The 57,671-nt window shown below is 54.7% G+C and carries 52 protein-coding genes (2 of these 52 cut by a window edge); 26 read left to right on the plus strand and 26 right to left on the minus strand.

The genetic code is table 11. The annotated features are described in order from the left end of the window. On the minus strand, positions 1-713 hold the start of the coding sequence (gene mrcB / locus QLG09_RS05110) for a bifunctional glycosyl transferase/transpeptidase (protein WP_025205202.1). 1,813 nt of this gene lie to the left of the window's left edge; the window shows 713 of its 2,526 coding nt (coding positions 1-713); its start codon is at positions 711-713; its stop codon lies beyond the left edge, outside the window. A gap of 176 nt (positions 714-889) precedes the next feature. Beyond that, positions 890-3,319 (minus strand): ATP-dependent helicase HrpB, encoded by a 2,430-nt coding sequence (hrpB, locus tag QLG09_RS05115; protein WP_049023082.1) that lies wholly within the window; start codon positions 3,317-3,319, stop codon positions 890-892. A gap of 73 nt (positions 3,320-3,392) precedes the next feature. Here hrpB and thpR point away from each other — a divergent pair, with 73 nt between their 5' ends. From thpR to panD, 9 genes are all read left to right on the plus strand, one after another. Beyond that, positions 3,393-3,947, plus strand: a complete 555-nt coding sequence (gene thpR / locus QLG09_RS05120) for an RNA 2',3'-cyclic phosphodiesterase (protein WP_014168680.1) — start codon at positions 3,393-3,395, stop codon at positions 3,945-3,947. Further along, on the plus strand, positions 3,937-4,641 hold the full coding sequence (gene sfsA / locus QLG09_RS05125; protein ID WP_014168679.1) for a DNA/RNA nuclease SfsA: 705 nt from the start codon (positions 3,937-3,939) through the stop codon (positions 4,639-4,641). The genes thpR and sfsA overlap by 11 nt, the downstream gene beginning before the upstream one ends. Before the next feature lie 176 nt (positions 4,642-4,817). After that, complete coding sequence (gene dksA / locus QLG09_RS05130) at positions 4,818-5,273, plus strand: RNA polymerase-binding protein DksA (protein WP_001155232.1); 456 nt, start codon at positions 4,818-4,820, stop codon at positions 5,271-5,273. Positions 5,274-5,332: 59 nt separating this feature from the next. Further along, positions 5,333-6,223 carry a tRNA glutamyl-Q(34) synthetase GluQRS gene (gene gluQRS / locus QLG09_RS05135; RefSeq protein WP_049023080.1) on the plus strand — a complete coding sequence of 297 codons (891 nt, stop codon included), beginning with the start codon at positions 5,333-5,335 and terminating at the stop codon, positions 6,221-6,223. Positions 6,224-6,265: 42 nt separating this feature from the next. Next, a complete protein-coding gene (pcnB, locus tag QLG09_RS05140) occupies positions 6,266-7,663 on the plus strand; it encodes a polynucleotide adenylyltransferase PcnB (RefSeq protein WP_074164831.1) in 1,398 nt (465 codons plus the stop codon). Beyond that, positions 7,660-8,139 (plus strand): 2-amino-4-hydroxy-6-hydroxymethyldihydropteridine diphosphokinase, encoded by a 480-nt coding sequence (gene folK / locus QLG09_RS05145; protein WP_032679634.1) that lies wholly within the window; start codon positions 7,660-7,662, stop codon positions 8,137-8,139. The genes pcnB and folK overlap by 4 nt, the downstream gene beginning before the upstream one ends. 122 nt (positions 8,140-8,261) lie before the next feature. Beyond that, a complete protein-coding gene (gene panB, locus QLG09_RS05150; RefSeq protein ID WP_014168674.1) occupies positions 8,262-9,053 on the plus strand; it encodes a 3-methyl-2-oxobutanoate hydroxymethyltransferase in 792 nt (263 codons plus the stop codon). An 11-nt stretch (positions 9,054-9,064) separates the two neighbouring features. Then, positions 9,065-9,916: a pantoate--beta-alanine ligase gene (gene panC, locus QLG09_RS05155; RefSeq protein WP_282488761.1), complete on the plus strand. Its 852-nt coding sequence runs from the start codon at positions 9,065-9,067 to the stop codon at positions 9,914-9,916. Positions 9,917-9,973: 57 nt separating this feature from the next. Next, positions 9,974-10,354 carry an aspartate 1-decarboxylase gene (gene panD, locus QLG09_RS05160; RefSeq protein WP_014168672.1) on the plus strand — a complete coding sequence of 127 codons (381 nt, stop codon included), beginning with the start codon at positions 9,974-9,976 and terminating at the stop codon, positions 10,352-10,354. A 40-nt stretch (positions 10,355-10,394) separates the two neighbouring features. Here the strand turns inward: panD and QLG09_RS05165 are convergent, their stop codons facing one another. From QLG09_RS05165 to QLG09_RS05180, 4 genes are all read right to left on the minus strand, one after another. Further along, positions 10,395-11,642: a polysaccharide deacetylase family protein gene (locus QLG09_RS05165; RefSeq protein ID WP_014168671.1), complete on the minus strand. Its 1,248-nt coding sequence runs from the start codon at positions 11,640-11,642 to the stop codon at positions 10,395-10,397. Between the two features lie 63 nt (positions 11,643-11,705). Continuing rightward, the gene (locus QLG09_RS05170; protein WP_020882597.1) at positions 11,706-12,146 is read right to left on the minus strand and encodes a PTS sugar transporter subunit IIA; all 441 of its coding nucleotides are present in this window, start codon (positions 12,144-12,146) and stop codon (positions 11,706-11,708) included. Positions 12,147-12,251: 105 nt separating this feature from the next. Continuing rightward, on the minus strand, positions 12,252-13,022 hold the full coding sequence (locus tag QLG09_RS05175) for an ABC transporter permease (protein WP_014168669.1): 771 nt from the start codon (positions 13,020-13,022) through the stop codon (positions 12,252-12,254). Further along, the gene (locus QLG09_RS05180; RefSeq protein ID WP_014168668.1) at positions 13,019-13,945 is read right to left on the minus strand and encodes an ABC transporter ATP-binding protein; all 927 of its coding nucleotides are present in this window, start codon (positions 13,943-13,945) and stop codon (positions 13,019-13,021) included. The genes QLG09_RS05175 and QLG09_RS05180 overlap by 4 nt, the downstream gene beginning before the upstream one ends. Before the next feature lie 107 nt (positions 13,946-14,052). On the opposite strand from QLG09_RS05180, the gene can reads away from it, so the two are divergent. Next, positions 14,053-14,715, plus strand: a complete 663-nt coding sequence (gene can, locus QLG09_RS05185) for a carbonate dehydratase (protein WP_020882596.1) — start codon at positions 14,053-14,055, stop codon at positions 14,713-14,715. Positions 14,716-14,816: 101 nt separating this feature from the next. Here the strand turns inward: can and hpt are convergent, their stop codons facing one another. Next, positions 14,817-15,353, minus strand: coding sequence for a hypoxanthine phosphoribosyltransferase (gene hpt / locus QLG09_RS05190; protein WP_025205381.1), 537 nt, complete (start codon positions 15,351-15,353; stop codon positions 14,817-14,819). Positions 15,354-15,560: 207 nt separating this feature from the next. Here hpt and QLG09_RS05195 point away from each other — a divergent pair, with 207 nt between their 5' ends. Continuing rightward, positions 15,561-17,951, plus strand: a complete 2,391-nt coding sequence (locus QLG09_RS05195) for a glucose/quinate/shikimate family membrane-bound PQQ-dependent dehydrogenase (RefSeq protein ID WP_020882595.1) — start codon at positions 15,561-15,563, stop codon at positions 17,949-17,951. Positions 17,952-18,047: 96 nt separating this feature from the next. Here QLG09_RS05195 and cueO read toward each other — a convergent pair whose 3' ends face one another. Next, positions 18,048-19,607 carry a multicopper oxidase CueO gene (gene cueO / locus QLG09_RS05200; RefSeq protein WP_148576526.1) on the minus strand — a complete coding sequence of 520 codons (1,560 nt, stop codon included), beginning with the start codon at positions 19,605-19,607 and terminating at the stop codon, positions 18,048-18,050. Between the two features lie 145 nt (positions 19,608-19,752). On the opposite strand from cueO, the gene QLG09_RS05205 reads away from it, so the two are divergent. The 3 genes from QLG09_RS05205 to speD all read left to right on the plus strand — a co-directional run bounded on the left by QLG09_RS05205 (position 19,753) and on the right by speD (position 21,881). Then, positions 19,753-20,100: a YacC family pilotin-like protein gene (locus QLG09_RS05205; protein ID WP_282488774.1), complete on the plus strand. Its 348-nt coding sequence runs from the start codon at positions 19,753-19,755 to the stop codon at positions 20,098-20,100. Between the two features lie 116 nt (positions 20,101-20,216). Then, on the plus strand, positions 20,217-21,086 hold the full coding sequence (gene speE / locus QLG09_RS05210; protein ID WP_014168661.1) for a polyamine aminopropyltransferase: 870 nt from the start codon (positions 20,217-20,219) through the stop codon (positions 21,084-21,086). Next, the gene (gene speD / locus QLG09_RS05215) at positions 21,087-21,881 is read left to right on the plus strand and encodes an adenosylmethionine decarboxylase (RefSeq protein WP_014168660.1); all 795 of its coding nucleotides are present in this window, start codon (positions 21,087-21,089) and stop codon (positions 21,879-21,881) included. Between the two features lie 31 nt (positions 21,882-21,912). Here speD and yacL read toward each other — a convergent pair whose 3' ends face one another. Continuing rightward, entirely contained in the window at positions 21,913-22,275 is a 363-nt protein-coding gene (yacL, locus tag QLG09_RS05220) for a protein YacL (protein WP_014168659.1), read from the minus strand. 188 nt (positions 22,276-22,463) lie between these two features. Then, entirely contained in the window at positions 22,464-25,061 is a 2,598-nt protein-coding gene (acnB, locus tag QLG09_RS05225; RefSeq protein ID WP_020882592.1) for a bifunctional aconitate hydratase 2/2-methylisocitrate dehydratase, read from the minus strand. Between the two features lie 413 nt (positions 25,062-25,474). Here acnB and QLG09_RS05230 point away from each other — a divergent pair, with 413 nt between their 5' ends. Both QLG09_RS05230 and QLG09_RS05235 read left to right on the plus strand, forming a co-directional pair. Then, positions 25,475-27,004, plus strand: a complete 1,530-nt coding sequence (locus QLG09_RS05230) for a DUF3300 domain-containing protein (RefSeq protein WP_282488762.1) — start codon at positions 25,475-25,477, stop codon at positions 27,002-27,004. A gap of 10 nt (positions 27,005-27,014) precedes the next feature. Further along, positions 27,015-27,806, plus strand: coding sequence for a DUF2950 family protein (locus QLG09_RS05235; protein ID WP_282488763.1), 792 nt, complete (start codon positions 27,015-27,017; stop codon positions 27,804-27,806). A 52-nt stretch (positions 27,807-27,858) separates the two neighbouring features. On the opposite strand, the gene lpdA is transcribed toward QLG09_RS05235, so the two are convergent. The 4 genes from lpdA to pdhR form a co-directional block, all read right to left on the minus strand. Beyond that, positions 27,859-29,283: a dihydrolipoyl dehydrogenase gene (lpdA, locus tag QLG09_RS05240; protein WP_020882589.1), complete on the minus strand. Its 1,425-nt coding sequence runs from the start codon at positions 29,281-29,283 to the stop codon at positions 27,859-27,861. Positions 29,284-29,481: 198 nt separating this feature from the next. Beyond that, on the minus strand, positions 29,482-31,380 hold the full coding sequence (aceF, locus tag QLG09_RS05245; protein WP_282488764.1) for a pyruvate dehydrogenase complex dihydrolipoyllysine-residue acetyltransferase: 1,899 nt from the start codon (positions 31,378-31,380) through the stop codon (positions 29,482-29,484). 14 nt (positions 31,381-31,394) lie between these two features. After that, positions 31,395-34,058, minus strand: coding sequence for a pyruvate dehydrogenase (acetyl-transferring), homodimeric type (gene aceE, locus QLG09_RS05250; RefSeq protein ID WP_014168653.1), 2,664 nt, complete (start codon positions 34,056-34,058; stop codon positions 31,395-31,397). Between the two features lie 123 nt (positions 34,059-34,181). Beyond that, complete coding sequence (pdhR, locus tag QLG09_RS05255) at positions 34,182-34,946, minus strand: pyruvate dehydrogenase complex transcriptional repressor PdhR (protein ID WP_013095596.1); 765 nt, start codon at positions 34,944-34,946, stop codon at positions 34,182-34,184. Positions 34,947-35,483: 537 nt separating this feature from the next. Here pdhR and aroP point away from each other — a divergent pair. From aroP to QLG09_RS05270, 3 genes are all read left to right on the plus strand, one after another. Continuing rightward, positions 35,484-36,854 carry an aromatic amino acid transporter AroP gene (aroP, locus tag QLG09_RS05260; protein ID WP_250369328.1) on the plus strand — a complete coding sequence of 457 codons (1,371 nt, stop codon included), beginning with the start codon at positions 35,484-35,486 and terminating at the stop codon, positions 36,852-36,854. Positions 36,855-37,018: 164 nt separating this feature from the next. Further along, on the plus strand, positions 37,019-38,416 hold the full coding sequence (locus QLG09_RS05265) for an MFS transporter (RefSeq protein ID WP_014168649.1): 1,398 nt from the start codon (positions 37,019-37,021) through the stop codon (positions 38,414-38,416). A 10-nt stretch (positions 38,417-38,426) separates the two neighbouring features. Beyond that, a complete protein-coding gene (locus QLG09_RS05270; protein WP_049023072.1) occupies positions 38,427-39,377 on the plus strand; it encodes a family 43 glycosylhydrolase in 951 nt (316 codons plus the stop codon). 18 nt (positions 39,378-39,395) lie between these two features. Here QLG09_RS05270 and ampE read toward each other — a convergent pair whose 3' ends face one another. Beyond that, positions 39,396-40,250, minus strand: a complete 855-nt coding sequence (ampE, locus tag QLG09_RS05275) for a beta-lactamase regulator AmpE (RefSeq protein WP_025205391.1) — start codon at positions 40,248-40,250, stop codon at positions 39,396-39,398. 9 nt (positions 40,251-40,259) lie between these two features. Beyond that, on the minus strand, positions 40,260-40,811 hold the full coding sequence (ampD, locus tag QLG09_RS05280) for a 1,6-anhydro-N-acetylmuramyl-L-alanine amidase AmpD (protein WP_079231407.1): 552 nt from the start codon (positions 40,809-40,811) through the stop codon (positions 40,260-40,262). Between the two features lie 87 nt (positions 40,812-40,898). Between ampD and nadC the strand changes: the two genes are divergently transcribed. The 4 genes from nadC (at position 40,899) to hofC (ending at position 44,970) form a co-directional block, all read left to right on the plus strand. Then, positions 40,899-41,792, plus strand: coding sequence for a carboxylating nicotinate-nucleotide diphosphorylase (gene nadC, locus QLG09_RS05285; protein ID WP_047743424.1), 894 nt, complete (start codon positions 40,899-40,901; stop codon positions 41,790-41,792). 173 nt (positions 41,793-41,965) lie between these two features. Then, entirely contained in the window at positions 41,966-42,403 is a 438-nt protein-coding gene (gene ppdD / locus QLG09_RS05290; protein WP_025205396.1) for a prepilin peptidase-dependent pilin, read from the plus strand. Positions 42,404-42,413: 10 nt separating this feature from the next. Then, positions 42,414-43,796, plus strand: coding sequence for a type II secretion system protein GspE (gene gspE, locus QLG09_RS05295; protein ID WP_041162424.1), 1,383 nt, complete (start codon positions 42,414-42,416; stop codon positions 43,794-43,796). Next, complete coding sequence (gene hofC / locus QLG09_RS05300; protein WP_049023071.1) at positions 43,786-44,970, plus strand: protein transport protein HofC; 1,185 nt, start codon at positions 43,786-43,788, stop codon at positions 44,968-44,970. Before gspE ends, hofC begins: the two co-directional genes overlap by 11 nt. Positions 44,971-45,003: 33 nt before the next feature. Here hofC and QLG09_RS05305 read toward each other — a convergent pair whose 3' ends face one another. Beyond that, positions 45,004-46,047, minus strand: coding sequence for a GMP reductase (locus QLG09_RS05305; protein ID WP_014168641.1), 1,044 nt, complete (start codon positions 46,045-46,047; stop codon positions 45,004-45,006). A 228-nt stretch (positions 46,048-46,275) separates the two neighbouring features. On the opposite strand from QLG09_RS05305, the gene coaE reads away from it, so the two are divergent. Genes coaE through yacG form a run of 3 tightly spaced genes read left to right on the plus strand, consistent with a single transcriptional unit; the run spans position 46,276 to position 47,843 of the window. Beyond that, entirely contained in the window at positions 46,276-46,896 is a 621-nt protein-coding gene (coaE, locus tag QLG09_RS05310; RefSeq protein WP_014168640.1) for a dephospho-CoA kinase, read from the plus strand. Next, complete coding sequence (gene zapD / locus QLG09_RS05315) at positions 46,896-47,639, plus strand: cell division protein ZapD (protein ID WP_014168639.1); 744 nt, start codon at positions 46,896-46,898, stop codon at positions 47,637-47,639. Before coaE ends, zapD begins: the two co-directional genes overlap by 1 nt. A gap of 9 nt (positions 47,640-47,648) precedes the next feature. Then, complete coding sequence (gene yacG, locus QLG09_RS05320; protein ID WP_020882580.1) at positions 47,649-47,843, plus strand: DNA gyrase inhibitor YacG; 195 nt, start codon at positions 47,649-47,651, stop codon at positions 47,841-47,843. A gap of 1 nt (position 47,844) precedes the next feature. Here the strand turns inward: yacG and mutT are convergent, their stop codons facing one another. The 9 genes from mutT to murC all read right to left on the minus strand — a co-directional run. Continuing rightward, on the minus strand, positions 47,845-48,237 hold the full coding sequence (gene mutT / locus QLG09_RS05325; protein ID WP_014168637.1) for an 8-oxo-dGTP diphosphatase MutT: 393 nt from the start codon (positions 48,235-48,237) through the stop codon (positions 47,845-47,847). Between the two features lie 57 nt (positions 48,238-48,294). Next, positions 48,295-51,000, minus strand: a complete 2,706-nt coding sequence (gene secA, locus QLG09_RS05330) for a preprotein translocase subunit SecA (RefSeq protein WP_014168636.1) — start codon at positions 50,998-51,000, stop codon at positions 48,295-48,297. A 60-nt stretch (positions 51,001-51,060) separates the two neighbouring features. Beyond that, complete coding sequence (gene secM / locus QLG09_RS05335) at positions 51,061-51,564, minus strand: secA translation cis-regulator SecM (RefSeq protein WP_074164833.1); 504 nt, start codon at positions 51,562-51,564, stop codon at positions 51,061-51,063. A 283-nt stretch (positions 51,565-51,847) separates the two neighbouring features. Next, entirely contained in the window at positions 51,848-52,765 is a 918-nt protein-coding gene (gene lpxC / locus QLG09_RS05340) for a UDP-3-O-acyl-N-acetylglucosamine deacetylase (RefSeq protein WP_014168633.1), read from the minus strand. A gap of 101 nt (positions 52,766-52,866) precedes the next feature. Then, complete coding sequence (ftsZ, locus tag QLG09_RS05345) at positions 52,867-54,018, minus strand: cell division protein FtsZ (RefSeq protein WP_008501978.1); 1,152 nt, start codon at positions 54,016-54,018, stop codon at positions 52,867-52,869. Between the two features lie 63 nt (positions 54,019-54,081). Next, the gene (gene ftsA / locus QLG09_RS05350) at positions 54,082-55,338 is read right to left on the minus strand and encodes a cell division protein FtsA (RefSeq protein WP_006173845.1); all 1,257 of its coding nucleotides are present in this window, start codon (positions 55,336-55,338) and stop codon (positions 54,082-54,084) included. Continuing rightward, positions 55,335-56,177 carry a cell division protein FtsQ gene (ftsQ, locus tag QLG09_RS05355; RefSeq protein ID WP_014168632.1) on the minus strand — a complete coding sequence of 281 codons (843 nt, stop codon included), beginning with the start codon at positions 56,175-56,177 and terminating at the stop codon, positions 55,335-55,337. Before ftsQ ends, ftsA begins: the two co-directional genes overlap by 4 nt. Position 56,178: 1 nt before the next feature. Then, positions 56,179-57,099: a D-alanine--D-alanine ligase gene (locus QLG09_RS05360; protein WP_049023070.1), complete on the minus strand. Its 921-nt coding sequence runs from the start codon at positions 57,097-57,099 to the stop codon at positions 56,179-56,181. Further along, a protein-coding gene (gene murC, locus QLG09_RS05365) for a UDP-N-acetylmuramate--L-alanine ligase (RefSeq protein ID WP_014168630.1) crosses the window boundary here: on the minus strand, positions 57,092-57,671 show its final stretch. The gene runs 896 nt beyond the window's last position; the window shows 580 of its 1,476 coding nt (coding positions 897-1,476); its start codon lies beyond the right edge, outside the window; the stop codon is at positions 57,092-57,094. Before murC ends, QLG09_RS05360 begins: the two co-directional genes overlap by 8 nt.

The following is a 57,671-nucleotide window of genomic DNA, read 5'->3' on the forward strand; positions in this document are numbered from 1 at the left end:
TCATAGAAGTGACGGTCTTCGGTTGCCAGCAGGGTATCAACCAGCAGGTCCGGGAAGCCGTTACGGGCAACGAACAGACGTTGTTCTCCGTTTGCCGACGAGAGCATGGTGATCAGACGCGGATCGAGACGGAAGAAACCGAACTGACGGTTGTTATCCATGTTCTCGATGGTGTCCAGACGATCGCCGTCAAAGGTCAAACGCGCACGCACCTGGCCCTCTTTGCTGTCCGGGAAATCAAACGGACGGCGGATCATCTCAATGCTTTTCGCCTGCACGGTAAATTCGCCAGGACGCGTCATTTTCGACACCTGACGATACTGGGTGGCTTCCAGCAGTTTCACCATCTCGTTCTTGCTGATGGACATATCTGGCTCAAGGTTCACCATACGGCCATACACCGCCGCAGGCAGTTGCCAGACTTTTCCGTCGATACGGCTACGGATCTTCTGATCCAGATAGACGCCGTAAATCGCCATCAGCACAACAAATACAATGAACAGCTTCAGCAGCAGCCAGAACCAGCCGCGCTTGCCCCGAGGCTTACGCCCTTTGCCTTTCCCTTTACGCGGCATCGGTTCTTCATCCTCATAATCGTCTTCATAGTCATCGTCATAGTCCTCATCTCTGAGGCGACGACGGCTTACCTTTTCTTTCGCCGGACGCGTTGGTTTTCCCTTACGTCCTATTGGCTCGCGGTCATTCCCCGCCATGCTTTTTCTCCGCAACTTTCAGGCGCAAGGGCCCGATTCTCTTTTCTTCCACTGGCCTGTGAAAGAAGAAATCTCTCAAAGTAAACAGCAAGACCTTCCAGACAGGAACGTCTTTAGTATTTTCTCCCGCACCCTGCGGGTGAGGGCATCAAGCCGCACGTTCCCAGCCACACCCGTCACGAATACTTCTTCGTCCGTCGTGTCGGTGCCGTATTTGCCGGATCGTCCGGCCAGACATGTTTGGGATACCGCCCCTTCATCTCTTTTTGCACGTCACGGTAGCTCCCCGCCCAGAATGCCCCCAGGTCGCGGGTAATCTGTAACGGGCGATGGGCTGGCGACAACAGCTCCAGCACCAGAGAGACGCGCCCTTGCGCCACAGAAGGCGTGGTGGCCTCTCCAAACATTTCCTGCATACGTACCGCCAGCGCCGGAGGATTATCCTCGTGATAACGAATGGCAATCCGGCTTCCGGTCGGCACAGTGTAATGCCCTGGCAGTTCACTATCCAGACGTTGACGTAATGACCAGTCCAGTAAATTCTGTAACGCGACCTTAACATCAAGCGCTTTTAGCGCACGCAGCGAGTGTACACCGTGCATTTGCGGCAGCAGCCAGCGTTCAAGCGAGCCCAGCAATGTCTCATCATCGACCGCGGGCCAGTCATACTCCGGTAGCCAGCGCGCGGCACAGTGAAGACGAATACGGTACTGTTCCGCCTCTGGCGTCCAGTTCAGCACCCCTAACCCTTTGTCCCGGATGCCGTTCAGCATGGCCAGATGCAGCACCTCTTCCGACGGTTTTGCCAGCGGCGTGGTGCCGAGGATCAGTTTACCTGTCTGGCTGCGACGAAACGCCTTCAGCGTGCCCTGAGCCTCATCCCATTCCACGGTATCGGATTGCTGGACCAACTGCGGACAGGCACGCGTCAGGGCATCTATATCCACCGCGATAGCCTGTAAAATACGCGCGTCCGGGGAGTGGCTACCCTGTAACAGTAACGGCGCAATCAGCCATTCGTGACGCGTCATGGCGTCATCGCTGTCCAGCATCGCACCCATGCCATTGGCCAGTTGATATCGCCCGTCCAGACCGCGACGACGCGCGATCCTGTCGGGAAACGCCTGCGCTAACAGAGGCGCGATAGCCGCGCTGTCTGGCGACCCGGCTTTGCCGTTAAGTCGCCGGCAAAGCTGCTGCGCCCGCTGCTGCCAGTTCCCCTGATTGCGGGAAAAGGCCTGCGCCAGATCGCTGCTGCCACCGCGCGGTGGCTCCTCAAGAATAGCCGCCAGTTTCGCCGCCGTAGCAATTTCATCCTCCCCCTGCGCGGCCACCAGCATCGCCGCCAGGCGAGGGTCATTGCCCAACGCGGCCATTTTTTGCCCGCGGGATGACAATCGCTCACCATCAAGCGCCCCCAGGCGGTTCAGTAAGATCCGGGCAGCAGCAAGGTTCGCGGCGGGTGGAGGATTAAGCCAGGTCAGCTGTGCCGGATCCGGGCATCCCCACTGCAGAAGATCCATCACCAGCCCCGCCAGATCGCTGTGTAAAATTTCCGGCGTGCTTTGCTGTGCAGCGCGCTCAGCCTGCTCCGCGCTGGTCAAATGCAGGCAGATACCGGGCTCAAGACGTCCCGCACGGCCTGCTCGCTGAACCATTGACGCCTGGCTTATGCGCTGCGTCAGCAGTTTAGTCAGCCCGGTGCGCGCGTCAAAGCTCGCCACCCTCTCCTGCGCACTGTCCACCACCAGGCGAATGCCTTCTATGGTTAAACTGGTTTCGGCAATATTGGTTGCCAGCACCACTTTACGCTGCCCCGCGGGTGCGGGCAGGATTGCTTTACGTTGATCCGCCAGCGACAGCGCGCCGTAGAGCGGGCAAAGCAGCACGTCACTTCCCACCCGTAAAGCCAGTTGCTCCTGCACGCGCTGGATCTCGCCTACGCCTGGCAAAAACAGCAATAGCGATCCCGATTCCTGGCGGAGCAATTCGGCGGTTGCGATGGCTACCGCGTCGTCAAAACGCTGATGGGCAGGCAACGGTTGATAGCGACGCTCAACGGGAAATGCTCTGCCTTCGGAGGCGATAACCGGCGCGTCGGGCAACGTCTGCTGCAGTCGCTCGTTATCCAGCGTAGCGGACATGATAAGCAACCGGAGGTCGTCGCGTAGCCCTTGCTGAACATCAAGTAACAGCGCCAGTGCCAGATCTGCCTGCAGGCTACGCTCGTGGAATTCATCCAGAATCACCAATCCGACGCCGTTTAACTCCGGATCGTTTTGCAGCATGCGGGTCAGGATCCCTTCTGTCACCACCTCAAGGCGCGTGGACGGGCCAACGCAGGTTTCGGCGCGCATACGGTAACCCACCGTCTCGCCCGGCTTTTCACCAAGCAGTTCCGCCAGGCGCTGCGCCACGTTCCGTGCGGCCAGCCTGCGCGGCTCCAGCAGGATAATTTTCCCGCGGACAGTGCCCTCTTTGAGGATCTGCAGCGGCAGCCAGGTAGATTTACCTGCGCCCGTCGGGGCGTTAAGTAAAACCTGCGGGGCATGGTGTAAGGCAGCAAGAAGCTCAGGAAGGACGACGGCGACCGGCAATGAGGACACTAACAACTCCAGAGGGTTAACATTAGTCGGCGTACATTGTAGCATCGGCGCATACCATTACCGAGTCCCCTGTATGTCTGAGTCGAAACGGCTGTTTTTTGCCATAGAATTGCCCTCCACGCTGCAGCGAAAAATCGTTCGCTGGCGAGCCAGCCATTTTCCCCAGGACGCAGGCCGTCCGATCGCGGCGGCAAACCTGCACCTGACGCTGGCCTTTCTGGGCGATGTCAGCGCCGAAAAACAGCGCGCGCTGGCAGCAATGGCTGGCCGCATTTCTCAGCCAGCGTTTACGCTGCACCTCGACGACGCGGGCCAGTGGTTGCGCTCACGCGTGGTCTGGCTGGGCACGCGCCAGCCGCCCCGCGGACTTTTACAGCTTGCCAGTATGTTGCGCGCCCAGGCGGCTCGCAGCGGGTGTTACCAGAGTCCGCAGCCGTTTCATCCGCATATCACCCTGCTGCGCGATGCCGGTCAGGCCGTTGCCATTCCGCCACCCGGCTTTCACTGGGACGTTGAGGTCAATACCTTCGCGCTTTACGAATCGGTCTTTACCCAAGGACGCACCCGTTACACGCCGCTACAGCGCTGGTCGCTGGGCGATACCCTAAGGAATTCTGATGAAGTTTAGTCCTGCCCTGCAGCACGCCACGCTGGTTCAACGCTACAAACGCTTTCTCGCTGACGTGATCACCCCCGAAGGTGAACAGCTCACGCTGCACTGCCCGAACACCGGTGCCATGACCGGCTGTGCGACGCCGGGTGACACGGTCTGGTATTCCACTTCAGAAAATACTAAACGCAAATATGCCCATACCTGGGAAATGACCGAGACGCAAAACGGGGCATTTATTTGCGTGAATACCCTGCGCGCCAATCAATTAGTTAAGGAAGCATTGACCCTTGGCACCCTGCCCGAACTGGTGGGATATGGCACGCATAAAAGTGAAGTTAAATATGGCGATGAAAGCAGCAGAATTGACTTCATGTTACAGGCGGAAGACCGGCCCGAGTGCTATATTGAAGTAAAATCAGTGACGTTAGCGGAACAGGAAAACGGCTACTTCCCGGATGCGGTCACGCTACGGGGGCAGAAGCATCTGCGGGAGCTGATGAGTGTTGCGGCGGCGGGCAAACGCGCCGTATTGCTGTTTGCGGTTTTACATTCAGCCATTGAACGATTTTCTCCAGCCCGCCATATTGATCTCAAATACGCGCAATTGTTGAATGAGGCACAAAAGCAGGGGGTGGAGGTTTTGGCTTATAAAGCGGAACTTTCTGCCGATAATATGACTCTGAGATCCTCTCTTCCCATTGTCTTATAAGGGATTAGACGATTGACTATTAAGTGTTCTGGCCGCGTGCGCAAATACGCTTTTCCTCACAGGCTTGTCAAGTGTTACGTTTAGATAATTGCCATACGGAAAAGCATCTGCTATTTATAGCGACCTGATTTTTCCCCCAACACGGGGATCGATAGTGCGTGTTAAGGAGAAGCAACATGCAAGAAGGGCAAAACCGTAAAACATCGTCCCTGAGTATTCTCGCCATCGCTGGGGTGGAGCCGTATCAAGAGAAGCCGGGCGAAGAGTATATGAACGAAGCCCAGCTGTCGCACTTCAAGCGTATTCTTGAAGCATGGCGTAATCAACTCAGGGATGAAGTCGATCGCACCGTTACTCATATGCAGGATGAAGCTGCTAACTTCCCGGACCCGGTAGACCGTGCCGCTCAGGAAGAAGAGTTCAGCCTCGAACTGCGTAACCGTGACCGCGAACGCAAACTGATCAAAAAGATCGAAAAAACGCTGAAAAAAGTCGAAGACGAAGATTTTGGCTACTGCGAATCCTGCGGTGTTGAAATCGGAATTCGTCGCCTGGAAGCGCGTCCAACCGCCGATCTGTGCATCGACTGTAAAACGCTGGCAGAAATCCGCGAAAAACAGATGGCCGGTTAATACCAGCGCTGTTTACACACTCTAAAGGCGGGAGTTTCTCCCGCCTTGTTACTGTTGATATGTCTGAATCACACTATATTGGGCGCTTCGCGCCATCCCCTTCTGGTGAATTACACTTCGGCTCATTAATTGCCGCCCTCGGCAGCTACCTGCAGGCTCGCGCCCGTCACGGTAAATGGCTGGTCCGCATTGAAGATATTGATCCTCCGCGTGAAGTTCCCGGTGCAGCAGATACCATTCTGCGTCAGCTGGAACATTACGGTCTTCACTGGGACGGTGACATCCTCTGGCAGTCAAGGCGACATGATGCCTACCGGGAACGCCTGGCGTGGCTCCACGCACAAGGGCTCTCCTACTACTGCACCTGCACCCGCGCGCGTATTCAGAGCGTGGGTGGCGTCTATGACGGCCACTGCCGCACGCGCAATAACGGCCCAGAACTGGCCGCCGTGCGTATAAAGCAGCATGCCCCGGTGACGCACTTTACTGATTTACTCTCCGGCGAAATCCATGCGGATGAACGTCTTGCACGCGAAGATTTTATTATCCACCGCCGTGACGGCTTGTTCGCCTATAACCTGGCGGTTGTGGTTGATGACCATTTCCAGGGCGTGACGGAAATTGTGCGCGGGGCTGACCTGGTGGAACCTACCGTGCGACAAATATCGCTCTATCACCAGTTTGGCTGGAACGCGCCGGATTACATTCATCTGCCGCTGGCGGTCAATGAACAGGGCTTTAAACTGTCAAAACAAAATCATGCGCCCGCCCTGCCAGACGGCGATCCGCGCCCTGTTTTGATCGACGCGCTGCGATTTCTCAACCAGAATGTAACCAACGAATGGCAGGATTTGCGAATTGACGAACTGCTGAAAATGGCGATCGCCAACTGGACGCTGACGACCGTGCCAAAAATCCAGCATTCTCAAATGCGTTGCGCTGAGCTATGATTAGCCGCTTTTTTCATAACAAAACACACTACGAGGTGTACTATTTTTACCCGAGTCGCTAATTTTTGCCGTAAAGTGCTAAGCCGCGAAGAGAGCATGGCGAACGACGCTATTGTGCAAAACCGCATGTCGGTTATTCCACGTGAGCAGCACAATATTTCCCGCAAAGATATCAGTGAAAATGCCCTCAAGGTGCTCTATCGTCTGAATAAAGCAGGCTACGAGGCCTATCTCGTTGGCGGTGGGGTGCGTGATTTACTGCTGGGCAAAAAACCAAAAGATTTCGACGTGACGACCAGCGCCACGCCAGAGCAGGTGCGCAAATTATTCCGTAACTGCCGCCTTGTTGGCCGTCGTTTTCGTCTTGCTCACGTCATGTTTGGGCCGGAAATTATTGAAGTGGCGACCTTCCGCGGTCACCACGAAGCGGGCGAATCCGATCGCACCACCTCCCAGCGCGGCCAGAACGGCATGCTGCTGCGGGACAATATCTTCGGCTCTATCGAAGAAGATGCCCAGCGTCGCGATTTCACGATCAACAGCCTTTACTACAGCGTGGCAGATTTCACCGTCCGTGATTACGTCGGCGGCATGCAGGACCTGAAAGACGGTCTGATTCGCCTGATCGGCACGCCGGAAACGCGTTATCGTGAAGACCCGGTGCGTATGCTGCGCGCCGTACGTTTCGCCGCCAAACTGTCAATGCGCATCAGCCCGGAAACCGCAGAGCCGATACCGCGTCTGGCGACGCTGATTAACGACGTGCCGCCAGCCCGTCTGTTTGAAGAGGCGCTGAAGCTGCTGCAGGCCGGTTACGGCTACGAAACCTACAAGCTGCTACGCGAATACAGCCTTTTCCAGCCCCTGTTCCCGACCATTACGCGCTGCTTTACCGAAAACGGTGACAGCCCAATGGAACGCATGATTGCGCAGGTGCTGAAGAATACCGATACCCGCATTCACAACGATATGCGTGTGAACCCGGCGTTCCTGTTTGCCGCGATGTTCTGGTATCCGCTGCTGGAAGCAGCGCAGAGAATTGCGCAGGAAAGCGGTCTGGCCTACTACGATGCGTTTGCGCTGGCCGCAAATGACGTGCTGGATGAAGCCTGCCGCACGCTCGCCATTCCAAAACGTATTACGACGCTGGTGCGTGATATCTGGCAGCTTCAGCTGCGCATGTCTCGTCGTCAGGGTAAACGCGCCTGGAAGCTGATGGAGCATCCTAAATTCCGCGCTGCGTTCGATTTACTGTCGCTGCGTGCTGAAATTGAACGGAACCAGGAACTGCAGCGTCTGGCGCAGTGGTGGGGCGAATTCCAGGTTTCAGCACCGCCAGAGCAGAAAGATATGCTCGTCGACCTCGATGACGAACCGACGCCGCGTCGTCGCCACCGTCGTCCGCGCAAACGTGCGCCGCGCCGTGAAGGTACGGCATGACCCTGGCGTACATTGCCATCGGCAGCAATCTGGCCTCTCCGCTGGAGCAGGTTAATGCTGCCGTTCAGGCGCTGGGTGAAATCCCACAAAGCCGTATTGTGGCGGTCTCTTCTTTCTACCGGACACCGCCGCTGGGGCCACAGGATCAGCCTGATTACCTGAATGCCGCGGTGGTGCTGGACACTGCGCTGGATGCCGACACGCTGCTGGATAATACTCAGCGAATCGAACTGCAGCAGGGCCGCGTACGCAAAGCCGAACGCTGGGGGCCGCGCACCCTCGATCTGGACATTATGCTGTTTGGCCATGAGGTGATTAACACCCCCCGTCTCACCGTTCCGCACTACGACATGAAAAATCGCGGCTTTATGCTCTGGCCGCTGTTCGACGTTGCCCCTGACCTCACCTTCCCTGACGGCCTCTCGCTGAAGGCAGTGCTGGATAGCCTCGACGCAGAAAAACCAGCCCGCTGGTGATCCGCATTTTTACCGGTTAACCCTCACGGAATTGTGGTTAATCGGTTGCCTAAAATCATTGTTCCCTCAAATGTTACTGTTAGAATGCGCAAAGATTCGCTTTTGGGCTATCAGGAAACAGTATGAAACCAACCACCATCTCCTTACTGCAGAAATGCAAACAGGAAAAGAGACGCTTCGCCACCATTACTGCGTATGACTACAGCTTCGCTAAGCTTTTTGCCGAAGAGGGTATCACTGTCATGCTGGTCGGAGATTCGTTAGGGATGACGGTACAAGGCCATGATTCCACCCTGCCGGTGACGGTCGAAGATATTGCCTACCATACCCGTGCCGTGCGCCGCGGAGCACCTGCCTGTCTGCTGCTTTCCGATCTGCCTTTTATGGCCTACGCGACGCCAGAGCAAGCGTTCGAGAATGCGGCAACCGTCATGCGTGCCGGGGCCAATATGGTCAAAATCGAAGGCGGAGCCTGGCTTGCAGAGACCGTGAAAATGCTCACCGAACGTGCCGTGCCGGTCTGCGGCCACCTGGGTCTGACGCCGCAATCCGTCAATATTTTTGGCGGCTATAAGGTGCAGGGCCGCGGTGATGCAGCACAGACACTGTTTGAGGATGCCCTGGCGCTGGAAGCCGCTGGCGCACAGCTGCTGGTGCTGGAGTGTGTGCCGGTTGAACTGGCAAAACGCATCACCGAGGCGCTGTCGATTCCGGTGATTGGTATTGGCGCAGGCAACGTTACCGACGGTCAGATTTTAGTGATGCACGACGCTTTTGGTATTACCGGCGGTCATATCCCTAAATTCGCCAAAAATTTCCTGGCAGAAGCAGGCGACATGCGTGCTGCTGTGCGGCAGTATATTGCCGACGTTGAATCCGGTGTTTACCCGGGTGAAGAACACAGTTTCCATTAAGGAGTCTTGTTGTGCTAATCATTGAAACCCTGCCGCTGCTTCGCCAGCATATCCGTCGTGCACGTCAGGAAGGTAAACGTATCGCACTGGTTCCCACGATGGGTAACCTGCATGACGGCCATATGAAGCTTGTCGATGAAGCCAGAGCGCGTGCAGATATCGTGGTGGTCAGTATCTTCGTGAACCCCATGCAGTTTGACCGTGCCGACGACCTGGCGCGCTATCCGCGCACCCTGCAGGAAGATTGCGAAAAACTCAAAAAACGCCACGCCGACATTGTCTTCTCTCCGGCACCTGCAGACGTCTACCCGCAGGGGACCGAGGACGCGACCTACGTGGACGTGCCGGGCATTTCAACCATGCTGGAAGGCGCCAGCCGTCCGGGCCATTTCCGCGGCGTTTCAACCATCGTCAGCAAGCTGTTTAACCTGGTGCAGCCCGACGTTGCCTGCTTCGGTGAGAAGGACTTCCAGCAGCTGGCGTTGATCCGTAAGATGGTCGCCGACATGGGTTATGATATTGAGATCGTGGGCGTGCCGATTGTGCGTGCCAAAGACGGTCTGGCACTCAGTTCCCGTAACGGGTACCTTACCGCGGATGAGCGTAAAATCGCGCCGGGATTGAGCAAGGTCATGAATACCATGGCGGAACAGCTTATGGCTAAAGAGCTGAGCGCAGAAGAGATCGTTGCCCTCGCCGAACAGGCGCTGAACGACAAAGGCTTCCGCGCTGACGATATCCAAATCCGTGATGCCGATACGCTGCTTGAGCTGACCGATACCAGCAAGCGCGCGGTGCTTCTGATGGCTGCATGGCTCGGTCAGGCACGCCTTATCGACAATAAAGTGGTTGAGCTGGCATAACTCTCTACCTCCCCTCGTTCGCGGGGGGTTAACGCATGATGATTAAAGGTAAACGTAATGATTCGCAAAATGCTGCAAGGTAAGCTTCACCGTGTGAAAGTCACTCAGGCCGACCTGCACTATGAAGGCTCCTGCGCCATTGATCAGGATTTTCTTGATGCAGCGGGCATCCTTGAAAACGAAGCCATTGATATCTGGAACGTGAATAACGGTAAGCGCTTCTCTACCTATGCGATCGCGGCGGAACGCGGCTCCAGAATTATCTCCGTGAATGGCGCTGCCGCACACTGTGCTGACGTCGGTGATATCGTTATCATCGCCAGCTTCGTGATGATGTCTGACGAAGAAGCCCGTCGCTGGCAGCCAAAAGTGGCGTACTTCGAAGGCGACAACGAAATGAAACGCACTGCGAAAGCCATTCCGGTCCAGGTTGCCTGATATCCTGAAGGCTGTGAACCGTTCACAGCCTTCTCTCACCTCACCCCTGCGGCTGATTACTGATAAGCCGCGACATCGTCTCCAGCGAATCCGTCCTTAAAATATACAGTCGCTTAAGCAGGAACGGATTGTCCCCGGGCTTCACTTTGCCTTTTACCGTTGTCACCGCCAGGTGGAACCCTGCGTCATTCGCTGCTTTTACCGCTTTGTCGTCATAGGCGCCAAACGGATAAGAGAGATAGAGCACGTGCGGGTTAAATTGCGCCAGCGCCCGGCGTGAACGCGCGAAATCGAACAAAATCACGTGATGGCTACGGCTCAGTAAGATCGGGTGTTTATTGCCGTCCACCCGATGCAAGAAGTGGGTATGAGACTGGATATCAAACACATCCTGGATCTGCTCAAGCTCAGAGACACTCATAAACTGCAGGTATTTCGGCGCCCACTTCTGCGGATGACGTTTTATACGCGACGAGATGATAAACGCCGTCGCCTTGAATCCATACGCTTTGAGGACGGGATACGCATAGCGGCTCACCGACTTCAGCCCGTCATCAAAGGTGATCACCACAGACTTCGCCGGCAGGTTCATTTTGTTACGCACATACCCTTCAAGCTGAGCCATCGTCAGCGTGGTATAGCCCTGATCGCGAAGCCAGGTCATCTGGTTGCTGAACGCACGCACGCTGGTGGTCGTGGAGGTATGCCGGAAACGGGTGTTCTCCTCATCACGAAGGATATGGTGATAGGTCAGAACCGGGATGCCGTTATCTTCCTGCGCATCCAGGCTGCTGATCCACGCCAGACGATTGCCGATACGGATCTGATACCAGGTCTGGTTCAGACGGTCTTTAAGTTTATTCAGAATGGGGTAGCGAAGGTTAGCGCTCATCGTGCCGAAAGGGGCGCTTCCGCTGCTGGGGGCGTTAAAGACAGGCGTGTCTTTCCAGGTTATCAGGTTCTGGTTACTCAGCGGTTTATTCAAATCACCAAGACTGTCTTCCACGCGCTGTTTGCCCTGCACGTCTTCCAGGTGCTCTTTATCAATAAAGCCCGTGCCGAAGCCAAAACGAAACTCGTAGTAATCAGCGGATGTGGGGACAACGGCCAGGATTTGCCCGGCACGGATATTGCCGACATTGACCACATTGTTACCTACTTGCGCCCAGATAGCCGCATCTTCGGTGGTTTGCATATATCGGGCGGGAAGCCCTTGCTGAGCGATCAGGCTGGCAGATGCGCCGCCGGAAACCAGCAGCAACAGAAGGAACACAACGCGCATGAACATGGAATATTAATCGACACGGAAAATCAGCCACCATTGTAACAAAAGCAGCATCAATACCAATGTTTAATTCTTATACAAATCATGGAGCAAGACAAAGGGAGGATTTTTTTGCTGCTGATGCCACAGGCTGCTGACGCCGGCCACTTTTTTGTCGACGATTGCATGACGGAATTCAGCGCTGCTTAAGGTTTCCCGGAAGGGATACATGGATTCCAGCAGCAAAGAGTTAATGCCTGATATCACTTCACAGTTGTCGTGCTTGTGGCTCAACAATGCCGCAGAGCGATAAGGTGCCGCGCCGGATTTATCGGTCAGGAAGATGACGCCGTCACCGGTGTCGGTTTCATGCAGGGCATCGCACATCATTCGGCTGAGCATGTTGGTGCTCAATCCACGCCAGTAGTTAACCGCACGGCATTGCGCCAGCGGACCAAATCTGGCCTCCAGTTTATCCAGCATATCCTGCGCCTGTTCATCATGGCAGGCGATCACCCATCCCAGCATCACTCTCTCCTTAGCAGGCAAGTAGTTTAGCGGAGTGAAGGTTAGCGTACGGTGATAACAATCAAAGAAAAGCGCCCGGCAAACAGAATGTCGCCGGGCGGAAGATTAGCTGCGCAGACCGCGTCCACGCTGAATCAGAGACCAGCACAGCAGGTAGAAAGCGATAATAAACACCACCAGCACCGCAACCGTGGTAATCAGTGGCACATCCGTAATGCCGAGGAAACCAAAGCGGAAGCCGCTGATCATATAAACAATCGGGTTCAGGTGTGACAGCGCCTGCCAGAACGGCGGCAGCAGCGTCAGGGAGTAGAACACCCCGCCAAGATAGGTCAGTGGCGTCAGCACAAAGGTCGGGATCAGGCTGATATCATCGAACGTTTTAGCAAACACCGCGTTCAGCAGACCGGCCAGCGAGAACAAGATGGCCGTCAACAGTAACGTGAGCGCCACGAACAGCCATGAATGCACCTGGAACGGCACAAAGAACAGGGAGATCGCCGTCACCAGAATCCCCACGCAGAGACCGCGCGCCACGCCGCCGCCCACATAACCCGCAATGATCACATGCGTTGGTACCGGCGCGACCAGCAGCTCTTCAATGTTACGCTGGAACTTGGCGCTAAAGAATGATGATGCCACGTTAGCATAGGCGTTGGTGATCACCGCCATCATGATCAGGCCCGGCACAATAAACTGCATATAGGTAAAGCCGTGCATTTCACCAATGCGGGAACCGATGAGGTTACCGAAGATGATGAAGTAGAGCGTCATGGTGATCACCGGCGGTACCAGAGTTTGCACCCAGATACGCATAAAGCGGTTAATCTCTTTCGCCCAGATGCTTTTCAGCGCGACCCAGTAAAGATGCGTCATGCCTTGTCTCCTTGTTTATCCTGCACCAGAGAGACAAACAGCTCTTCCAGTCGGTTCGCTTTGTTACGCATACTTAATACCTGAACACCCTGCGCGCTCAGCTGTGAGAACACGCTGTTGATGCCCTGCTCGCGCAGCACTTCCACTTCCAGCGTTGAGGTATCCACCAGACGATAGTTATAACCTTCCAGCGTCGGCAGCGGGCTTTTCGCCGCCAGGTCGAGAATGAAGGTTTCGGATTTCAGCTTGGCGAGCAGGCTCTTCATCGAGGTGTTTTCCACCAGCTCACCGTTCTGAATGATGCCGATATTGCGACACAGCATCTCCGCCTCTTCGAGGTAGTGCGTGGTCAAAATAATGGTCGTGCCTTTGTCGTTGAGGTCCTTCAGGAAGCCCCACATTGAACGACGCAGTTCGATATCCACGCCCGCGGTGGGCTCATCAAGGATCAGCAGCTTTGGCTCATGCATCAGCGCACGGGCAATCATCAGACGGCGCTTCATCCCACCAGACAACATGCGCGCACGTTCATTGCGTTTTTCCCACAGATCGAGCTGTTTGAGGTACTTTTCGCTGCGCTCCACCGCTTCTTTGCGCTCAACACCGTAGTAACCCGCCTGATTAACCACGATTTGCTGCACTGTCTCAAACGGGTTGAAGTTGAACTCCTGCGGTACCAGTCCGAGCTGGCGCTTGGCATTCACCACATCTTTTTGCAGGTCGTAACCAAACACGCTCACCCGGCCGGACGTTTTGTTGACCAGCGAACTGATAATGCCAATGGTGGTGGATTTCCCTGCCCCATTCGGCCCCAGAAGCGCGTAGAAATCCCCCGCTTCCACTTTGAGATCTATCCCACGCAGCGCCTGAACGCCGCCTGGATAGGTTTTTTTGAGCTGCTCAAGCTCCAGTGCAATCGCCATGAATTAAACTTACCTTAGGTTCTGACACACGTTGTGTGGTTTCATTAAAAGTCGAGTTACCCTATATTAGCGCAACGCAATCACTCGGTTACAGGTCGCTAACCTCCATGAACGACATAGATACACTCATCAGCAACAATGCACTATGGTCAAAAATGCTGGTGGAGGAAGACCCCGGATTTTTTGGAAAGCTCGCGCAGGCGCAAAACCCACGCTTTCTCTGGATTGGATGTTCCGACAGCCGCGTTCCGGCAGAGCGCCTGACAGGTCTCGAGCCTGGCGAACTGTTTGTGCACCGTAATGTTGCCAACCTGGTGATCCATACCGACCTCAACTGCCTTTCGGTTGTTCAGTACGCCGTTGACGTTCTGGAGGTCGAGCACATCATTATTTGTGGCCACTATGGCTGCGGCGGTGTGCAGGCCGCGATTGAAAATACCGAACTCGGGTTAATCGATAACTGGCTGCTGCATATCCGCGATATCTGGTTCAAACATAGCTCACTGTTGGGTGAAATGCCGCAGGAGCGTCGTCTCGATACCCTTTGCGAGCTGAACGTGATGGAGCAGGTTTATAACCTTGGCCATTCCACCATCATGCAATCGGCGTGGAAACGCGGGCAAAAAGTCTCGATCCACGGCTGGGCCTACGGTATTCACGATGGTCTGCTTCGTAACCTGGAAGTGACCGCCACCAACCGTGAAACGCTGGAGCAGCGCTATCGTTCCGGGATAGCTAACCTGAAGCTTAAGCACGTCAACCATAAATAGCTGCCTGTAAGCAGTTCAGATAAAAACAAAACGGCAACCCGGGTTGCCGTTTTTACTGTGTGTTCCCTCGTCAGAGGGCAACAGGCCGCACGTCACAAACCTTACTCGTCGAGCAGGATCACTTTACCCACATACGGCAGATGGCGGTAACGCTGCGCGTAGTCAATGCCATAGCCCACGACGAACTCGTCAGGGATAGAGAAGCCGACAAACTCTACCGGCACCTGCACTTCACGGCGGCTGGGTTTATCCAGCAGGGTGCAGATCGCCAGGGATTTTGGCTCACGCAGGCTCAGGATCTCGCGCACTTTAGAGAGCGTGTTGCCGGAGTCGATGATGTCCTCAACGATCAACACATCTTTGCCACGAATATCTTCATCCAGATCTTTCAGGATTTTCACATCACGGGTTGTGGACATGCCGCTGCCGTAGCTGGAGGCGGTCATAAAATCGACCTCATGGGACACCTGCACTTCACGGCACAGGTCTGCCATGAACATGAAAGAGCCACGTAAAAGACCGACCAGCACCATTTCGCTGCCGCTGTCCTTGTAATGTTCGGTGATTTGACGACCCAGTTCGGCGATACGCGCTTTGATCTCGGCTTCCGGGATCATCACTTCAACAGTATGTTTCATATTACTAACCATATGATTTTAATGAAAATCTCTCAATGCGGATGAATGTTACTCCGGCATCGATACGCAAGCCAGCCATTATATCAGTAAATGGATACACCTGGCGCATGAGTTATAAAAAGCAAATATTGTGATTCCGATCACACTTGTTAATACCTATAATTAGTTGCTAGCAAATAATTAACAAAACTGACGAGTACACTTTCTATGGCTGAAATAAAAACTCAACAGCCACGTCTACTGGTGACATTAACAGCGCTATTCGCCGCCTTCTGCGGCCTGTATCTGTTAATCGGTGGCGTCTGGCTGGCCGCAATTGGCGGCTCCTGGTACTACCCTATTGCGGGTCTGGTTATGCTTGGCGTAACCGTCCTGTTGTGGCGTAGAAAACAATCCGCGCTATGGCTTTATGCTGCTTTACTCCTCGCAACCATGATCTGGGGCGTCTGGGAAGTCGGTTTCGACTTCTGGGCACTGACGCCGCGCAGTGACATCCTGGTCTTCTTTGGTATCTGGCTGATCCTGCCGTTCGTGTGGCGTCGCCTGATTGTTCCTTCAAGCGGTGCCGTTGCGGCGCTGGTGGTTGCCCTGCTGATCAGCGGCGGCATTCTCACCTGGGCCGGTTTTAACGACCCGCAGGAGATTAACGGTACGCTGAATGCCGAATCCACCCCAGCTGCGGCTATCTCGCAGGTCGCGGATGGCGACTGGCCAGCTTATGGCCGTAATCAGGAAGGTCAGCGCTACTCCCCGCTCAAGCAGATCAACGCGGACAACGTTAAGAACCTGAAGGAAGCCTGGGTATTCCGTACCGGCGACCTGAAGATGCCAAACGATCCAGGTGAACTGACCAACGAAGTGACGCCGATTAAAGTCGGTAACATGCTTTATCTGTGCACCGCGCACCAGCGTCTGTTCGCGCTTGATGCGGCCACCGGTAAAGAGAAATGGCACTTCGATCCACAGCTGAACTCCAACCCGTCGTTCCAGCACATCACCTGCCGTGGCGTCTCTTACCACGAAGCGCGTGCTGATAATGCGAGCCCTGAAGTCATTGCCGACTGTCCTCGCCGCATCATGCTGCCGGTAAACGATGGCCGCCTGTTCGCGATCAATGCCGAAACCGGTAAGCTGTGTGAGACCTTTGCCAACAAAGGTATCCTGAATCTGCAGACCAACATGCCGGACACCACGCCGGGTCTGTATGAGCCAACCTCACCGCCGATCATCACCGATAAAACTATCGTGATTGCCGGCTCGGTAACCGATAACTTCTCCACCCGCGAAACCTCTGGCGTTATCCGTGGTTTTGACGTGAACACCGGTAAACTGCTGTGGGCCTTCGACCCGGGCGCGAAAGATCCAAACGCGATCCCATCGGACGAACACACCTTTACCTTTAACTCACCTAACTCCTGGGCACCGGCGGCGTATGACGCGAAGCTGGACCTGGTCTACCTGCCGATGGGCGTCACCACGCCAGATATCTGGGGGGGTAACCGTACGCCTGAGCAAGAGCGTTATGCCAGCTCTATCGTGGCGCTGAACGCGACCACCGGTAAACTGGCCTGGAGCTACCAGACTGTTCACCACGACCTGTGGGATATGGACATGCCGTCCCAGCCGACGCTGGCTGACATTACCGTTAACGGCAAAACCGTTCCGGTGATTTATGCACCCGCGAAAACGGGCAACATCTTTGTGCTGGATCGCAGCAACGGTAAGCTGGTTGTCCCGGCACCAGAAAAACCCGTTCCGCAGGGCGCTGCTAAAGGCGACTATGTCACCAAAACACAGCCGTTCTCTGACCTGAGCTTCCGTCCGAAGAAAGATCTCAGCGGTGCAGACATGTGGGGTGCCACAATGTTTGACCAGCTGGTGTGCCGCGTGATGTTCCATCAGCTGCGCTATGAAGGTATCTTCACGCCACCTTCTGAGCAGGGCACGCTGGTCTTCCCGGGTAACCTGGGCATGTTCGAATGGGGTGGGATCTCCGTTGACCCTAACCGTCAGGTGGCGATTGCCAACCCGATGGCCCTGCCGTTTGTTTCTAAGCTCATTCCACGCGGTCCAGGCAACCCAATGGAGCAGCCTAAAGATGCTAAAGGCAGCGGTACTGAAGCGGGTATTCAGCCGCAGTATGGCGTGCCATACGGTGTCACGCTGAACCCGTTCCTGTCGCCGTTTGGTCTGCCGTGTAAACAGCCTGCCTGGGGTTATATCTCCGGCCTGGATCTGAAAACTAACCAGATCGTCTGGAAAAAACGTATTGGTACGCCTCAGGACAGCATGCCGTTCCCGATGCCGGTTCCTGTCCCGTTCAATATGGGTATGCCAATGCTGGGTGGTCCAATTTCTACCGCCGGTAACGTGCTGTTCATCGCGGCAACCGCCGATAACTACCTGCGCGCGTACAACATGACCAACGGTGAAAAACTGTGGCAAGGCCGTCTGCCAGCAGGTGGACAGGCAACACCGATGACCTATGAAGTGAATGGCAAGCAGTACGTTGTCATCTCTGCGGGTGGTCATGGTTCGTTTGGTACGAAGATGGGCGACTACATTGTGGCTTATGCTTTACCCGACGACGCTAAATAATTAACACCGCCAACGGTAAAAAAAACGGCAACTTCGGTTGCCGTTTTTATTGCTTATCTCCTGTGGACCGGGGTCTGGGCATCAGGGCACACGATATTAAACCGTGAACCCCAGCATCATGCCCGTATCTTCATGCTCCAGCAGATGGCAGTGCGCCATATAGGCAAACGCCTTCGGTGCCTCGTGGTCAAATTTCACCAGCACCTCACTGACGCCACCTTCAACCCTGACGGTGTCTTTCCATCCCGCGCGGTGCGCCTGTGGCGCGTTACCGTTTTCAGAAAGGATGCGGAACTGGGTGCCGTGAATATGGAACGGATGCAGCATCATGTCGCCTTCGCCTGAAATCACCCAGCGTTCAAACTGCCCTTTTGTGGCAGCAAACATTGGCGTGTTCATGTCGAACGCTTTACCGTTGATCATGTTGGCATTGTGGAAATCGAAATCATGGCCACCGTGCCCCATGCCGCCCATTTTACCGTGGTCCATATTCATATGGCCCATCATCTCTCCGTGGTGCATACCCGCCATCGCCTGATTGCCATATTTCGCCATCAGTGCCTGCATGCCCATCATATCGAGCATCGGGTTCATGGACAGTTGCAGCTTGCGTTGGGTCAGGCCCTCGAGAGAAGGTAGCGCCGGGAGCGTGGTCAGGGTATCCGGCAGCATGCCCGAGGCCGTGACCTGCAGCGGCTGGATCTGCAGCACCGGGTGCGGCTTATCAAAGGGTGCAACCGCCATTCCCATCTGACTGACCGGTAGCGTGACCAGGTCAAACGGTTTGCCGTCGCTGATATCCACCAGCACCTCAAAACGCTCCCCCATCAGCATCGGTAGCATATCCACCTTCACCGGTTCAGGCAGCAGCCCCCCGTCGCTTGCGACCACGTACAGAGGGCGTTTATCGCTGGTGGCGAAATTCAGTGAGCGGGCGTTACAGCCGTTGAGCAGGCGTAAGCGCAGCCAGCCTTTCGGTGCCGCATGCTGCGGGTAAATGGCACCGTTGGTCAGCAGGGTGTCGCCAAACCAGCCTACCGCCGCGCTCATGACGTCCAGTTGGTAATCAATTTGTCCGTCAGCGGTGAATTTTTTGTCCTGCACAATGACCGGCACATCGTCGATGCCCCACTGTTTGGGCAGGCGCAGCAAACGGCTTTCGTCATCTTCAATCAGCACCAGCCCCGCCAGCCCCATCGCCACCTGATGGCCCGTTTTGCCATGCTGATGGGGGTGGAACCAGCAGGTCGCGGCGCGCTGGTCCGGGGTAAAGGTCACGCTTCGCTTACCGCCCGGTTTTATGATGCCCTGCGGCCCCCCGTCCACCTCGCCCGGCACTTCCAGTCCGTGCCAGTGCAACGTGGTCTCCTCTGCCAGCGTGTTATGGATATCCACCGTTACCGCTTTCCCTTTACGTAACTGAAGTGCCGGGCCGAGAAGATTGCCGTTATAACCCCACGTTGTCGCACTGTGTGCGCCAAAGGTCGTTTTACCGGACTGGACAACAAGCTGGATGCGGCTTCGGGCATCCGCGGTGAGTAAATCAGGGATCGGTAAGGCGGGTCTGTCGGCCGCAAAAGCCGCGCGGCTCCACAGCGGTAAAGCGCTGGCTACGCCAAGCGCAACGGAATATTTTAAAAAATCACGGCGTTGCATGTTCATTTCCTTATTTCCAGCAGGCGATCTTTTGAGCATAAACCCTCCCCTTACCGGAAGGTCAAGTGAAGCGGCAATAATAAAGATCGTCGGCCTGGCATCAAGTATGCTAACGTTAATTTTCCGTGATGCAGTGGTAGAAGCAATGAAGACGTTTTTCAGAACAATTTTGTTCGGTAGCCTGATGGCGATGTGTGCGAACAGTTACGCGCTGAGTGAAAATGAAGCGGAAGATATGGCCGATCTGACGGCAGTTTTTGTCTTTCTGAAAAACGATTGTGGTTACCAGAATTTGCCCAACGGGCAGATTCGTCGCGCACTGGTCTTTTTTGCCCAGCAAAACCAATGGGATCTCAGCAACTACGATAGCTTCGACATGAAGGCGCTCGGCGAAGACAGCTACCGCGATTTAAGCGGTATTGGTATCCCTAACGCCAAAAAATGCAAAGCGCTGGCTCGCGATTCACTCAGCCTGCTCGCCTACGTGAAATAACCTTCCCGACGCCCCCTTGTTGAGCCTATAGCCGTGCAACCACGGTTATAGTTAGCTATCATGTTTCGCTCATTTTTTGTGAGCGTAACGGATGTTAACAAAGGAGGAGTCCGCGTATGGCCGACCACACGTTGTGGCATGAAACACTGCATGACCAGTTTGGTCAGTACTTTGCCGTTGATAACGTGCTCTATCATGAGAAAACCGATCATCAGGATCTGATCATCTTCGAGAATGCCGCCTTTGGCCGCGTGATGGCGCTGGATGGTGTCGTGCAAACGACCGAGCGCGACGAGTTTATCTATCATGAGATGATGACCCACGTTCCGCTGCTGGCACACGGGCATGCGAAGCATGTTCTGATTATCGGTGGTGGTGATGGCGCAATGCTGCGTGAAGTCTCCCGCCATCAATCCATCGAAACCATTACGATGGTGGAAATTGATGCCGGCGTGGTCTCTTTCTGTCGTCAGTACCTGCCGAACCATAACGCCGGTAGCTATGACGATCCGCGCTTCAGTCTGGTCATTGATGATGGGGTTAACTTCGTTAATCAGACGACCCAGACCTTCGACGTTATTATCTCCGACTGTACCGACCCGATCGGTCCCGGCGCGTCGCTGTTTACCTCCGATTTCTACGAAGGCTGCAAGCGCTGCCTGAAGCCGGGCGGGATTTTTGTGGCACAAAACGGCGTCTGCTTCCTGCAGCAGGATGAAGCCCTCGACAGCCACCGCAAACTGAGCACCTATTTTGGCGATGTCAGCTTCTATCAGGCCGCTATTCCGACGTACTACGGCGGGATCATGACCTTTGCCTGGGCAACGGATAACGACGTACTGCGCCATCTTTCCACCGAAATTATTCAGGCCCGCTTCCACCAGGCCGGTCTTACGTGCCGTTACTACAATCCGGCAGTTCATACCGCAGCGTTTGCCTTACCGCAGTACCTGCAAGACGCATTATCCACTAAGGGGGTGAGCTAATTGAAAAAGCTTAAACTGCATGGCTTTAACAACCTGACCAAAAGCCTGAGTTTCTGTATTTACGATATCTGCTATGCCAAAACAGCGGAAGAACGCGATGGTTACATCGCCTATATCGATGAACTCTACAATGCCAACCGCCTGACCGAGATCCTGTCAGAAACCTGTTCGATTATCGGCGCGAATATCCTGAATATCGCCCGTCAGGATTATGAACCTCAGGGTGCCAGCGTCACGATTCTGGTCAGCGAAGAGCCGGTCGACCCTCAACTTATCGATAAAACAGAACATCCGGGCCCGCTGCCGGAAGTGGTCGTCGCCCATCTCGATAAAAGCCACATCTGCGTGCACACCTACCCGGAAAGCCATCCTGAAGGCGGGCTGTGTACCTTCCGTGCCGATATCGAAGTGTCGACCTGCGGTGTGATCTCCCCGCTGAACGCGCTGAACTATTTAATCCACCAGCTGGAATCCGATATCGTGACGATTGATTATCGCGTGCGAGGCTTTACCCGTGACATTAACGGCATGAAGCACTTTATCGATCACGAGATCAATTCCATTCAGAACTTTATGTCCGACGACATGAAGTCGCTGTATGACATGATGGATGTGAACGTGTATCAGGAAAATATCTTCCATACCAAGATGTTACTTAAGGAGTTCGACCTTAAGCACTACATGTTCCATACCCGACCAGAAGATTTAAGCGAAGAAGAGCGCAAGGCCATTACTGACCTGCTCTGGAAAGAGATGCGCGAAATCTACTACGGCCGCAATATTCCGACCGTGTAAGCCGCGCTGGGAGCAAGGACGCTCCGGTGTGCTATTTCTGTTTCATGAACGCCCGGTACGCCGTCACGACTTGCAAAAAGTCTTCTACGCCGCACAGCGACAGACTCTCTTCATCGTAGTAGCTCATCCCCTCTTCCATCTCATCACCGGAGAATTCAAGCTGGTTGGCACGCACCATCACCTCTTCGCCATCCATCCACAGCGTGTATTCGTGCCCGGCACGTTGCCAGGAGCGTTCACTGCCTTTCACCGTATTTGCCGCCTGTTCAACTTCGTCCAGAAGGGCGAGATTCTCTTTCACCTCTTCGTTGAACCAGTGTCCAACAGCTTCGTGGCCCATCGACATACGCACTTTCACCACTCCGGTGATGTCGCGCAGAAATTCGTAATCCATAGTATTTTCCTCTGCAAAGCCATTACGCTAATTATCGCAGCAGAGAGGAAGAAAAAAAGCGTGGGAGGCAGGAGGAATGAAAATAAAAAGGTGAGAGCAAGACCTTGCGGTCTGATGCCCTCACCCTGTCCCTCTCCACAGGAGAGGGTGCAAACACAAAACCGCCTCCGTGGAGACGGTTTAGCTGTTTATACCGCCGTCTGGAAGATAACCCCGTCAGCCTTCTCGGTGTACTGAGAGAGCTGGTCGAAGTTCAGATAGCGATAGGTATCTACCGCCGTCTTATCCACCTGAGCCACAAAGGTCTGGTACTCTTCCGGCGTTGGCAGTTTACCAATCAGTGCCGCAACCGCCGCCAGCTCCGCAGAGGCCAGGTAGACATTAGCACCGGTACCTAAACGGTTCGGGAAGTTACGGGTAGAGGTGGAAACCACCGTCGCACCGTCAGCCACACGCGCCTGGTTACCCATACACAGGGAACAGCCAGGAATTTCGATACGCGCACCGCTCTTACCGAACACGCTGTAGTAGCCCTCTTCGGTCAGCTGAGCCGCATCCATACGGGTTGGCGGAGCCACCCACAGACGCGTTGGCAGCTGGCCTTTGTGGGTATCCAGCAGCTTACCGGCAGCACGGAAGTGGCCGATGTTGGTCATACAGGATCCGATGAACACTTCGTCGATCTTGTCGCCCTGAACGTCTGAAAGCAGACGCGCGTCGTCCGGATCGTTTGGTGCACACAGGATTGGCTCTTTGATATCCGCCAGATCGATGTCGATCACTGCCGCGTATTCTGCGTCAGCATCGGCTTCCAACAGCTGTGGATCCGCCAGCCATTTTTCCATGCCCTGGATACGGCGCTCCAGCGTACGACGGTCGCCGTAGCCTTCTGCAATCATCCACTTCAGCAGCACGATGTTAGAGGTCAGATACTCAATAATCGGTTCTTTGTTCAGCTTGATGGTACAGCCAGCAGCAGAACGCTCCGCGGACGCATCGGTCAGTTCGAATGCCTGCTCGACTTTCAGATCCGGCAGACCTTCAATTTCCAGAATACGGCCAGAGAAGATGTTTTTCTTCCCTTTTTTCTCAACGGTCAGCAGACCCTGTTTGATGGCATACAGAGGGATAGCATGCACGAGGTCACGCAGGGTGATACCCGGCTGCATTTTACCCTTGAAGCGCACCAGAACCGATTCTGGCATATCCAGCGGCATCACGCCGGTTGCAGCAGCAAACGCCACCAGCCCCGAGCCCGCCGGGAAGGAGATACCGATTGGGAAACGGGTATGGGAATCACCACCGGTACCGACGGTATCAGGCAGCAGCATACGGTTCAGCCAGGAGTGAATAACACCGTCACCCGGACGCAGCGACACACCGCCACGGTTCATGATGAAGTCAGGCAGCGTGTGGTGCGTGGTCACGTCAACCGGCTTCGGATACGCGGCAGTGTGACAGAAGCTCTGCATCACCAGGTCAGAAGAGAAGCCCAGGCACGCCAGGTCTTTCAGTTCATCACGGGTCATTGGGCCTGTGGTGTCCTGAGACCCCACAGAGGTCATCTTCGGTTCGCAGTACGCGCCAGGACGGACACCGGCGACGCCGCAGGCGCGACCCACCATTTTCTGCGCCAGGGAGTAACCACGATTGCTTTCCGCCACATCTTTCGCATGACGGAACACGTCGCTGTGCGGCAGACCCAGCGCTTCACGCGCTTTGGTCGTCAGGCCACGACCGATGATCAGCGGAATACGGCCACCGGCACGCACTTCGTCAATCAGCACGTCGGTTTTCAGCTCAAAACTCGCCAGCAGTTCGTTGGTTTCGTGGTTGCGCACTTCACCTTTGAACGGGTAAACGTCAATCACGTCGCCCATATTCAGGTTAGAGACATCCACTTCGATCGGCAGTGCGCCCGCATCTTCCATGGTGTTGAAGAAGATTGGCGCAATTTTGCCGCCCAGCACCAGGCCGCCGCCACGTTTGTTAGGCACATGAGGAATGTCATCGCCCATGAACCACAGTACGGAGTTGGTCGCGGACTTACGGGACGAACCGGTACCCACTACGTCACCGACGTATGCCAACGGGAAACCTTTTTCCTGCAGGGCTTCGATCTGTTTGATCGGGCCAACGCTGCCCGGCTGATCCGGCTCAATACCTTCACGGGCGTTTTTCAGCATCGCCAGTGCGTGCAGAGGAATATCAGGACGAGACCACGCATCCGGTGCCGGAGAGAGGTCATCGGTGTTAGTTTCACCGGTCACTTTGAAGACGGTAACGGTGATTTTTTCAGCCAGTGCAGGACGGTTCAGGAACCATTCGGCATCGGCCCAGGATTGCATAACCTGTTTCGCGTAGGCGTTGCCGGCTTTGGCTTTTTCTTCCACATCGTAGAAGTTATCGAACATCAGCAGCGTTGAGGAGAGCGCTTTGGCGGCAATCGGTGCCAGCGTGTCGTTATCCAGTGCGTCAATCAGCGGATGAATGTTGTAGCCACCCTGCATGGTACCGAGCAGTTCAATAGCTTTTTCAGGAGTAACCAGTGGGGAGGTTGCTTCGCCTTTGGCGACGGCGGCAAGGAATCCGGCTTTTACGTAGGCAGCTTCATCTACGCCAGGCGGTACACGGTTGATCAACAGATCTAACAGGAATTCTTCTTCGCCCTTAGGCGGGTTCTTCAGCAGCTCGACGAGCGCGGCCATTTGGGTTGCATCTAAAGGTTTGGGTACAATTCCCTCGGCGGCACGTTCTGCTACGTGCTTACGGTATTCTTCTAGCACGACGGTTCTCCTCGCTCTCATTGTCATATGCGGCGGGCGTTCTCTTCACGCTCCTGTGAGACAGCAGTTTGTAGGGTAAATGCCCGATACCGCGTCGGGCAGCATAGCAGGATTTCTGCACAGTGTTAATCCGTTTACAAAAAAGCAACATTAAAAAATTTGCTGAATCGTTAAGCATGGTGTAGCGGGCAGGTGCAACGAATTCTGACTGCAAAAAACCGTGAGTGCGACCTTCTGAATATTCCGGCGGCATTTCAGCCATCCGATATAATTGTGTAATAAATACTCACACTCTTTATCCGGACGTACCGGATGATTCCCCACAAAAGTCAAAACAGTAAAAGACGGGTGATTGATACTCACGCCAACCGTAACGCCTCACGGCACAGCGTTTGTCTCGTTGGAGTCATTTTATGAAGTTGCCCTTTAAGCCACAACTGCTTGTCCTTCTGTGCAGTGCCGGGCTGTTTGCCGCCTCAGGCGTCATGTTCGTTAAAAGCCGCGCAACGGAGCCTGTGGCTCCTGCCCCCGTCGCACAACAACCGGCTGCGCCGCCTGCCGCTCAGCCAGCACCGGTCGTCGCGCCAGCCTACACGACCGCGCAAATTGATCAGTGGGTCGCCCCCATCGCGCTCTACCCGGATGCCCTGCTATCGCAAATTTTGATGGCTTCGACTTACCCGGCCAACGCCATCCAGGCAGCACAGTGGTCAAAAGACAACCCTAAACTGCAGGGCGATGCCGCCATTCAGGCCGTGGCGAATCAACCCTGGGATCCGAGCGTGAAATCACTGGTGGCGTTTCCTCAGCTGATGTCCCTGATGGGCGAAAATCCACCCTGGGTGCAGAGCCTGGGCGACGCGTTTCTCGCGCAGCCGAAAGATGTGATGGATTCCGTGCAACGTCTGCGTTTGCTGGCGCAGCAAACCGGTGCATTGCAATCAACCCCGCAGCAAACGGTCACCACCGAGACAAAACCGGCCCCGGCGAAAACGGCCACCAGCCAGACAACAAGCACCGCCACGACGTCAGCCCCGACGGTCATTAAAATTGAGTCTGCCGACCCGCAGGTGGTTTACGTTCCCACCTACAACCCGAATACCGTGTATGGCACCTGGCCGAACACCGCTTATCCGCCCGTCTATTTACCGCCCTCCCCGGGAGAGCAGTTTACGGACAGCCTGGTCAAAGGCTTAGGGTTCAGCCTGGGCGTGGCGACCACCTACGCTATTTTCAGCAACATCGACTGGGATGATGACGATGACTGGGATCACCACCATGATGACGACTGGGATCACCACGGCGGCTATAACCGCAACGGTGATAACAACATCAATATCAACGTTGAGAACTTTAATAAAATCAGTGGCCAGCGCCTGACAGACGCCAACCGCACCTGGCAGCATAACCCGGCCTATCGTGAAGGAGTGCCCTATCCCACCAACACGCTCAACAATCGCTTCCACTCAACGAACACGGCAACGGGGCTAAGTGCGACGCAGCAAAAACCGGTCAACCGGGACAGCCAACGGCAGGCTGCGCTGAGCCAGATGGAGAAATCGACGGGAAAAACCTTCCCGCAAACCGCGCGTCCGGGCACCAAAGATGCACAGCGTCAGGCGTCAACCGACCAGCTGAAGCAAATTTCCCAGCGCAACAACTACCGGGGCTACGACACCAAACCGCAAACGGCACAGCGGACAGCCGCTAAGACGCGAGACAGCCGCCCGACCACCACCCAAAGGCAAGAGAAACGGGTTTCGCAGCCTGCGCGGAGTAGCCAGCCGCGCGCCAATGCGCTCAGCGGTAACGACAGTCGTTCCGCCAACTGGCAAGCCCAACAGCAGCGAGGTGCCCAGAGCCGGCAACAGGCTGCCCGCCATCAGCAACCGCGCCAGACGTCTACCGGGCGTGCTGAACACCGTGAATTCCGTCACCGTTAAGGAAGCCGACATGAAAAGCAAATTACTCAGTGGGATCGCGTTATTCATGCTGTCGGCCGCCGCAATGGCGCAGCAATCTTTCAGCACGCCAGACCAGGCAACCGATGCGCTGGCCAGCGCCATCAGTGAGCAAAATGAAAGCGCGATGAACACCCTGCTCGGTGAAAACTGGCGTGATTTCCTGCCGCCGGAAGGGGTGGATCCTGATACCGTGGATCGCTTCCTGCGCGACTGGAAAGTTCGGCACAATACGGTCGTTGACGGGGATAAGGCACATCTTGTGGTCGGTGACAGCGACTGGCAGCTACCGATTCCGGTGATCAAAACCGCCTCTGGCTGGCAATTTGATATCAAAGAAGGGGCTGAAGAGATCCTGACCCGCGAGATTGGCCGCAACGAGCTCGCCGCCATCGAGGCGCTGCACGCGTATGTGGATGCACAGCAAAGCTATTTTGCGCTGAACCAGAAATATGCGCAGAAGATTGTCAGCTCAGCCGGCAAAAAAGACGGCTTATACTGGCCGGCCTCGCCCGGCGAAGCCCCCAGCCCACTCGGTCCGGCCTTCAGCCCGAAAGAACCCGGCACTGGCTATCACGGCTACCGTTTTCGAATCCTGCCGGATAAAAATGGTTTTGCCATGGTGGCCTGGCCAGTCAGCTACGGCCAGACGGGCGTGATGAGCTTTGTAATAAACCAGACCGACAAGGTGTACCAGTCGGACCTCGGCAGCGAGTCAGAGAAGAAAGCGCAGGCGTTACCTGCTTATCACCTGGATCACACCTGGCAACCGGTCGCCCCATAACGCAGGCAAAAAAAACGCCTCCGGAGGAGGCGTTTCGCAATCATGAAGAAACTTATTTCTTCTTCGCTTTCGCGTTAGGCAGGTCGGTGATGCTACCTTCGAACACTTCTGCCGCCAGGCCAACAGACTCGTGCAGAGTCGGGTGAGCGTGGATGGTCAGCGCGATGTCTTCAGCGTCACAACCCATTTCGATAGCCAGACCGATCTCACCCAGCAGCTCGCCGCCGTTGGTACCAACAATCGCACCACCGATCACACGGTGAGTCTCTTTGTCGAAGATCAGTTTGGTCATACCGTCTGCGCAGTCGGAAGCGATAGCACGGCCAGAAGCAGCCCACGGGAAGGTGGCGGTTTCGTAGCTGATGCCTTTCTCTTTCGCTTCTTTCTCAGTCAGACCCACCCATGCCACTTCTGGCTCGGTGTAAGCGATAGATGGGATCACTTTCGGATCGAAGTAGTGTTTCATGCCGGCGATAACTTCAGCGGCAACGTGACCTTCGTGAACACCTTTGTGCGCCAGCATTGGCTGACCGACGATATCGCCGATAGCAAAGATGTGCGGCACGTTGGTGCGCAGCTGTTTGTCAACGCGGATGAAGCCACGGTCGTCCACTTCCACGCCTGCTTTGCCCGCGTCGAGGTTTTTACCGTTCGGCACACGGCCGATAGCCACCAGCACGGCGTCGTAACGCTGTGGTTCGGCAGGGGCTTTTTTGCCTTCCATGGAAACGTAAATACCGTCTTCTTTCGCTTCAACGGCAGTCACTTTGGTTTCCAGCATCAGGTTGAATTTCTTGCTGATACGTTTGGTGAAGACTTTAACGATGTCTTTATCGGCAGCCGGGATAACCTGGTCGAACATTTCAACCACGTCGATCTCTGAACCCAGCGCATGGTACACGGTACCCATTTCCAGACCGATGATACCGCCACCCATAACCAGCATACGCTTAGGTACGGATTTCAGCTCCAGCGCATCGGTGGAATCCCACACGCGTGGATCTTCATGTGGAATGAATGGCAGCTGAATTGGACGGGAACCCGCAGCGATGATCGCGTTGTCGAAGTTAATAACGGTTTTGCCGTTTTCGCCTTCCACTTCCAGGGTGTTCGCGCCGGTGAATTTACCCAGACCGTTTACCACTTTCACTTTACGGCCTTTGGCCATACCTGCCAGACCACCGGTCAGCTGAGTGATAACTTTCTCTTTCCAGGTACGAATCTTGTCGATATCGGTTTTCGGCTCGCCGAAGACGATACCGTGTTCAGCCAGTGCTTTGGCTTCTTCGATAACTTTCGCAACGTGCAGCAGAGCTTTAGAAGGGATACAGCCTACGTTCAGGCAAACACCACCGAGGGTGTTGTAGCGTTCTACGATTACGGTTTCCAGACCTAAATCAGCGCAACGGAAGGCAGCAGAGTAACCCGCCGGGCCTGCCCCAAGTACCACGACCTGAGTTTTGATTTCAGTACTCATCATGACCTCTTATTGATTTCCGGCGGTCCAGGTACTTGTCGCCCTTCATCCACCGGGACGTTCTATCCGCCCGCAGTTTACAAAATTGTTAACAATTTTGAAACAACAAACGGCTCACGAATTGTCGCTTTTCGCCAATAACCTCACAGACCACATGAGATTAACAGAAAAAAGCCGGCCGACTGGCCGGCTTTTCGATTACATCACCAGGCGGCGAATGTCGCTCAGGGTGTTGTTGATGATGGTGATGAAACGCGCACCATCAGCACCGTCGATCACGCGGTGGTCGAAGGACAGAGAGATTGGCATCATCAGACGCGGCACGAACTCTTTGCCATTCCATACCGGTTCCATCGCGGACTTGGACACACCGAGGATAGCCACTTCCGGCGCGTTAACAATCGGTGCGAAGTGGGTAGTACCCAGGCCGCCGATGCTGGAGATAGTGAAGCAGCCGCCCTGCATTTCGCCGGCAGTCAGCTTACCATCACGCGCTTTTTTGGAGATGGTGGTCAGTTCACGGGACAGCTCAGTGATGCTCTTCTTGTTCACGTCTTTAAAGACCGGAACAACCAGACCATTTGGCGTATCAACCGCAACACCGATGTTGATGTATTTCTTCAGCGTCAGCTTCTGGCCATCTTCGGACAGGGAGCTGTTGAAGCGTGGCATCTGCTCAAGCGCCGCAGCAACGGCTTTCATGATGAAGACGACTGGGGTGAATTTCACGTCCAGTTTACGCTTCTCAGCTTCGGCATTCTGCTGTTTACGGAACGCTTCCAGATCGGTGATATCCGTTTTGTCGAAGTGGGTAACGTGCGGGATCATCACCCAGTTACGGCTCAGGTTGGCACCAGAGATTTTCTGGATACGACCCAGTTCCACTTCTTCGATTTCACCGAACTTGCTGAAGTCCACTTTCGGCCATGGCAGCATGCCCGGGATACCGCCGCCAGCGGCAGCCGCAGGGGCAGCTTCAGCGCGTTTCACCGCGTCTTTCACATAGGCCTGAACGTCTTCGCGCAGGATCCGACCTTTACGGCCAGTCCCTTTCACTTTCGCCAGGTTTACACCGAATTCGCGCGCCAGGCGACGAATCAGTGGCGTAGCGTGAACGTAAGCGTCGTTCTCAGCGAACTCAGATTTACCTTCTGCTTTTGCAGCAGGGGCAGCAGCAGGTTTAGCCGCCTGAGCCGGTGCAGCGGCAGGTGCTGGTGCAGCAGCGGCAGGTGCTGGTGCAGCAGCGGCAGCCGGAGCAGCAGCTGGCGCAGCGCCTTCCACTTCGAAGACCATGATCAGAGAGCCAGTAGACACTTTGTCGCCGGTGCTGATTTTGATCTCTTTAACGGTACCCGCGAATGGCGCGGGTACTTCCATAGACGCTTTGTCGCCTTCAACGGTGATCAGTGACTGTTCAGCAGCAACTTTGTCGCCCACTTTTACCATCACTTCGGTGACTTCAACTTCGTCACCACCGATGTCAGGTACGTTGACATCTTTCGCACCGCCAGCAGCAGGTGCAGCGGCCGGCGCTGGCGCAGCAGCAGGTGCAGCACCTGCCACTTCGAAGATCATGATCAGAGAGCCGGTAGAAACTTTGTCACCGGTGTTGATCTTGATCTCTTTAACCGTACCCGCGAATGGCGCCGGCACTTCCATAGAGGCTTTGTCGCCTTCTACGGTGATCAGGGACTGCTCAGCCGTAACGGTATCGCCCACTTTCACCAGGATTTCAGTGACTTCAACTTCGTCACCGCCGATGTCAGGCACGTTGACTTCTTTTGCCGCAGCGGCTGCTGGTGCAGCGGCCGCAGGAGCAGCTTCTTTCTTCTCTTCCTGCGCAGGTGCAGCAGCTGCTGCACCGTCGGCGGAATCGAAAATCATGATCAGTTTGCCAGTCTCGGTTTTATCGCCAACAGAGACTTTAATCTCTTTAACGATGCCAGCCTGAGGAGACGGAACTTCCATAGAGGCTTTATCGCCTTCTACAGTGATCAGCGACTGTTCAGCTTCAACTTTGTCGCCCACTTTGACCAGGATCTCGGTGATTTCAACTTCATCAGCCCCGATGTCCGGTACTTTGATTTCGATAGCCATTCTTCTTTTACCTCTTACGCCAGACGCGGGTTAACTTTATCTGCATCGATGTTGAATTTGGTGATTGCGTCCGCAACCACTTTCTTATCGATTTCGCCACGTTTAGCCAGTTCGCCCAGTGCTGCTACAACCACGTAAGATGCATCCACTTCGAAGTGGTGACGCAGGTTTTCGCGGCTGTCAGAACGACCGAAGCCGTCAGTACCCAGTACGCGGTAATCATCAGCCGGTACGTAAGTACGAACCTGCTCAGCGAACAGTTTCATATAGTCAGTAGACGCAACCGCAGGCGCGTCGTTCATCACCTGAGCGATGTATGGAACGCGTGGCGTTTCCATTGGGTGCAGCATGTTCCAGCGCTCACAATCCTGGCCATCACGCGCCAGTTCAGTGAAGGACGTTACGCTGTACACGTCAGAGCCAACGCCGTAGTCGTTCGCCAGGATCTGTGCCGCTTCACGTACGTGACGCAGGATAGAACCGGAGCCCAGCAGCTGAACTTTACCTTTGCTACCTGCAACGGTTTCGAGTTTGTAGATACCTTTACGGATACCTTCCTCGGCACCTGCTGGCATGGCCGGCATGTGGTAGTTTTCGTTCAGCGTGGTGATGTAGTAGTAAATGTTCTCTTGCGCTTCACCGTACATGCGCTGCAGACCGTCATGCATGATGACTGCCACTTCGTACGCGTAAGACGGGTCGTAAGAGATACAGTTAGGGATAGTCAGAGACTGAATATGGCTGTGACCATCTTCGTGCTGCAGACCTTCACCGTTCAGGGTCGTACGACCAGAAGTACCACCGATCAGGAAGCCGCGAGCCTGCTGGTCGCCTGCCTGCCAGCACAGGTCACCGATACGCTGGAACCCGAACATGGAGTAGTAAATGTAGAACGGGATCATCGGCAGGTTGTTGGTGCTGTAAGAGGTCGCAGCAGCCAGCCAGGATGCGCCTGCGCCCAGCTCGTTGATACCTTCCTGCAGGATCTGACCTTTCTCGTCTTCTTTGTAGTAAGCAACCTGCTCACGGTCCTGCGGGGTGTACTGCTGGCCGTTCGGGCTGTAAATACCGATCTGACGGAACAAACCTTCCATACCGAAAGTACGCGCTTCGTCGGCAATGATTGGAACCAGACGATCTTTGATCGACTTGTTCTTCAGCATCACGTTCAGGGCACGAACGAAAGCGATAGTGGTAGAGATCTCTTTGTTCTGCTCTTCCAGCAGCTGAGAGAAATCTTCCAGCGCTGGCAGTTCCAGCTTCTCGGTGAAGTTAGGCTGACGAGCTGGCAGGTAGCCTTTCAGCGCCTGACGACGTTCGTGCAGGTACTTATGCTCTTCAGAACCTTCAGGGAAGGTGATGTAAGACAGGTTTTCTACCTGCTCATCGGTCACTGGAACGTTGAAACGGTCGCGGATATAACGCACGCCGTCCATGTTCATTTTCTTAACCTGGTGAGCGATGTTTTTACCTTCTGCGGTATCACCCATGCCGTAACCTTTGATGGTATGGGCCAGGATTACAGTCGCTTTACCTTTGGTTTCACGCGCTTTTTTCAGTGCAGCGTAAATTTTCTTCGGATCGTGGCCGCCACGGTTCAGAGCCCAGATCTGTTCGTCAGTCCAGTCTGCAACCAGTGCTGCGGTTTCAGGATATTTACCGAAGAAGTGCTCACGAACGTAGGCACCGTCTTTGGATTTGAAGGTCTGGTAGTCACCGTCAACGGTTTCGTTCATCAGCTGGATCAGTTTACCGCTGGTGTCTTTACGCAGCAGTTCGTCCCAACGGGAACCCCACATCACTTTGATAACGTTCCAGCCAGCACCTGCGAAGATGCCTTCCAGTTCGTTGATGATCTTGCCGTTACCGGTTACCGGACCATCCAGACGCTGCAGGTTACAGTTGATGATGAAGCACAGGTTGTCCAGTTTCTCACGGGTCGCAATGGTGATTGCGCCTTTCGATTCTGGCTCATCCATCTCGCCATCGCCCAGGAAGGCGTAGACGGTCTGTTCAGAGGTGTCTTTCAGACCACGGTGTTCCAGATATTTCAGGAATTTAGCCTGATAGATAGCACCGATTGGGCCCAGACCCATGGATACTGTCGGGAACTGCCAGAATTCTGGCATCAGTTTAGGGTGTGGGTAAGAAGACAGACCTTTACCGTGAACTTCCTGACGGAAGTTGTTCATCTGCTCTTCAGTCAGACGACCTTCCAGGAATGCACGTGCATAGATGCCCGGAGAGATGTGGCCCTGGAAGTACACCAGATCGCCGCCGTCTTTCTCGTTAGCTGCACGGAAGAAGTGGTTGAAACACACTTCGTAAACGGTCGCAGAAGACTGGAAGGACGCCATGTGGCCACCCAGCTCCAGGTCTTTCTTGGACGCGCGCAGAACGGTCATGATGGCGTTCCAGCGGATTGCAGAACGGATACGGCGTTCCAGATCCAGATTGCCCGGGTATTCCGGTTCGTCTTCAACGGCAATCGTGTTTACGTAGTTGCTAGCCCCTGCACCTGAAGCAACCTTCACACCGCCTTTGCGGGCTTCAGAAAGCAGCTGATCAATCAGATACTGAGCACGCTCAACACCTTCTTCACGGATGACCGATTCGATCGCCTGTAGCCAGTCGCGAGTTTCGATCGGATCCACGTCATTTTGGAGACGTTCTGACATGGGGGTATTCCTTATCTATCTAATACGTTGATTTGTCTGGAACCTGTCCCATTGTGCTCTTGGGCAAGAACACAATAAGACAGGTTCTGCGTTTAGTTGCCGCGCTCTAAAAAACCCTGGCGCTTAATCCTTTCGTTGCTGTATGCGGCGTAATGAACGTTCGCGACGCGATTGTTCACGGCTGCGGTCCAGCAAGATTTCCTCAATGAAAGCCAGATGTCGGTGCGACGCTTCGCGCGCCTGCTCCGGTTCCCCGGCCATTATCGCCTCGAATACTCGGGTGCGATGGTTGCTTACCAATGGGAGCATGTCCCGACGGGCATACAACAATTCAAAATTCTGACGAACGTTCTGGGCCAGCATCGGCTCCATGCAGCGTAGCAGATGGAGGAGCACAACATTGTGTGCAGCTTCGGTGACGGCGATTTGATACTGGACAACGGCATTGGACTCGGCGTCTAAATCGCCGGATTGCTGTGCCCGTTCAATGGCCTGATGAAGTTCGCGGATACGCACGCGATCTTCATCAGTGCTACGAAGTGCGGCGTAATAGGCCGCGATACCTTCTAGCGCGTGACGGGTCTCAAGCAGATCAAACTGGGATTCTGGGTGGTCAGAGAGAAGTTCTACCAGCGGATCGCTGAAGCTCTGCCACAGGCTGTTTTGCACAAAGGTTCCGCCGCCCTGGCGACGAAGCAGCAAGCCCTTTGCTTCGAGACGTTGAATCGCCTCACGCAGAGAGGGACGTGAAACGTCGAACTGTTTTGCCAGCTCGCGTTCTGGCGGAAGTTTCTCACCCGGGCGCAGTGTCCCTTCGAGGATTAAAAACTCCAGCTGCTGCTCAATCACATCAGATAGTTTTGGTTGGCGAATTTTGCTGTAGGCCATATTCCCTGTCTTACGCCTTTTTGCCCGGAGTCAATTGGTCTTACCAATTTCAAGTTCGTATCGCTAAAGTAACAAAGTATTCACCTTCTGTCCATATTGGTTTTGATTGAAATCAGTAAACCCTGCACATTTTAACAACCTTACAGAAATAACGTTTCAGAAATGTAACTTCGCACAAATGAGTTAGTTACTCCCTTAGTGGGAGTTTTAACCTTAATGAAACGAGGGTTTTTGCAATCTGAAGCGATTCAACAACGCAAAATATGAAATTTTGCCCACTTACGGAGCATTTCTATTCTATAGGTTGGGGTAAGAAGGGTTAGCGGGGTGATTTACAAATGCTTTCTTTTTATTCAACTCGTCATCGCCCCGTCATAAAGCAGGTGCATTCGCTGGCGCTTACCACTATTCTGGCGCTTACGGAAGACATCTCCGCTTTTTTCGGTCTCATTGACTGTAAAGAAATAAATACAGAAAACGGATATTCATAATTACACACGCGTCGCGTGAACATAACAACCACACACGAGGTTTCAAATGGAAGCTCAACAGCACGGCGATCAGCTAAAGCGCGGTCTGAAGAACCGCCATATACAGCTAATCGCACTGGGCGGTGCTATTGGCACTGGACTGTTTCTGGGAAGTGCATCCGTTATCCAGTCTGCCGGTCCCGGCATTATTTTGGGTTACGCCATTGCCGGTTTTATCGCTTTTCTGATTATGCGCCAGTTAGGTGAAATGGTCGTTGAAGAGCCGGTTGCGGGCTCTTTCAGCCACTTTGCCTATAAGTACTGGGGCAGTTTCGCCGGTTTCGCGTCAGGCTGGAACTACTGGGTGTTGTACGTTCTGGTTGCCATGGCTGAACTGACCGCCGTCGGGAAATACATTCAGTTCTGGTACCCGGAGATCCCCACCTGGGCTTCTGCTGCGGCCTTCTTCGTCATCATTAACGCCATCAACCTCACCAACGTTAAAGTCTTCGGTGAGATGGAGTTCTGGTTTGCCATCATCAAAGTAGTTGCCGTCGTGGCGATGATCATCTTTGGCGGCTGGCTGCTGTTTAGCGGCAATGGTGGCCCGCAGGCCACGGTACGCAACCTCTGGGAACAGGGCGGCTTCCTGCCTCACGGCATGACGGGCCTCGTGATGATGATGGCAATCATTATGTTCTCCTTCGGCGGTCTGGAGCTGGTCGGCATCACCGCAGCTGAAGCCGACAACCCGGAACAGAGCATCCCGAAAGCGACCAACCAGGTTATCTACCGTATTCTGATTTTCTATGTGGGCTCACTGGCCGTTCTGCTCTCTCTGCTGCCGTGGACGCGCGTTACTGCAGACACCAGCCCGTTTGTCCTGATTTTCCACGAACTGGGCGATACCGTCGTGGCGAATGCGCTCAACATCGTGGTGCTGACGGCGGCGCTGTCGGTCTATAACAGCTGCGTATACTGCAACAGCCGTATGCTGTTCGGCCTGGCCCAGCAGGGTAACGCGCCGAAGATGCTGCTCAACGTCGACAAGCGTGGCGTTCCGGTGAACACCATCATCGTTTCGGCGATCGTAACGGCGCTGTGTGTCCTGATTAACTATCTGGCACCGGAATCGGCGTTTGGCCTGCTGATGGCGCTGGTGGTCTCTGCCCTGGTTATCAATTGGGCGATGATCAGCCTGGCACACATCAAGTTCCGCCGTGCCAAGCATCAGCAGGGTGTGAAGACTCGCTTCCCTGCCCTGCTCTATCCGCTGGGCAACTGGATCTGCCTGCTGTTTATGGCGGGAGTGCTGGTCATCATGCTGCTGACCCCGGGTATGGCAATCTCGGTGTACCTGATCCCAGTCTGGATTGCCGTTCTTGGCATCGGCTATCTGTTTAGCCAGAAAAGCCGCAACGCCCTGAAAGCTCACTAAGTCTCCCCCGCGGTATCTGCGTTTTGCAGGTACCGCGTGTTGTTACCTCCCTCACAGTTTCACGCCAACAGCGCATTTATCCATATCACCGCCCTGATACTGCAACGCATATATTCGTTTGCCAGCAAATAATTCTCTCCATACCGTAACCCGGAGAGCAGTCTATGGATAACGCTAAACTGTCAGTAAAAGAAAAGATCGGCTATGGGATGGGCGATGCAGGTTGCAACATCATCTTTGGCGCCATCATGTTGTTTGTTAATTATTTTTATACCGATATTTTTGGTCTGGCACCTGCACTGGTCGGCGTACTGCTGCTGTCTGTCCGCGTAATTGATGCCGTAACGGATCCGATTATGGGGGCCATCGCCGACCGTACCCGCAGTAAATATGGCCGGTTTCGTCCATGGCTGCTGTGGATTGCCTTTCCCTATGCGCTGTTCAGCATCCTGATGTTCACCACACCAGAGTGGAGCTACAACAGCAAAGTTATCTATGCCTTCGTCACCTATTTCCTGCTCTCTTTAACCTATACGGCAATCAACATTCCTTACTGCTCGTTAGGCGGCGTGATTACCAACGATCCGCAGGAACGTGTTGCCTGCCAGTCCTATCGCTTTGTGCTGGTAGGTATCGCCACGCTACTGCTGTCGCTGACGCTGTTACCGATGGCCGACTGGTTTGGTGGTGACAACAAAGCCAAAGGCTACCAGATGGCAATGACCGTGCTGGCGCTGATTGGTACCGGTATGTTCCTGTTCTGCTTCTATACCGTTCGCGAGCGTGTACGCCCGGCGGTACAGACTCATGACGAACTGAAAAACGACCTGAAAGACGTGTGGAAGAACGACCAGTGGGTGCGCATTCTGCTGCTAACCCTGTGCAACGTGTGCCCGGGCTTTATCCGCATGGCGGCCACGATGTACTACGTGACCTGGGTTATGGGCCAGAGTACCCATTTCGCCACGCTGTTTATCAGCCTGGGCGTGGTTGGCATGATGCTCGGCAGTATGCTGGCGAAAGTCCTCACCGACCGCTGGTGTAAGCTGAAAGTGTTCTTCTGGACCAACATCGTGCTGGCTATTTTCTCCTGCGCCTTCTATTTCTTCGATCCGAAAGCCACGGTCACCATTGTGGTGCTCTACTTCCTGCTGAACATCCTGCACCAGATCCCGTCTCCGCTGCACTGGTCGCTGATGGCCGACGTCGATGACTACGGTGAGTGGAAAACCGGTAAGCGCATCACCGGGATCAGCTTCTCCGGTAACATCTTCTTCCTCAAACTGGGGCTGGCGATTGCCGGTGCGATGGTTGGTTTCCTGCTCTCCTGGTACGGTTATGACGCGGGGGCGAAAGCGCAAAGTCCGGATGCCATCAACGGCATTGTATTGCTGTTTACCGTGATTCCGGGCGTCGGGTATCTCATTACCGCAGGCGTGGTACGTCTGCTGAAGGTTGACCGCGAAACGATGAAGCAGATCCAGGAAGACCTCGAGAAGCGTCGCAACAATTATCGCGAGCTGAATAATTATCAGGAACTCAAAGCCGCTGAGACGAAATAAGGAAAGCCGAATGCACACCTGGCCAAACCCGTTTATTGAACAACGTGCCGACCCCTATATTCTGCACCACGAGGGGCTGTACTACTTTATCGCCTCCGTGCCGCAGTACGACAGGCTCGAGATCCGTCGCGCCGACTCGCTGGAAGGACTACGCGATGCCGAAGAGGTCGTGGTCTGGCGTAAACCGGAGACCGGGCCGATGAGCCAGCTGATCTGGGCACCGGAACTGCACCACATTGACGGTAAGTGGTATATCTATTTTGCCGCCACCCATACCCAGGCGCTGGACAGCCTCGGGATGTTCCAGCACCGTATGTTTGCGCTGGAGTGTGCGGACCACGATCCCCTCACCGGGACGTGGATCGAGAAAGGCCAGATTACCACCCCGTTCGACACCTTCGCACTGGACGCCACCACGTTCGTCCATCAGGGAAAACGCTGGTATTTGTGGGCACAAAAAGCCCCGGATATCGCCGGAAACTCCAACCTCTATCTGTGCGAAATGGCGAATCCGTGGACGCTCAAAGGCGAGCCGGTGATGCTCAGTAAACCGGAGTATGACTGGGAATGCCGCGGATTTTGGGTCAACGAAGGTCCGGCAGTGCTGTTTCACGAAGATAAGCTGTTTATCAGCTACTCCGCCAGCGCCACGGATGAGAACTATTGCATGGGGTTACTGTGGATAGACATGAATGCCGATCCGCAAAATCCGGCGAACTGGCATAAAGCGTCGCGTCCGGTTTTCCGAACCAGCGTCGAGAATCGTCAGTTTGGGCCCGGGCATAACAGCTTTACGCAAACGCCGGAGGGAGAAGACGTGCTGGTCTACCACGCGCGAAACTACACCGAGATTGAAGGCGACCCGCTCTATGACCCGAATCGTCACACGCGTCTGAAATGCGTGCGCTGGGACGAAAACGGGATGCCTGATTTTGGCATCCCGCCTGCTGATACGCTCTGACCGGTACGGCGCGCTGGCTTAGACCAGCGTGCCGTAAATGGTCAGCAACGCCACGACCACGACCACCACAAACGACGTTTTCTTCGCCATGGAGACAGCCGCTTTCGGCGTTTCAATCTTGTCGGTATGCGGCTCACGCGCCAGCGAGAACTGAGCCAGACGTGTTAACACCTGATACTGAGACGTGTGGCGGTCGGCAAGCGAAGCAAACCATGCCGGCAGCGCTTTTTCACCGTGGCCAATTAACGCATAAACGACGCCCACCAGACGTACCGGGAGCCAGTCCAGCACATGCAGAATGGCATCGATACCCGACAATAAACGTTCATGCGGGGTAAGGTAACGGGCAAGCCAGGTCTGCCAGGCGCGCAGAAACGCATAGCCCATCAGCAGTACCGGCCCCCACGGACCGCCCACCACAAACCAGAACAGCGGTGCCAGGTAGTAACGGAAGTTGATCCACAGTAGCGCATTTTGCAGTTCGCGCAAAAATTCACGCTCATCGCAATCCGGCGGCACGCCGTGGATCATCGTCAGCTCGCTCGCCATGGCGCCCCGCGCATGGGCATCGTCACGAGATGCGGCTTTCAGATAGGCGTGGTAGTGCATACGCACCTTGCCCGCGCCAATACAGAGCACGCCGAGCAGGATCCACACCACCAGCAGCGGCACGTTGAAAAAGAGGCCGTAAAGCGAACGCAGCAGTAAAAACGTTATAACCATCACGCCAGCGGTCATCAGCAGCGTGCGCAGCATGGAAAAATGTTTAATCCGGCGGAAAAGCACCTCCAGCCGGTGATCCAGATGCCAGTGCTCACCGAGTTTGAACAGGCGTTCAGCGATGATAACCAGCAGCATGGTAAACAACGTCATGTTATCTCCTTATTCTGACGACGCGGTAAGCAAGGCACGAAACCGGGGCCAGTCAAAAGCCGGGCCGGGATCGGTTTTTCTCGCCGGGGCAATATCGCTGTGTCCCGTAATATTCCCGGCTATCGCGGGATAGAGCTCGATCAGCGTTTGGGTTACAGCCACCAACTGTTGATACTGTGAATTGGTGTAGGGGCTGGTGTCAGTGCCTTCCAGCTCAATCCCGATGGAAAAATCATTGCAGCGGTCTCGTCCCTGGTACATCGACACGCCGGCATGCCAGGCACGCTTATCAAAAGGGACGTACTGAACCACTTCGCCGTCGCGACGGATCAGACAGTGAGCCGACACGCGCAGATGCGCAATTTCAGCAAAGAAAGGATGGGCATCAGGATCCAGGGTCCCCGTGAATAACGCGTCGATCCACGGGCCGCCAAACTCACCCGGCGGGAGACTGATATTATGAACAACCAGCAGTGTGGGCTTTTCATCCTCCGGGCGGCAGTCGTGGTGCGGCGAGGGCACATGCCGCGCATCCACCAGCCATCCGTTTTCTAACAACATGCTGGAACTCCTTATGTATGGTGCTGTTACTCGGTTCAGAGTAGCATGTTTCAATATTATGATTCGTTACCAATTTGGAGTTTTATCATGCCGCCTCGCCGTTACAACCCCGACAACCGACGTGAAGCGCTTCTGGAACGTATTAGTATGGATATTCCGGCAAGTGTTGCCCATGCCCTGAAAGAAGATCTGGGCGGTGACGTCAGCGCCGACAGGGATATTACCGCACAATTATTGCCAAAAGAGACTCGCTCACATGCGGTCATTATTACGCGCGAAGAGGGCATTTTTTGCGGTAAGCGTTGGGTTGAAGAGGTCTTTACCCAACTGGCAGGCGATGAGGTGCAGATCACCTGGCATGTCGACGACGGTGATGCAATTACGGCAAATCAGCCGCTGTTCGAACTTGATGGACCTTCCCGCGTACTGCTGACCGGCGAACGAACCGCGCTGAACTTCGTGCAGACGTTGTCCGGCGTGGCAAGCGAAGTGCGTCGCTACGTTGACCTGCTGGCGGGTACCCGCACGCAGTTGCTGGATACCCGCAAAACGCTACCAGGTCTGCGCACTGCGTTGAAATACGCGGTGCTCTGTGGCGGCGGTGCAAACCATCGTCTGGGGTTGTCTGACGCGTTCCTGATTAAAGAAAACCATATCATTGCCTCGGGATCCGTGCGTCAGGCGGTCGAAAAAGCCTTCTGGCTGCATCCGGATGTGCCCGTCGAAGTGGAAGTCGAAAACCTGGAGGAGCTGGAGCAGGCTATCAAGGCCGGCGCCGATATCATCATGCTTGATAACTTCGAAACCGAGCAGATGCGCGAGGCGGTAAAACTGACTAACGGCAAAGCCCAGCTTGAAGTATCCGGCAACGTGACGTTTGATACGATCCGTGAATTCGCCGAGACCGGCGTTGATTTCATCTCCGTTGGGGCGCTGACCAAGCACGTTCGCGCCCTCGACCTCTCGATGCGCTTCAAATAATGATCCTCCCCTCTCGTTGCGGAGAGGGGAAATTCACTCCCGCTCGCAAAACCATTGCCCTACCCTGCAACACGCCACGAATTCCCTGAAAGCCCCTTCACGTTCTTTTTTTTGCCCCTCGTTTCTGCGCTGTCTCACTGCCAGAGTAGCCCTACTTAACGTAAGGAGCAGACATGGACAGACAACAAGGATTCACACTCATTGAGCTGATGGTGGTGATCGGCATTATTGCCATTCTGAGCGCCATCGGCGTTCCCGCGTACCAGAACTACCTGCGAAAAGCAGCATTGACCGATATGCTGCAAACCTTCATTCCCTACCGTACCGCCATTGAGCTTTGCGCCCTGGATCACGGCGGCGTGGAGAGCTGTGACGGAGGCAGTAATGGCATCCCGTCCCCCACCACTACCCGCTACGTTTCAGGCATGAACGTGGCGAAAGGCGTCGTGGCCTTAACCGGCCAGGAGAGCCTTAACGGGCTGGAGGTGGTCATGACGCCACAATGGAATGATGGCAACGGCATGACGGGGTGGACGCGTGACTGCAACATCGGTACCGACAGCGCGCTCAAGCAGGCCTGTGAAGACGTTTTCCGCTTCGACACCCACTGAGGAGCGGATGATGAATACCGATCAGCTTGTCGCACTTTGTCTGCGTCATCATGCCCTTCTGCTGAGCAGCGATAGCGACATGATTAGCATTGCCGTCGTGGGAAACCCCGGCCCTGAACTGATGGAAGCCCTGCGTTTCGCTACCCAGAAACGGATTGATATCGAGTGCTGGAGCGCCGAGCGCATGGAAAAGCACCGGCAGTTAACCACACAAACGCATCTGCCCGTCGTTACGCCGACACACTCAGCGGTGGATATTCTCAACCACACGCTGCAGCAGGCGATAAACCAACGCGCTTCTGATATTCATATTGAACCAATGGAGCAAACTTGCCAGATTCGCCTGCGCATCGACGGCGTGCTTTGCCCGCAGCCCCCACTGTCAGCCGCGCTGGCCACCATGCTCAGCGCCCGGTTAAAAGTGCTGGGTAACCTCGATATTGCGGAGCGCCGCTTACCGCAGGACGGTCAGTTTACGATTGAGCTGGCAAACGAGCCGGTCTCATTTCGCATCGCCACGCTTCCCTGCAGCGGCGGTGAAAAAATTGTACTGCGCCTGCTGCATCAGGTTCAGCAATCTCTTGAGCCGGAAACGTTGGGGATGAATACTAAACAGCTGGCCGGCTTTAGCGAAGTGCTCCACCAGCCGCAGGGGCTGATTCTGGTTACCGGCCCCACCGGCAGCGGTAAAACCGTGACGCTGTACAGCGCGCTGCAGGCTCGAAACACGCCGGATGTGAACATCTGCAGCGTGGAAGACCCGATAGAGATCCCGCTTGCAGGATTAAACCAGACGCAGATAAACCCGCGTGCGGGCCTCACCTTCCAGACGGTGCTGAGAGCGCTGCTACGTCAGGATCCTGACATCATTATGGTCGGCGAAATTCGTGATGGCGAAACGGCAGAGATTGCCATTAATGCCGCACAAACCGGGCATCTGGTGTTGTCGACGCTACACACCAACTCGACGGCGGAAACCCTGATCCGCCTGCAGCAGATGGGGGTGGCGCGATGGATGATCTCTTCCGCCCTCTCGCTGGTCATCGCCCAGCGGCTGGTGCGCCGTTTATGCCCCCATTGCCGCCAGGAAACCGACAAGCGGGCAGAACTGCCTCGCTCCGTTTGGCCCCGGCCGCTACCGCGCTGGCAACCCACCGGCTGTGAGCGCTGTTATCACGGTTTTTATGGTCGCGTCGCCATTTTTGAAGTGCTCGTCATTGACCAGACACTCCGGCAGGCCATTGCCAGCGGAGCGGGGTCAGAGGTGATAGAGGCCAGCGCCCGTCAGGCAGGAATGACATCCCTTTTCGAACATGGCTGTATGGCTGTTGAACAGGGACTGACCACGCTCGAAGAGTTGCTGCGTATCCTGGGAATGCCCGATGGCTGCTAATCACCTCTGGCGCTGGCGTGCGCTATCCGTTGAAGGAGAGCCCCGAAGCGGGGCTCTGTGGGCAACTGACCGCAATGCGGCTTTCGACAGGCTGATGCGCAAAGCGCTGCATCCTCTGACAATCACCCGCTGCACGCAGAGGTATCGCTGGCGACCACATCACCGCTACGAGGTATTTCACCAGCTCGCCACGCTTTTGCAGGCGGGCCTGACATTGTCTGACAGCCTGCAGATGCTGGCGGATCAGCATCCGATAACGCCCTGGCAGGCACTCCTGCAAAGCCTTGCCGATGAGCTGAGTGAAGGATGCCCTTTTTCTGAGGCGCTGAAGCGCTGGCCCGCGGTATTTAGCCCACTGTATGTGTCGATGGTGAAGACCGGCGAGCTAACCGGGAAGCTGGAGACGTGCTGCCGTGAGCTTGCCCAGCAACAAAAATCACAGCAGCAACTCAGTGCGAAAGTGAAAAAGGCACTGCGTTACCCGATGGTAATCCTGGCGCTGGCGGTACTCGTGGTGCTGGCCATGGTCACTCTGGTCTTGCCCGAATTCGCCGCCATCTACAAAACGTTTAATACCCCGCTCCCGATGCTGACACAAATAGTCATGGGAATGGCAACGTTTATACAGTCCTATGCCCTCGCGCTGTTCGCGGGGCTACTCCTTCCTGTGAGCATCGCCTGGGCTTGGCGGCAGGATCCACGCTGGCAACACGTACTGCTGCATATCCCCGTCATGGGCGCGCTGGCTAAAGGACAAAAGCTGGGGCAAATTTTTACCGTGCTGTCGCTCACGCAGCAGGCGGGCATCGCTTTTTTAAAGGGTCTGGAGAGTGCAGAAGAGACGGTTGAGAGCAGGTACTGGCAGGGGATACTCCGCGCCATCCGGGAAGACATTGAAAAGGGTTATCCCCTTTGGGCATCCTTTCAAAAGGCGGCGGTTTTTACTCCGCTGTGTATTCAGCTATTGCGAACCGGCGAAACGTCAGGTGCGCTCGACATCATGCTGGTAAACCTGGCGCGTCACCACACGGAGCAAACCTTTCAGTCAGCAGATAACCTGGCTGCCGTGCTGGAGCCTGTGCTGCTGATTGTAACGGGTGTGATTATCGGCACGCTGGTGGTGGCAATGTATCTGCCTATCTTCCATCTCGGGGATGCGATGAGTGCGGGATAACGCTGGCACACGGATGTGCGCCAGCTTACGCGATTACAGACTGTTGAAAACGCGGTTTTCCTGTTCCTGAACGCGAATAAAGGTCGTGCGTTTCGTCAACTCTTTCAGGCGGGATGCCCCCACATAGGTGCAGGCCGAACGCAGGCCACCAAGAATGTCACGTGCGGTATTCTCAACCGGACCGCGCAGCGGCAGCTTCACGGTTTTGCCTTCTGCCGCACGGTATTTTGCAACGCCACCCACGTGACGGGTCATCGCCGATTCAGAGCTCATACCGTAGAACAGCATAAATTTCTCACCGTTCTCTTCCACCACGGTACCGCCACTCTCTTCGTGACCTGCCAGCATACCGCCAAGCATCACGAAGTCTGCGCCGCCGCCGAAAGCTTTCGCGACATCACCCGGGGTAGTACAACCGCCGTCACTGATGATCTGGCCGCCCAGGCCGTGCGCAGCATCGGCACATTCAATAACCGCAGAAAGCTGCGGATAACCGACACCGGTTTTGACACGCGTGGTGCACACGGAACCCGGGCCAATGCCCACTTTGACAATATCTGCGCCAGAGAGGATCAGCTCCTCACACATCTCGCCGGTCACTACGTTACCCGCAATGATGGTTTTGTTCGGCCAGGCTTCACGCGCCTTGCTCACGAACTGCACGAAGTGTTCGGAATAACCATTCGCTACATCAATACAGACGAAGTTCAGCGCGGGGTTACTCTTGAGGATTTGTTTGGTCTTTTCGAAATCGGCATCTGAGGTTCCGGTAGAGACCATCACATGCTTCACGACCTCAGCAGAAGCGGATGCCACAAAGGCGTTCCACTCTTCAGGGCTGTAGTGTTTGTGAACTGCCGTGAGGATGTCGAACTGTGCCAGCGCGGTTGCCATCTCGAAGGTTCCCACGGTGTCCATATTGGCAGCGATGATCGGCACGCCAGACCAGGTCTGACCGGAATGTTTAAAGGTGAATTGACGTTCGAGTTCAACGTCTGAGCGACTTTTCAGTGTAGAGCGTTTAGGGCGGATAAGAACGTCTTTGAAACCTAACTTCAGATCTTCTTCGATACGCATGTGCGGATTCCTGGGGTTAGAGGCAAATATGTTAAAAGCACAACTCCAGTGACGTTATCATACGCACTAATACCTGCTCCGCAAGACTGCGAAATTCTCTTTTTTTACGCTACAATCCTATAAATTTACCTGGTAAAAAGCCGGTAAAGAGAGCTAAACATTGGCTGGCACACGTTTGAATTTCAACCAACTGATTTTAATAATGAATAATTCCCAGGATTTGATTTAATGGGGTATACCGTCGCATTAACCGGCGGCATCGGTAGTGGCAAAAGTACCGTTGCGGACGCTTTCGCTCGCCTGGGTATCGCGATTATCGATGCCGATATCATTGCCCGTCAGGTGGTAGAACCGAATACACCCGCGTTAAAGGCCATTGAAGAACATTTTGGCCCGGCCATCATCAATGCGGACGGCACGCTAAATCGCCGGCAGCTTCGCGAATGCATTTTTTCCGATTCTGCGGAAAAGGTCTGGCTTAATGCCCTGCTCCACCCCATTATCCACCAGGAAACCCAGCGTCAGATTGCCGCCGCCCGCTCACCGTATGTGCTGTGGGTAGTTCCGTTGCTGGTAGAAAATCAGCTGCAGAAGAAAGCCGATCGGGTTCTGGTCATTGATGTCCTTCCCGAAACGCAAATCCAGCGAACCATGACGCGCGATCGCGTCTCGCGCGAACATGCCGAACAAATTCTTGCCGCTCAGGCCACGCGCGATCAGCGCCTGGCCGTTGCGGATGATGTTATTGATAATAACGGCGCACCAGATGCCATTGCATCGGATGTTGCCCGTCTGCACGCGCAGTATTTGACCTTCGCCGCGCAGGCCGTTGCACAGGAAAAACCATAATGTCGACTCACATCCTTTTTGAGCATCCGCTTAACGAAAAAATGCGTACCTGGCTGCGTATCGAATTTCTTATTCAACAACTCTCGCAACATCTGCCTGTCAACGATCACGCCACTGCGTTGCACTTCTTCCGCAATGTGGGGGACCTGCTGGATGTGATTGAGCGTGGAGATGTCCGCACCGAATTACTGAAAGAACTCGAGCGTCAGCAGCGTAAACTGCAGGCATGGGCGGAAGTCCCGGGTGTTGATCAAAGCCGTATCGATTCCCTGCGTCAGCAGTTAAAAAGCAGTAGCAGCACGTTAATGGCTGCCCCTCGCGTTGGCCAGTTTTTGCGTGAAGATCGCTTGATTGCCCTGGTACGCCAGCGCCTGAGTATTCCCGGTGGATGCTGCAGCTTTGACCTGCCGACGCTTCATATGTGGCTGCACATGCCGCAAACGCAGCGTGATGCGCAGGTGAATATCTGGCTGGAAAGCCTGGAGCCGATGCACCGGACGTTATCGCTGATCCTCGATCTTATCCGTAACTCTGCGCCGTTCCGCAAGCAGACCAGCCTGAACGGTTTTTACCAGGATAACGGGGACGATGCCGATCTACTGCGACTGAACCTTTCGCTCGACGTGCAGCTTTACCCGCAAATTTCCGGGCATAAGAGCCGTTTTGCGATTCGCTTTATGCCGCTGGACAGTGAAAATGGCACCGTGCCGGAACGCCTCGATTTTGAACTGGCCTGTTGTTAAGGAGTGCCAATGTCTGACGTAACCATCGTAAACTGCCCAACCTGTGGCAAAAGTGTTGTCTGGGGCGAAGTGAGCCCATACCGCCCATTCTGCTGTAAACGCTGTCAGTTAATTGACCTGGGCGAATGGGCGGCGGAAGAGAAACGCATTCCGAGTGAAGGCACTCTTTCGGACAGCGATGACTGGAGTGAAGAACAGCAGTAAATTAAACGCCCTGCACTAACCGGGTAATCACAGGCTCATTTGCCGGCGGGAATTTGTCGGCATCGCTTGCCTGCAGTTCAACCCAGTTACCCGGTTGCCCCTCTTTGCCCCAGGGATCCCCCTCCCAGTTTTCCACCAGCCAGAACCAAAGCGTAATGTGACGATCGGGAAACTGGTATTCGAGCTTGTCAAACAGCGTTGCGCCAAGCGGGGTGATCCCCACTTCTTCCTGAAGCTCACGGATCAGCGCCTGTTCCGGCGTTTCGCCTGACTCGATTTTCCCGCCCGGAAACTCCCATTTGTTCGCCATATGGGCGTCGGCGGCGCGCTGGGTGATAAAGAACTGGTTTTGCGGGTTGCGAATAATCCCGACGGCAATTTGCAGTATTTTCATATTGTCACTTCCATAAAAAAGGCGCAGATTTCTGCGCCTTTTTGTTTTGTTATGAATTTAGCTCAGACGACCGTGGCACGCCTTGTATTTTTTACCGGAACCACACGGGCACGGATCGTTGCGGCCAACTTTACGATCGCCAGTCTGGGCCGCGATCGCTGCCGCAGCTTCGCTCTCGTCAGTCTGGTGGCTCAGCTGTTGCATCTGTGCCAGACGCTCAGCTTCTTCACGGCGCTGTTGCTCCATTGCTTCCACTTCTTCCGGCATGCGTACCTGAACTTTGCTCAGGGTGCTGATCACTTCATACTTCAGTGACTCCAGCATGGACGCAAACATGGCGAAGGATTCACGCTTGTACTCCTGCTTCGGATCTTTCTGCGCGTAACCACGCAGGTGGATACCCTGACGCAGGTAGTCCATCGCCGCCAGGTGCTCTTTCCACAGGGAGTCCAGCGTTTGCAGCATCACGCCTTTTTCGAAGTGACGCATCATCTCAGCGCCAACGACTTCTTCCTTACGCTTGTATACGTCCAGCGCGGTTTCGAAAATACGTTCACGCAGGGTCTCTTCGTGCAGCTCAGGCTCTTTGTCCAGCCACTCTTTGATTGGCAGTTCGAGGTCGAAGTCGTTTTTCAGGCGTTCCTGCAGACCTTCGATATCCCACATTTCTTCCAGAGACTGCGGTGGAATATGCGCGTCGATAGTCGCTTTGAATACATCTTCGCGAATGCTGTTGATGGTGTCGCTCACGTCGGACACGTCCAGCAGTTCGTTACGCTGGGTATAGATGGCACGACGCTGGTCGTTGGCCACATCATCATATTCCAGCAGCTGCTTACGAATATCGAAGTTGCGGCTTTCCACTTTACGCTGGGCGTTAGCAATCGCTTTGGTGACCCACGGGTGTTCAATGGCTTCGCCAGGTTTCATACCCAGTTTACGCATCATGCCAGAAACACGGTCGGAGGCGAAAATACGCATCAGCGCATCTTCCATAGACAGGTAGAAGCGGGAAGAACCGGCATCGCCCTGACGACCCGCACGGCCGCGCAGCTGGTTATCGATACGACGAGATTCATGACGTTCGGTACCAATGATATGCAAACCACCGGATGCCAGCACCGCGTCATGGCGTACCTGCCAGTCCGCTTTAATCTGAGCAATCTGCTCCGGCGTTGGGTTTTCCAGCTCGGCAATCTCTGCCTGCCAGCTACCACCCAGCATAATGTCGGTACCACGACCCGCCATGTTGGTGGCGATTGTTACCGCTGCCGGGTAACCCGCCTGCGCAACGATATCCGCCTCTTTGGCGTGGAATTTGGCGTTCAGTACGTTGTGTTTGATGCCCGCTTTGGTCAGCTCATTGGAAACCACTTCGGATTTCTCGATGGAGATTGTCCCCACCAGCACCGGCTGGCCATTAGCGGTACGATCGCGAATATCTTCAATGATCGCCTGAATTTTTTCCGCTTCGGTCATGTACACCAGGTCCGGCATATCCTTACGGATCATTGGACGGTTGGTTGGAACGACCACGGTATCCAGTTTGTAGATGGAGCTGAATTCAAATGCTTCGGTATCTGCAGTACCGGTCATCCCCGCCAGCTTCTCGTACAAACGGAAGTAGTTCTGGAAGGTAATAGAGGCCAGCGTCTGGTTTTCATTTTGAATATCAACGCCTTCTTTGGCCTCAACGGCCTGGTGCAGACCGTCAGACCAGCGACGCCCCTGCATGGTACGGCCAGTGTGCTCATCAACGATGATAACTTCACCGTCTTTCACGATGTAGTCGACATCGCGGGTGAACAGCGCGTGGGCACGCAGCGCGGCAGTGACGTGGTGCATCAGCATAATGTTAGTCGGAGAGTACAGAGACTCGCCCTCTTCCATGATGCCTTCAGCCACCAGCAGCTCTTCAATTTTCACCAGACCGCGTTCGGTCAGGTTCACCTGCCGCGCTTTTTCATCGACAGAGAAGTGACCTTCACCCTGGAAGGTGTCGGAATCTTCTTTCTCCTGACGCAGCAGGTGCGGAATGATTTTATCGACTTTACGGTACATCTCGGAGCTGTCTTCAGCCGGGCCGGAGATGATCAGCGGGGTACGCGCTTCATCGATCAGGATGGAGTCCACCTCATCCACCAGCGCATAGTGCAATTTACGCTGCACACGCTCTTCAGGACTAAACGCCATGTTGTCACGCAGGTAGTCGAAGCCGTATTCGTTGTTGGTACCGTAGGTGATGTCCGCGTTATAGGCTTCACGTTTGGCGGGTGCCGGCAGACCGGACATGTTGATGCCAACGGTCATGCCCAGGAATTCGAACAGGGGACGGTTGTTTTCGGCATCACGCTGTGCCAGATAGTCGTTGACGGTAACGACGTGAACGCCTTTACCGGTCAGTGCGTTCAGGTAGGCGGGCAGCGTTGCGGTCAGGGTTTTACCTTCACCGGTACGCATTTCCGCGATACAGCGCTCGTTAAGCACCATACCACCCAGCAGCTGAACGTCGAAGTGACGCATGCCAAACACACGTTTACTGGCCTCACGCACAACGGCGAAGGCTTCCGGGATCAGGCTTTCCAGCGTTTCGCCTTTTTCAAGACGCGCGCGGAATTCTACGGTTTTCGCTTTCAGCTCGTCATCAGAGAGCTTCTCCATCGCCGGCTCCATGCCATTGATGACGGTAACAGCTTTGCGCATACGGCGCAGGGTACGATCGTTACGACTACCAAAAACTTTTGTTAACAATTTGATTAGCATAATAAATTCTCAAACGCCCCAGGTTGGGCAGATAAATTAAGGTATTGAAAAAAGGTTAATTTAGCTGAGGCGTTGAGGCCCGGCGCGGATGCCGTGAGCCTGGCTAATCCATGTCGAAACGGAGAAGCTCGCAGGAGGAACGTGCGCGATTTGCGAGGTCTGACGCACCATGACGGGTGGCTGACTGTCCTGCGTAAGCAGCGCGTTAAGCGTGTCCAGCAGAGCAAGATGCTGCGCCTGTACCGGCAGCGTCTCTTCAGCAACAGGCAGTGCCTGCGGAGCCATCGCAAATGACAGATGGCGAATAACGGTACGAATCGCATGCTGGTGCCAGTAATCCACCGAGAAATTCGGGCGGCGATTGGCTTCAAGCCACGCCAGGTTAGTAAAATTAACCCGCGTGTTGAGATCGTGTTTGGTTGTGGAGGTCTTCGTCGGCGTCGCCGCTTCCGCACTGTTGCTGAGCGCAGGCAAGCCGAAACTCGCCGCGACCATCCCTAATAAGAGATGCGGCCAGAAGTAACGTCTGCCAAATTGTCGCCAGCGCGTCAGTATTCCGCTCAATTGCTCCACCACATTAAGCCAGCCTTCAAAAGGCTGAATTCAATTATTCTTTTAAGCGCCCAGATATTACCACTAAAGCCAATACACAGCAGCAGGAATGACGTATTGCTGCGGGGAAAAACGGTCAAGAATGCAGCTAACGCACAGATTTTCTGCACCGGGCAAACGAGAAGTGACGCTGGGGCAAATAAATGAAGAGGGGTAAAAATAAAAACGACTGGTCTCCCTGGTCGGAGAGAGTACCAGGTTAACCAGTCGATTTTTTACGAAACGGCTTTAACCGTTACGCCAGTACCGTGTTTGGTGCTTTGAAGGCCAGCGGCAGCTCAGCTTCGTCTTCAAAGGTCACATATTCCCAGGCTTCCTGTTTTGCCAGGACTGCCTGCAACAGTTTGTTGTTCAGTGCATGACCGGATTTAAACGCGGTAAATGCACCAATGATGTTGTGACCACACATAAACAGGTCGCCGATAGCATCCAGCATTTTGTGACGAACGAATTCATCTTCAAAACGCAGACCGTCTTCGTTCAGTACGCGATAATCGTCAACAACGATGGCACAATCGAAGCTGCCGCCCAGGCACAGACCACGGGACTGCAGATATTCGATATCACGCATGAAGCCAAACGTACGGGCACGGCTGATCTGGCGCATAAACGCATCAGCAGAGAAGTTCATCGCATAGCGTTGGGTGCTGGCATCAATCGCCGGATGGTTAAAATCGATGGTAAAGTCCAACGAGAAACCATTGTACGGTTTGAATTCAGCCCATTTGTCGCCATCTTCGACGCGAACGGTCTCTTTGATACGAACAAATTTTTTCGCGCAGTTCAGTTCTTCGATGCCGGCATCCAGCAACAGATAGACGAACGGAGCAGCACTACCATCCATGATCGGGATTTCTGGCGCATCGACTTCAACCATAATGTTGTCGATACCCAGACCCGCCAGGGCGGCGTTCAGGTGCTCTACGGTAGAAATCCGCACGTCATGCTCGTTCACCAGACAAGTACAGAGCATAGTATCACGCACAGATTTGGCATCGGCCGGAAAGTCTACCGGTGGATTCAAGTCGGTGCGACGATAGATGACCCCGGTATTGGCCGGCGCAGGGCGTAACGTCAGTGTGACTTTCTTGCCGGTATGTAAACCGACACCAGTCGCCTGAACGATACGTTTAAGTGTCCTTTGTTTGATCATCGTATAATCTCGCCAAATTAACTATCCAACCGAAAGTGTATATCACTGACGGTGGGCCAGTTTAGCACAAAGAGCGAAAATCCCCAAATTCCAGCCAATTCTTAGTCAGCTTGCTTGCGCAGGAACGCCGGGATATCCAGATAATCTGGCTCTTTCGCCGTTTGCGGAGTGGGGTCGTTAACCACTTTCGCGGCCGGTTTCTGCTCCTGAGTCAGAGGAGACATACCGTGCTGCTGGTAACGATCCATAACCGGCTGCTGAGTCTGTTTGTTGGTCACCAGGGTGATCTCAGGACGCTTGTCCATACCGATACCGGTAGCAACAACAGTAACACGCAGCTCGTCGTTCATTTCCGGGTCAAGGGAAGTACCGATTACCACGGTAGCGTTGTCAGAGGCGAACGCACGGATAGTGTTACCCACGGTTTCAAACTCATCCAGACGCAGGTCGAAGCCAGCGGTAATGTTGACCAGCACGCCGCGCGCACCAGACAGGTCGATATCTTCCAGCAGTGGAGAAGAGATAGCCATTTCAGCCGCTTCTTCTGCACGGTCTTCACCGCTTGCCACGCCAGAGCCCATCATCGCGTAGCCCATTTCGGACATCACGGTACGAACGTCTGCAAAGTCAACGTTCATCAGACCCGGACGGGTAATCAGTTCAGCGATACCCTGCACCGCGCCTTTCAGCACGTCGTTGGCTGCGCCAAAAGCGTCCAGCAGAGAGATACCGCGACCCAGAACTTTCAACAGTTTGTCGTTCGGGATGGTAATCAACGAGTCCACGTGCTTGGACAGTTCAGTGATCCCCTGCTCCGCGAAAGCCATACGCTTCTTGCCTTCAAAGTTGAAAGGCTTGGTCACGACAGCAACGGTCAGGATACCTAAATCTTTCGCTACTTCAGCCACAACAGGTGCTGCGCCGGTACCCGTACCGCCACCCATACCCGCTGCGATAAAGACCATGTCCGCACCTTCCAGTGCAGCGCGCAGGGCCTCACGATCTTCTTCAGCCGCATTACGACCGACTTCCGGGTTAGCCCCAGCGCCCAGCCCTTTGGTGATGCCACCGCCGATCTGGATAGTCTGGCCTACAGCCGTCTTACGCAGTGCCTGTGCATCGGTGTTAACTGCAAAGAACTCAACACCTTCAATGCGTTCACGCACCATATGCTCTACGGCGTTACCGCCGCCGCCACCGACGCCGATGACTTTAATCACCGCGTCGTTGGTCAGTTCCATAGGTTCAAACATAATTTCTCTCTCCGTTGTGCCTGTCGCCCGAGACCGCTAATTCTCTCCGGTCTCTTAAAAAAATTAAAACTCTTTTCGCAACCAGTTGTTCAGTCGTTTGACCCACGACCCAACTGAGACGCGTTTTTCCACTTCTGCTTCACCACTGAGATGAGATTCTTTCCCGTAGTGGAGCAGGCCCACGGCCGTTGAATAGTACGGCTCCTGAGCATAATCCGTTAAACCGGTGATATTCAGCGGAGCACCGATACGCACTTGCGTATGGAACACGCGCTGAGCGCAGGCCGCAAGACCTTCAATTTGCGCTGCCCCGCCGGTTAATACAATCCCCGCTGCAAGATGATGTTTCACGCCCTGCTGGCGAAGCTGTTCCTGTAACTGCAAAATCTCTTCGTTGACCAGGTTAAGCAGCTCGGTATAACGCGGCTCAATGACCTCTGCCAACGTCTGGCGCTGCAGGCTGCGCGGTGGACGTCCGCCCACGCTCGGCACTTCAACGCTCTCATCTTTGCCAACGATAGACCCCAGCGCACAGCCGTGGCGTACTTTAATCGCTTCTGCATCACTCGGGGGCGTACCAAAAGCGTAAGCAATATCGCTGGTCACAACGTTCCCGGCATACGGGATCACTTTGGTGTGGCGCAGCGCACCGCCGGTATACACGGCCATGTCCATTGTACCACCACCAATATCGACCACACAGACACCCAGTTCACGTTCATCTTCGGTCAGCACGGAATAGCTCGCTGCAAGACCGGCGAAAATGAGTTGGTCAACTTTCAGGCCACAACGTTCAACGGCTTTTACAATGTTCTTCGCCATATCGTTGTGACATGTGATCAAGTGCACTTTTGCCTGCATACGTACGCCGGAAAGACCGACCGGGTTTTTGATCCCTTCCTGGTAGTCAATCGCATACTCCTGCGGGATCACGTGCAGCACGCGATGCTCATCGCGAACGCGCACGGATTTCGCCGTATGCACAACGTTTTCAACGTCTTCCTGCGTCACTTCTTCTTCGGAAATCGGCACCATGCCGATTTCGTTCTGGCAGCTAATGTGCTTACCCGAAAGCGCCAGATAAACAGAGGAAATCTGGCAATCTGCCATCAATTCAGCCTGATCGATGGCGCGCTGTACGCACTTCACCACCGACTCAAGATCGTTAACCCCACCTTTATCCATACCACGGGACGGGCAACTGCCCACGCCAATGATATTGACCATACCGTCGGGCAGAACTTCCCCTACTAAAGCGGCAACCTTCGCGGTGCCAATCTCCAGTCCAACTACCAGTTTTCTGTCCGTCGCCTTGATCATTGTTGTTCTGCCTGTACCTGTGCCTGATTCTGTTGCTGATTAGGTTCCTCGACCGGAGCCGGTTCCCAACCGACTGCTGCGCCTGAGTCATAGCGCAAATCAACGTAGCTTATCCGTTTGCCGTCAGTCTGTGCCTGCTGCTGTAAAACCGGGTAAAGTTCTACAAATCGCGCCAGACGTTTCATTGTGTCCCCGCGACCCAGGTTGAGCTTAATGCCATTCGTTAACGTCAGTTGCCAGGAGCGGCGCGCCGTCATTGCAGCATCTTTTAGCGTAAACCTGTCCTTCGCCAACACCTGCCCCATTTCACGAAAACCTTGTAACACTTCGTTTTCGCTACCTTCCGGGCCATACAACATCGGTAAATTTTGCTTGTTGACACGATCGGCCGGGACGCTGAAGGAATTTCCGTCTACGTCAACCATGTGCTGATCATTCCAACGCGCAATGGGCACATATTCAACCAGATGAATCTTCAATTCATCAGGCCATTGCTTTCTGACACTCGCCTGTTTTATCCATGGCAGACGTTCAATCTGACTCTGGATAATATTGACGTCCTGCGTCATAAAGGTGCCAGGCGATCCCAGCGCCAGAATTGTCTGGCGAATGTCATCGTTACGGGTGTAATGACGCTCACCAGTGACCACCAGCTTCGAAAGCGGCAACCGTTGCGCATCTTCCATCCAGCCCAGAACCATCCAGCCGCTGATAAACACGGTGCACAGCACCCCGAGCAGGAAAATAATACCTGCAAGACGCGTTCCATTACTCCGGCGTGAAGAAGAGTATTCTTCTTCGTCATCGCGGTTGCGCGTGTTCAATGCAGCCTGAGACATATCAGCCCGCCTGGTCCAGAATACGTACGACTAATTGCGAGAAGCTCATCCCCGCCTGACGCGCTGCCATCGGCACAAGGCTGTGGCTGGTCATTCCCGGAGAAGTATTTGCTTCCAGCAGATAAAATTGTCCATCACTGTCGAGCATCACGTCGATGCGGCCCCATCCACGGCAACCCAGAACATGCCAGGCTTTAACCACCAGGGACTGTAAATCGGTTTCACGCTCAGCTTCAAGACCACTTGGGCAGAAATATTGCGTCTCATCAGAGAGATACTTCGCCTCATAATCATAGAAGGTTCCGGCCGGTTGGATACGAATTGACGGTAAAATTTCTTCGCCAAGCATCGCGACGGTAAACTCCGGCCCGCTGAGCCATTTTTCAATCAGAACTTCTTCATCATGTTGAAATGCCAGGGCTAAAGCGGAAGATAAATCCTCAGTTTTCTCAACTTTGGACATCCCAACGCTCGACCCTTCGCGGCTGGGCTTTACAATAACCGGTAAGCCCAGCTCAGCAATGCGTGCATTAACGCTATCGGAGAGGCCCATTTCAAATTCGCGACGCGTCAGGGCAACCCAGGGGGCAACGGGTAAACCCGCGCCCTGCCACAGCACTTTGCTGCGCAGTTTATCCATAGAAATGGCGGAGGCCATCACACCGCTGCCGGTGTACGGCATGCCGGTGAGTTCCAGCAGCCCCTGAAGAGTGCCGTCTTCGCCACCACGGCCATGTAACGCGATAAAGACTTTATCGAAGCCCATCGCCTTTAACTGGGTTACGTCAGTCTCTTTCGGATCGACCAGGTGCGCATCCACACCCCCTTCACGCAGGCCCGCCAGTACAGCGGCACCTGAATTCAGGGAAACCTCGCGCTCGGCGGATGTGCCGCCAGACAGGACAGCAATCTTATCAGCCATGATGCTCATCCTCCTGAGTTTGCGGCTTCAGTTTGATTTCAGCTAAGGTACGGGCGATTTTGCCGATATTTCCCGCGCCCTGAATCAGAATTAAATCGTTGCCGGTCAGCACCGGGGCCAGAATTTCAGCCACCTGGGCAGGATCGGAAACCAAAATAGGGTCTACTTTACCGCGTCCGCGGATGGTACGACATAAAGAACGGCTGTCTGCACCAGGAATAGGAGTTTCGCCCGCTGCATAAACATCCAGCATCAGGAGCGTATCCACCTGTGACAGGACGCTGGCGAAATCGTCATACAGGTCACGGGTACGCGTGAAACGGTGCGGCTGGAAGATCATGACCAGATTTTTTTCTGGCCAGCCCGCACGCGCAGCTTTGATCGTCGCGTCCACTTCCGTCGGGTGGTGACCGTAGTCATCAACCAGCATGGCAGTACCGGGTTTACCGTTCACCGCCTCCAGCGGGTATTCACCGAGGAAGTCGAAGCGACGCCCGGTTCCCTGGAAGCTTTCCAGTGCACGAAGAATGGCTTCGTCATCAATGCCTTCTTCTGTCGCCACGGCCACTGCC

Origin of the sequence: Enterobacter sp. V89_11 (genome assembly GCF_029967775.1) — a bacterium.
Lineage (GTDB): Bacteria > Pseudomonadota > Gammaproteobacteria > Enterobacterales > Enterobacteriaceae > Enterobacter > Enterobacter ludwigii.

Excerpts from the sequence above, each read along its gene's own strand:
- thpR (WP_014168680.1), top strand. The coding sequence starts at position 3,393 with ATGTCTGAGTCGAAACGGCTGTTTTTTGCCATAGAATTGCCCTCCACG.
- sfsA (WP_014168679.1), top strand. The coding sequence starts at position 3,937 with ATGAAGTTTAGTCCTGCCCTGCAGCACGCCACGCTGGTTCAACGCTAC.
- dksA (WP_001155232.1), top strand. The coding sequence starts at position 4,818 with ATGCAAGAAGGGCAAAACCGTAAAACATCGTCCCTGAGTATTCTCGCC.
- gluQRS (WP_049023080.1), top strand. The coding sequence starts at position 5,333 with ATGTCTGAATCACACTATATTGGGCGCTTCGCGCCATCCCCTTCTGGT.
- folK (WP_032679634.1), top strand. The coding sequence starts at position 7,660 with ATGACCCTGGCGTACATTGCCATCGGCAGCAATCTGGCCTCTCCGCTG.
- panB (WP_014168674.1), top strand. The coding sequence starts at position 8,262 with ATGAAACCAACCACCATCTCCTTACTGCAGAAATGCAAACAGGAAAAG.
- panD (WP_014168672.1), top strand. The coding sequence starts at position 9,974 with ATGATTCGCAAAATGCTGCAAGGTAAGCTTCACCGTGTGAAAGTCACT.
- QLG09_RS05165 (WP_014168671.1), bottom strand. The coding sequence starts at position 11,642 with ATGTTCATGCGCGTTGTGTTCCTTCTGTTGCTGCTGGTTTCCGGCGGC.
- QLG09_RS05170 (WP_020882597.1), bottom strand. The coding sequence starts at position 12,146 with ATGCTGGGATGGGTGATCGCCTGCCATGATGAACAGGCGCAGGATATG.
- QLG09_RS05175 (WP_014168669.1), bottom strand. The coding sequence starts at position 13,022 with ATGACGCATCTTTACTGGGTCGCGCTGAAAAGCATCTGGGCGAAAGAG.
- QLG09_RS05180 (WP_014168668.1), bottom strand. The coding sequence starts at position 13,945 with ATGGCGATTGCACTGGAGCTTGAGCAGCTCAAAAAAACCTATCCAGGC.
- can (WP_020882596.1), top strand. The coding sequence starts at position 14,053 with ATGAACGACATAGATACACTCATCAGCAACAATGCACTATGGTCAAAA.
- hpt (WP_025205381.1), bottom strand. The coding sequence starts at position 15,353 with ATGAAACATACTGTTGAAGTGATGATCCCGGAAGCCGAGATCAAAGCG.
- QLG09_RS05195 (WP_020882595.1), top strand. The coding sequence starts at position 15,561 with ATGGCTGAAATAAAAACTCAACAGCCACGTCTACTGGTGACATTAACA.
- cueO (WP_148576526.1), bottom strand. The coding sequence starts at position 19,607 with ATGCAACGCCGTGATTTTTTAAAATATTCCGTTGCGCTTGGCGTAGCC.
- QLG09_RS05205 (WP_282488774.1), top strand. The coding sequence starts at position 19,753 with ATGAAGACGTTTTTCAGAACAATTTTGTTCGGTAGCCTGATGGCGATG.
- speE (WP_014168661.1), top strand. The coding sequence starts at position 20,217 with ATGGCCGACCACACGTTGTGGCATGAAACACTGCATGACCAGTTTGGT.
- yacL (WP_014168659.1), bottom strand. The coding sequence starts at position 22,275 with ATGGATTACGAATTTCTGCGCGACATCACCGGAGTGGTGAAAGTGCGT.
- QLG09_RS05230 (WP_282488762.1), top strand. The coding sequence starts at position 25,475 with ATGAAGTTGCCCTTTAAGCCACAACTGCTTGTCCTTCTGTGCAGTGCC.
- QLG09_RS05235 (WP_282488763.1), top strand. The coding sequence starts at position 27,015 with ATGAAAAGCAAATTACTCAGTGGGATCGCGTTATTCATGCTGTCGGCC.
- lpdA (WP_020882589.1), bottom strand. The coding sequence starts at position 29,283 with ATGAGTACTGAAATCAAAACTCAGGTCGTGGTACTTGGGGCAGGCCCG.
- aceF (WP_282488764.1), bottom strand. The coding sequence starts at position 31,380 with ATGGCTATCGAAATCAAAGTACCGGACATCGGGGCTGATGAAGTTGAA.
- aceE (WP_014168653.1), bottom strand. The coding sequence starts at position 34,058 with ATGTCAGAACGTCTCCAAAATGACGTGGATCCGATCGAAACTCGCGAC.
- pdhR (WP_013095596.1), bottom strand. The coding sequence starts at position 34,946 with ATGGCCTACAGCAAAATTCGCCAACCAAAACTATCTGATGTGATTGAG.
- aroP (WP_250369328.1), top strand. The coding sequence starts at position 35,484 with ATGGAAGCTCAACAGCACGGCGATCAGCTAAAGCGCGGTCTGAAGAAC.
- QLG09_RS05265 (WP_014168649.1), top strand. The coding sequence starts at position 37,019 with ATGGATAACGCTAAACTGTCAGTAAAAGAAAAGATCGGCTATGGGATG.
- QLG09_RS05270 (WP_049023072.1), top strand. The coding sequence starts at position 38,427 with ATGCACACCTGGCCAAACCCGTTTATTGAACAACGTGCCGACCCCTAT.
- ampE (WP_025205391.1), bottom strand. The coding sequence starts at position 40,250 with ATGACGTTGTTTACCATGCTGCTGGTTATCATCGCTGAACGCCTGTTC.
- ampD (WP_079231407.1), bottom strand. The coding sequence starts at position 40,811 with ATGTTGTTAGAAAACGGATGGCTGGTGGATGCGCGGCATGTGCCCTCG.
- nadC (WP_047743424.1), top strand. The coding sequence starts at position 40,899 with ATGCCGCCTCGCCGTTACAACCCCGACAACCGACGTGAAGCGCTTCTG.
- ppdD (WP_025205396.1), top strand. The coding sequence starts at position 41,966 with ATGGACAGACAACAAGGATTCACACTCATTGAGCTGATGGTGGTGATC.
- gspE (WP_041162424.1), top strand. The coding sequence starts at position 42,414 with ATGAATACCGATCAGCTTGTCGCACTTTGTCTGCGTCATCATGCCCTT.
- hofC (WP_049023071.1), top strand. The coding sequence starts at position 43,786 with ATGGCTGCTAATCACCTCTGGCGCTGGCGTGCGCTATCCGTTGAAGGA.
- QLG09_RS05305 (WP_014168641.1), bottom strand. The coding sequence starts at position 46,047 with ATGCGTATCGAAGAAGATCTGAAGTTAGGTTTCAAAGACGTTCTTATC.
- coaE (WP_014168640.1), top strand. The coding sequence starts at position 46,276 with ATGGGGTATACCGTCGCATTAACCGGCGGCATCGGTAGTGGCAAAAGT.
- zapD (WP_014168639.1), top strand. The coding sequence starts at position 46,896 with ATGTCGACTCACATCCTTTTTGAGCATCCGCTTAACGAAAAAATGCGT.
- yacG (WP_020882580.1), top strand. The coding sequence starts at position 47,649 with ATGTCTGACGTAACCATCGTAAACTGCCCAACCTGTGGCAAAAGTGTT.
- mutT (WP_014168637.1), bottom strand. The coding sequence starts at position 48,237 with ATGAAAATACTGCAAATTGCCGTCGGGATTATTCGCAACCCGCAAAAC.
- secA (WP_014168636.1), bottom strand. The coding sequence starts at position 51,000 with ATGCTAATCAAATTGTTAACAAAAGTTTTTGGTAGTCGTAACGATCGT.
- lpxC (WP_014168633.1), bottom strand. The coding sequence starts at position 52,765 with ATGATCAAACAAAGGACACTTAAACGTATCGTTCAGGCGACTGGTGTC.
- ftsZ (WP_008501978.1), bottom strand. The coding sequence starts at position 54,018 with ATGTTTGAACCTATGGAACTGACCAACGACGCGGTGATTAAAGTCATC.
- ftsA (WP_006173845.1), bottom strand. The coding sequence starts at position 55,338 with ATGATCAAGGCGACGGACAGAAAACTGGTAGTTGGACTGGAGATTGGC.
- ftsQ (WP_014168632.1), bottom strand. The coding sequence starts at position 56,177 with ATGTCTCAGGCTGCATTGAACACGCGCAACCGCGATGACGAAGAAGAA.
- QLG09_RS05360 (WP_049023070.1), bottom strand. The coding sequence starts at position 57,099 with ATGGCTGATAAGATTGCTGTCCTGTCTGGCGGCACATCCGCCGAGCGC.